This window comes from Deinococcus psychrotolerans (assembly GCF_003860465.1).
GTDB classification, from domain to species: domain Bacteria; phylum Deinococcota; class Deinococci; order Deinococcales; family Deinococcaceae; genus Deinococcus; species Deinococcus psychrotolerans.
In genome coordinates this window covers 1,995,996-2,051,539 of record NZ_CP034183.1, presented here as the reverse complement: position 1 = coordinate 2,051,539, position 55,544 = coordinate 1,995,996, and the positions used below count along the sequence as shown (strand labels likewise).

Genomic DNA, 55,544 nt, shown 5'->3' with positions numbered 1-55,544 from the left:
TGTCGCCCGACTTCCCGGAATCCGGCCCGGTGGTGAGCGGCCAGGCTTCCCAGGTTGCGGGCGAAGACGCGGCTGGTCAGCTTGTGAAACCCGGCGGCGCGGGCCGCGTCTTGCAATGCCAGCAATAGAGCTACACCGTAGCCCTGACCCTGAACCGAGGTCGCCACATACACGCTGTGATCCAGAACGCCCGCGTAGCAGGGGCGCGAGCTGTACTCGCCGCCACGCGCAAAACCCAGCACCGCGCCGCCAAGTTCCAGCACCAAACAGGGCCAGGCCAGCCAACTCTGCAACTCGTCCGGTGTTCTCAGACGGGTCTCGAAAGTGGCGTTGCGGCCCAGGATGCCCTCGTTGTAGATGGGGGCGAGGGCCGGAAGGTCGGCGGCAGTGGCAGGACGAATCAAGAAGCAGCCACCCCAGAGAGCCGCCCCGCCGCTTCCTGCAAGACCTCCGGTGGCTGCACCAAAGCGAAGCGCAGATAGCCCTCCCCTTCTGAGCCGAAGGCCCGTCCGGGAGCCAGCGCCACGCCGGTTTCCTCGGCGGCTCTGAGGGCGTACGCCACGCTGTCCATCAGGCCAACAGGCCGCGCCCAGACGTACATGCTGGCCTGCGGCCACTCGGCTTGCCAACCCAAAGCGTGCAGGGCAGGTACAAGAGCGTCTCGCCGCGCCTCAAAGACGTCCAGGCCGCTCGGCGGCGTGCCGAGGGCCGCCACCGCCGCCGCCTGAATGCCCAAGTACGGGTGAAAATCCACCGCGCCCTTGACTCTTGCTAGTGCCGCCAATGCTCCCGCGTCACCCGCCGCGAAGCCGACGCGGAAGCCGCCCATGTGGTGCGTTTTGGAAAGGCTGTGCAGCTCCACCACGCCCGCCGCGCCGCCGGAGAGGGCGCTGGGGGCTCGGTAATCACCGTAGGTCAACTCGGCGTAGGGATGATCGTGGATCAGCAGCGTGCCGCGATCAGCACACCAAGCCCGCACTTCCTCAAAAAAGCTGGTGGGTACAGTGGCCGAAGTGGGGTTGTTGGGATAGTTGAGCAGCAAGGCGCGGGGCCTCAGCGTCTCCGGCACTGCCGCCAAGTCCGGCAAAAAGCGGCGCTCAGCCGTGAGCGGCAAAGGATAGGTTTTCAGGCCCGCCACCGCCGCCGCGCCGTAGTAAGGCGGATAGCAGGGATCGGGCAGCAGCAGGGTATCGCCGGGGTCGGTGACGGCCAGCAGCAGGTGGGCCAGCCCTTCTTGAGCGCCGATCAGCGGCAAGATTTCGGTGTCGGGGTCAAGGCTCAGGCCGTAGCGCCGCTGCAAGTAGGCTGCCGCCGCCGTTCTCAGCGGCGCAGTGTCGGAAAACAGGGGGTAGCGGTACGTCAGCGGGTCTCGGGTGGCCCGCCGCAAAGCTTCAAGTGCCGCTTCCGGCGGAGCCAAATCCGACGAGCCGATGCTGAGATCAATCAGGCTTTTGCCCGCCGCGAGCGCCCGCATTTTGGCGGCGTCCATCAAAGCAAAGACGCTGGCAGGCACGTTGGCGGCCCGCTGAGAAGTCCAAGTCAGGGTTTGAGGGGAAACGGTCATGGCCTGAGGCTAACACCCCGGCACTGGCTTTTTTAGAGCAAAGCCCTCAAATCGGCCCAGCCATACGCCACTTCGTGCAACTCTCCTCCGGTCACCGCCTCAGTTTTTTCGCCGATGACCACACCGCCCAGATGCTCGTAAAAAGTTCGAGCCGGGTTGATGTCCAACACCCACAACATCAGCGAAGTGTGACCCCGCGCCGCTAGATCAGCTGCCAAGATCTGCATCAGCGCCCGTCCAATACCGCCGCCCTGCCCCGATTTGAGGAGATACAGGGTGAACAGTTCGGCGTCATACCTTGCGAAAGTGCTTGACCCGCCGGAAATAAAACCAACCACTTCACCTGCTTGATCGGCCACGAAAACACTTTCCTTGTCTTCGTTTAGGTTTTGCTGCCACAGCACTTGGCGGCGAGTCTGCCGCGCCGGACTGGTCATGCTGTCTAAAAAAGTGTCAGGCATCAAGCCTCGGTAGGTTTCAGCCCAACTCGCCACATGCACGCGGGCTAAATCGGGGGCATCGTCCGGTACGGCGCGGCGCACCTCAGTCACCTTGAGTCTCCAGCCACTGCTGATAGCTCAGGCGCGGAATTTCAAACGCGTCGCGGGTAGTGGCGTACCCGCCGCGCCCACCCATTCGACCGATCAAGTCCAGCGAGGCGGTGTCCACGTACAAGTTCTCGGCGTCTTTGAGGTGGCGCTCATAAATGCTCAGCGCCAGAACTTCGCCCAAGATGATGCGAGTGCGACCCAAAGTCAGGGTTTGCACCTCGCGGCATTCCAAGCTGACCGGACTGAGCGCCACACGCGGCACTTGCACGCGGCCCGAGGGTGCGAGGTCGATGCCTAGGTGAGCAGGTTCAGCTTGATCCGCCGGAAAATCGGTGGCACTCAGGTTCATGGCGTCGGCCAACTCGCGGCTGACCATATTGACCACAAACTCGCCGCCCGCGCCAATGTTGCGGGCAGTGTCTTTGGGGCCGCCCTCTGGCCTGTCTCCCGGTGAAAAGGCCACCACTGCCGGATCAGATCCCATCAAACCAAAAAAGCTGTATGGGGCGAGGTTGACGCCGCCGCCGGGGTTGAGGGTGCTGACCCAAGCGATTGGGCGCGGCACCACCACGCCGGTCACGAGTTTGTAGCGCTCAGCGGCGCTCAGCAGCGAGAAATCAAAATCAAGGCGTGAATGGGTCATTCGGATAGCCTAACCCCAGAATTTCAAACAAACGAAAACGATTCCTGAATGCTTCGTCAGATTAAGCCGCTTAGAATGGGATGAGAAAGCGTCCCCAATAAACACTGATTAAGCATTTAAGGAGAGCAAACATGGACTGGAAAAATCTGCCGGGCAGCGGCAATGTTGAAGATCGGCGCGGTGCGGGCGGAGGCGGCGGTGGCGGTATTCCCGGCGGCGGAGTGGCTGTGGGCGGCATTGGAGCGGTGATTATCGCCCTCATCGCCATGTTTTTCGGCATCGATCCCAGCAGCATTTTGGGCGGCGGCGATTCGGGCCAAACCACCCAGCCGCAAACCCAGCAAAGCCAGCCCCGGCAAACACAGCCGCAGCGCCAGCAAACGCAGAACGGCCAGCCAACTTCCCAGACGAATACCGGAATCCCCAGCGACGAAACGGGGCAGTTCGTCACCAAAATTTTGGGCAGCACCAACGACGTTTGGTCGAAAGTGTTTCAAGCGGCAGGCAAAACCTATACGCCGCCCACATTGGTTCTCTACAGCGGCCAAACGCGGGGCGGCTGCGGCACGGCCAACAGCGCGGTCGGGCCGTTTTACTGCCCACTGGACAGCAAAGTGTACCTAGACACCGCTTTCTTCAGTGAAATGAAACGAAAACTCGGCGGCGGCGGCGACTTTGCCTACGCTTACGTGATCACCCACGAAATCGGCCACCATGTGCAGAACGAACTCGGCATCGCCGACCAAGCCGAACGCGCTCAGCGCAGCGCTCAGTCTGAAGCCGCGTCCAATCAGGTCAGCGTGCGGCTCGAACTCCAAGCCGACTGCTTTGCGGGCGTGTGGGGCAACAAAACGGCGCAGTACACCAAGATCACCCAAACCGATATTCAGCAGGCCCTGAGCACCGCCAGCGCCATCGGCGACGACAATTTGCAAAAGCAGGGGCGCGGCTACGCGGTGCCGGATTCGTTTACACACGGCACGGCTCAGCAGCGCATCAAATGGTTCAGCACCGGCCTCAAAAATGGCGATCCCAATCAGTGCGACACCTTCAAAGGCGCTTACAGCTCGCTCTAAACTCCAAATCACTAAAGCGGCAGCCGGGGAAACTCAGCCGCCGCTTTTTGGTGTTCTAAACTGGCTCGGTGCCGCCTTCCTCCACTGCTTCCCTCTCCGGTCTGCTGGTCGGCGGCCTGCCCGTCAGCCTGAGACGCAGCCAACGCCGCACAGTGGGCCTCAAAGTCACCGCGCAGGGCTTGACTGTTTACGCGCCGCAGCTCACCGAGGAAGCCCGCCTCCGCCAATTTGTAGAAGACAAACGGGCCTGGGCCGAGCGGCATTTGCAAACCTTTCAGCAGCGAAAACCTGTTGCCGCGCCGCTGACCGACGGCTCTGTTTTGCCGTTTATGGGCCATAGTTTGACGCTGAGGGCTGTACCAAACCTCAAACGGGCGCGGCGGCTCCATGACGAACTCCACGCACCCGCCGCAAACTTAAGGGACGCGGTGGAAGCGTGGTACAAGCAACAGGCGCTGGACATATTTACGCCGGTGGTTCAGCAGTACGCCGCTCGACTCCGTAAGGGGCGGCCTCTCAGCGCCGTCAAAATGACCAACGCATCGGGGCGCTGGGGCAGTTGCACGGCAGCAGGGGTGGTAAGGCTGCACTGGCGCTTGCTTCTGGCTCCATCAGAGGTGCTGCACTATGTGGCCGCCCACGAAGCGGCCCACCTCGCCGAGCTCAACCACTCGCCCGCTTACTGGGCCGAGGTGCAGCGCCTCTTTCCCGAATACCGACAAGCTCAGGGGTGGCTCAAAGAAGGCGGCGCAGCATTGATGCAGCTGTGGAGCTAGGCGCTAAGTACAACAAGATTACCGTTTCGGGATTCCGCGTCTTGAGCAGAGCGGCACCTATCGGGCCTGCCCGCATAGAACGCTCCATCCACTCCCATCTAACCGTACTTTTCCCATCTCTCGCGTCTTGGGCAAAGCGGCTTCTTGACCAGGGCAGCGCCGATGACGACGCTTGGTCGCACCTACCGGGCCTGCCCGCTCCGCTCGGCTTATCCAAAGATAAACATTGGCGTACTTAAGCAGACTGGTCGCCCAAATGCACCACTTTCCCCGGTTCGGTGGCGTGCTGCTGAGCTTGGCGCAGCCGCTTCCACAGCACCAGCGCCGTACCCGCCGCCCAGAAGATCCCCAGCGCCCAACCGCCCAGCACGTCAGTGGGGTAATGCACGCCCACGTAGACCCTCGCCGTTCCCATCAGCAGCGTGTAGAGCGTGCCGAGCACGATCAGCGGCCAGCGCCAGCCGGTGCGCCACAGCAGGGCCACCAGCGTCACAGTCAGGGCGGCGGCCATCGTCGCGTGACCGCTCGGAAAACTCTTGTCGCCTTCTTGCCACAGCCACTCCACGATCTGTGGACGCACCCGGCCGACCAAGGCTTTGAGAATGATGTTGAGCAGCATCACACCGCCCAGCGAGATCAGAAAATAACGGCCCATCACGGCTGATTTTCGCCAAAACACCACTAACAAAACCGCGCTGACCGGCGTCATCCAAGTGGCGCTGCCAAAGGCGCTAAAGGTTAGAGCCACCTGCTGAAACCACGCTGGCGCGTTGGCCCGAACCCACAGCGTGACCGGCGCGTCGAAACCGAACACCTCTTTTTCGTGGATGTCTTGCGTCAGGTAGCCGAGCAAAAACAGCGGTAAAACGATCAGCAGGGCCAATGCCAAAAGGGGCCGCCAATGTTGGCGCATCCAGAGCAACATGTCCGCAGTTTAGAGCGCCCAGCCCCGCCCTGACGGACGACCTCACCTTGAGCAAGTGTTGGTGTTCTGGCCGCGACCCGCAGTTACGCCGCTCACTTGCCAGTTTCCATGATTCCAACAAATGCGCTAACAAACAACAGCTTGGCTTTGTTTGTGCTGCAGATCTTCTCCTAAAAAGTCTGCAAAACCTTGCTTTCTGACTCGGGTTGTAAGGAAGTGGTACGAGGTTTCGGTGTTTGATACCCGTATGACACAGGTTGTCTCTTCCTCCTTTTCCTTCAAATGGCTGCCCGCCTTATTGACGCTCAGTGCGCTTTTGGGGGCTTGCGGCAGCGCCAACGTTCCCGGCACACTCTCAGGCAACTCGGCTTCCGGCAGCGGCGCGGGCGCACCCAGTGTCAATTTGGCGAATTTGCCTTTACAGCGCTTCGCCCTGCCGGTCAGCAATTATCAGGCCAGCAGCTTGCGGGTGGCGGGCGGCCAAGTCTACGTTTTGCCCACCGTCAATGCTCCCGATCCACAGCGCCACACCGTCATCAGCCTCGATATCGCCAGCGGCGCGGCCAAAGCCGAGGCGTTGCCACTCGCCGACGAGGAAGGCTTTACGTCGCAGGCGGTCGCCCCCGACGGCACCCGCTACTTGATGATTCAAAACGTGGCGGGCAACTGGGTGGGAGCTGCCAAAGTTGGCGAAGCGCTCAAAAAAATGCCGCTCGGCACTCCCGGCGACAACCTCAACTTTCTGACCCGCACCCCCGACGGGCGGCTGTGGAGCTTGCAATACCGCCAAGACGCCCTCTTTGAACTGAGCGTCCAGTCCGGCGTCCAGCAAAGCCACCCCGTCGAAGACAACGCCGAAGACCTGACCGCCGACGCGGGCGGGGTGCTGTACTACTCACGTTTTTTGACGAATCCAGCCGTGATCCGTTTCGATCCGGCCAGCGGTCAGACCCGCAGCTATCCGGTGGGAGTTAAGGGCAAAACCCGCCCGCGCCTGCTGACGGCCACTGCCCAAAGCGTTTGGTTCGTAGATTCCTGGACGCGCAAACTCAGCCGCATCGACACAGGTTCGGGCAGCATCAGCGAACTGAATGTGCCGGCGGGAGCCATTCTCGCCGCGCTCTCGGCCAGCGCCGACGGCACACTGTGGGCCTCCGACGTGGCCCGCCACGCGCTCTACCGCTGGCAACCCGGCCAACTCAGCGCTCAAAGCCTCAGCGTGCCGGGCGACGGCCCCCGCGCCTTAGAAGTGGAAAGCGGCGGGACAGTTTGGTTTGAAAGTGCTGGAGCACTCTACCGCCTCAGTCCCTGAGCTGTTCCCTCTTTTGGCGGCCTGAACGTTTGAATCAAGCAGCCATTTCTGCTGCCAAAATCGGGTGCTATGATGCCCCCCACAGGTGAGTGGGCCGCCCCGTGCCGCAAGGCTCACAGGGGTGGCGGCGCTCATTTGAAGGTGCTTGTAAGGCGTTTATGAAGAGGGCTGGTTTGTTTCGCTCAGCCGGGAGGTAAGGCTATTTCGCAAGAAATCTGGACGGATGTGCTGGCTTATGTCCGTAAAAATATTTCGGAAGTGGAATACCACACTTGGTTTGCTCCAGTTCGCCTCATCGGTGTGGAGCAGGGAGCGCTGGTGCTGGGCGTCCGCAACAGCTTTGCCCAGGAATGGTTCAGAAAGCACTACCTCGAACTGCTCGAAGACGCGCTGAGGTCACTGGGCGCGGAGCAGCCGCAGGTCAGCTTTCAAGTGCTGCCCGCCGCACAAGACGCCCTGATGCTGCCTGACCCACCGCCCGCGCCCCCGCCAGTGCCCAGCAATCCGCGCAGCAGCCAGCGCTCAGTCCCGAGCCTGCCAGTGCCCCCGCCCAATCTCAACCCCAAATACATCTTTGAAAACTTTGTGGTGGGCCCGAACAACAACCTTGCCCACGCGGCGGCTTTGGCGGTGGCCGAGTCGCCCGGCAAAGCCTACAACCCACTCTTTATCTACGGCGACGTGGGCCTCGGCAAAACTCACCTGATGCACGCGGTGGGCCACTACATGACCGAGCGCTACCCCGGCAAACGGGTCGAATACGTATCCACCGAATCGTTTACCAACGACTTGATCAATGCGATTCGCGACGACAAAATGACCCAGTTTCGCAACCGGTACCGCAGCGTGGACTTGCTGCTGGTCGACGATATTCAATTTCTGGCCGGCAAAGAGCGTACTCAGGAAGAGTTTTTTCACACCTTTAATGCCCTTTACGAAAGTCACAAGCAGATTATCCTGAGTTCCGACCGTCCACCACGCGAAATTCAGACGCTGGAAGGCCGCCTCCGCAGCCGCTTCGAATGGGGCCTGATCACCGATATTCAGTCGCCAGAATATGAAACGCGGGTGGCGATTCTCAAGATGAACGCCGAACACAACCGCATCAATATTCCCCAAGACGTGCTGGAATTGATCGCCCGTCAAGTCACCGCCAACATCCGCGAACTCGAGGGCGCGATGATGCGGGTGGTGGCCTTTGCCAGCCTCAACAATGTGCCGTTTAGCCGCGCTGTAGCGGCCAAGGCGCTCTCTCACGTCTTCACGCCGGTGGAAATCAAGGTCGAAATGAAAGATGTGCTGCGAACCGTGGCGGCCCGCTACAACTTGGCCGCCGAACTGGTGCGCGGCGCGGGCCGAATGCGCGAAGTGGTGGTGCCCCGGCAGATCGCCATGTACCTGATCCGGGACCTGACTTCTCACTCCTTACCGGAGATCGGAGCCTTCTTTGGACGTGATCACTCGACGGTCATGCACGCCATTTCGAAGGTCACCGACAACCTCGGAAAAGACGCTGAACTCACTTTGGTCATCGATCACCTCAAAAGACAGCTCAGCGGTCTAGACGACTCGGAAAATGACATGCAGGACGACCATTTTTAGTTTATGAGAGGTTGTCTAGTCTAGTGGTGACTCTTTTCACGATCTGTGGATAAACCTGTGGATAACCTGTGGATAAGTGCCTTTTTTCTGTGGATAACTTTGTGGATAACTTTGGGTCAGTTAGGGCCTGTGGATAAGTGCCATAGTTATCCACAGGTTATCCACAGGTTTTTGAGTTATCCACAGGCAGCCTGTGGATAACTTTTGCCCTCCCAGCGCGGCTCTAGGATAGTTATCCACAGTATCCACAGGCCCTATTACTACTACTACTAGTTTTATAAGTTAAACAGATCGGTTAAAGAGTAGGGGTTTTTGAGTTTTACCTTTTTCACCGAATCTCACTCCGCTCCAAAAATCAAAAAATCTGGAGAGAAATCAGGGGTTGAAAACCACTCCCCGCCACCCCCCCGGCCCTGAGGCGCTAGGATGAACCCCAGATGCAAGCACACGTCACCAAAAAAACCCTCAGCGAGGGACTGGGAATCCTCGAACGGATCATTCCGAGCCGCAGCAGCAACCCCCTGCTGACCGCGCTCAAAGTGGAAGCCAACGAACGCGGACTTCTGCTGAGCGGCACCAACCTCGAACTTGACCTGAGTTGCGTGGTCCCCGCCGAGATTCAAAATCCGGCGTCGTTCGTGGTTCCGGCGCACCTGTTCGCGCAGATCGTTCGTAACTTGGGCGGCGAACTCGTCGAGCTCGAACTCAGCGGCTCGGAGCTTTCGGTGCGGGCCAGCGGCTCGGAATTCAAGTTGCAAACTGGCGACCTCGCCGCCTATCCCGAACTGGAATTTCCCTCGCACGCCGACGCCACCCTCAACGCTTCAGAACTCGCCCGCTCGCTCTCCAGCGTGCGCTACGCGGCCAGCAACGAAGCGTTTCAGGCGGTCTTCCGGGGGATCAAGGTCGAGCAAAACGGGCAAACGGCGCGGGTGGTGGCCTCCGACGGGTTCCGACTGGCGCTGCGCGAGTTCAGCGCTGTCGGTGAGGCCCGAAATTTGATCATTCCGGCCCGTAGCGCCGATGAACTCGTCCGGGTTCTACGCGACGGCGAGGTGCGCTTGACCTACGGCGACGGCATCTTGGGCATCCAGACTGACCGGGTTCGCATGAACGCCAAGCTGCTCGACGGCGACTTTCCCGATTACGAGCGGGTGATTCCCCGCGACATCAAGCTGACCGTGACGCTGAGCGCCGCCGCCCTCAAGGAAGCCGTTTCGCGGGTGGCCGTGCTGGCCGACAAAAATGCCAATAACCGGGTTGAATTTCAGGTCAGCGAGGGCAAGTTGCGCCTGGCCGCCGAGGGCGATTACGGACGCGGCCAAGACACCCTCGAGGTGCAGCAGGAAGGCACTGAACCGGCCATGAGCCTGGGCTTCAATGCAAAGTATGTCCTTGACGCGCTCGGCCCAATTGAAGGCGACGCCGAGATGCGCTTTTCCGGCCCCACCAGCCCAGCCATCTTCAAAGCCAGCGGTGACGGCGGCTACCTCGCGGTTGTCGTGCCGCTACGAGTCTGAGGGGCAATTGAGCCGGATTTCTAGACCGGGTTAAGCGTCATTCGGCTTGCAGCGAGGTATAGTGTCGGAAGTACGCATTTTGTCTGAGCCGTTTGCTCCGCCGAGATGTTGCCGCCCTGACCAACGCAGCCGATCATTTTTGCCGGAGGACGCATGAACATCGAAAATATCAAAGCCCGTGAAGTGTTGGACTCGCGTGGGAACCCCACGGTAGAAGCTGAAGTGTACCTTGACAGCGGCTATATGGGCCGCGCCATCGTACCCTCGGGGGCCAGCACTGGCAGCCACGAAGCGATTGAGCTGCGCGACGGCGGTAAGCGCTACATGGGCAAGGGTGTGCTCAAGGCTGTTGAAAATGTCAATGAAAAAATCGCGCCTGCTTTGGCCGGCATGGACGCCAGCCAGCAGGGCGTGATCGACGCCGCCATGCTGGAACTCGACGGCACCAGCAACAAGAGTGGATTGGGCGGTAACGCCATTTTGGCCGTCAGTTTGGCTACGGCCCGAGCCGCCGCCGCTGAACTCGATCTTCCGCTTTACCGTTACCTCGGCGGAGCCAACGCCCGCACCCTGCCGCTGCCGATGATGAACGTCATCAACGGCGGAGCGCACGCCGATAACTCGGTGGATTTTCAGGAATTTATGGTGATGCCGGTGGGCGCACCCAACTTCCGTGAAGCGCTGCGCTACGGCGCGGAAATCTTCCACACCCTCAAAAAAGTGCTCTCGGGACGCGGGTACAACACCAACGTCGGTGACGAGGGCGGCTTCGCGCCTGATCTCAAGAGCAACGAAGAAGCCCTGCAAGTGCTGCTGGAAGCCATCGAAAAAGCCGGATATGAGCCGGGCAAAGACGTGGCGATTGCGCTTGATCCCGCTGTGGCCGAGTTGTATAAAGACGGTAAATACCACCTCGAATCTGAGGGGCGGGTGCTGAGTAGCGAGGAGATGGTGGAGTTCTGGGCCGATTGGGCCAGCCGCTACCCGATTGTCAGCATCGAAGACGGCCTCGGTGAAGACGACTGGGACGGCTGGAAGCTGCTGACCGACCGACTCGGCAGCCAGATCCAACTCGTCGGTGACGATCTATTCGTGACCAACCCCGAGCGCCTTCAGCGCGGTATCGATACCGGCGTGGGCAATGCCATCTTGGTGAAGGTCAACCAGATCGGCACCCTCACCGAGTCGCTGGAAGCCATCGAGCTGGCCAAGCGCAGCCGCTACGGCACCATCATCAGTCACCGCTCCGGCGAGTCGGAAGACGCCTTCATTGCTGACCTCGCCGTGGCCACCAACGCCGGCCAAATCAAAACCGGCTCGGCCAGCCGCTCAGACCGCATCGCCAAGTACAACCAACTGCTGAGAATCGAAGATGAACTCGGCAGCGCGGCGCAGTTCTTGGGCCGTAAGGCTTTACGCTAATAACTCTTTTTAACCGCCAGTGTTCAGCACAGCAGAGGCTGAACACTGGCGGTTTGTGCTTGATCTCCACGCTACGCCTTCGCCGCTCAACTTACTTAGTTGGAAGTGGTTCCAAAGCAACACTTCCAACTCCCTTAATGGAGAACCATGAAACATTTTGACCGCGCCACCAAGATCGTTGCCACCATTGGCCCCGCCAGCCGCAGCCCTGAAGTTCTGGAAAAAATGATTGACGCGGGGATGAACGTGGTTCGCATGAATTTCAGCCACGGCAGCAAGGAAGACCACCGCGAAACCTACAACATGGTGCGCGAGTTGGCCCACCGCAAAGGCGTGGCCATCGGCATCTTGCAGGATTTGCAAGGCCCCAAGATCCGGGTGGCCCGCTTCAAGGAAGGCGCGGTGACGCTGCACGCGGGCAATCCGTTCACCATCACCATGGACGATATCGAAGGCGATGAAACCCGCGTGGGCACCACCTACAAGGGTCTGCTCGGCGACGTGAGACCCGGCATGGCGCTGCTGCTCGACGACGGCAACATGGCCCTGCGGGTAGAGGGCGTGCGCGGCAATGACGTGCATACCACCGTGGTCATCGGCGGCATTCTCAAGAACAACAAGGGCATCAACGTGCCGGAAGCCGATCTGGCCGTGCCTGCTCTGTCGGACAAAGACGTGGAGGACATGGAATTCGGCGCGGAACTCGGCGTGGACTGGGTGGCGCTGAGCTTCGTTCGCAGCCGTGACGATCTGCTGCTGGCACGGCATTACCTGGCCCGTTTCGGCTCCAAGGCCAAGTTGATGGCCAAAATTGAGAAGCCTCAAGCGGTTGACCGGTTTGACGACATCCTCAAGGAAGTGGACGGGATCATGGTGGCCCGCGGCGATCTGGGTGTGGAAATGCGCCCCGAGCAGGTGCCCACCATCCAGAAGCGCCTGATCCGTTTGTGCCGTGAAGCGGGCAAGCCGGTGATCACCGCCACCCAGATGCTCGAGAGCATGATCAGCCTGCCGCGCCCTACCCGCGCCGAGGCCAGCGACGTGGCCAACGCCATCTATGACGGCACCGACGCGGTGATGCTGTCGGCCGAGTCGGCGGCGGGCCTGTATCCGGTGGAATCGGTGATGATGATGGACAGAATCGCCCGCGAAGCCGAGAGCAGCGAAGCGTACAACTTGATGCGGGCCAACACCATGGACGTCAGCTTGCCGCAAGACGCCATCGCGCTGTCAGCTTGCAACATCGGTGAGCGCTTAGACGCGGCGGCGATTGTCAGCTTTACCAAAACTGGCGGCGCAGCGGTTCGGGTCGCCAAGAACCGCCCCAAGTTGGCCATCTTGGCCCTGACACCCAACGAGCAGACCCGCTGTCAGCTGGCGCTGTCGTGGGGTGTGGTGCCGATGCTCAGCGAAGATCCCCGCGACACCGACGACATGGTGAGAATCGCCAACGCCGAACTGCTCAAGAGCGGTCTGGCCGATCAGGGCGACCGTTACGTCATCACGGCGGGCGTGCCGTTCGGCGTGCAGGGCACCACCAACATGGTTCGCGTAGAAACGCTGCGCAAGTAAGCTGAGGCAAGTGGGCGCGGCTTTTGCGGCTGCTTTTAGTAGGGAAGCCGTGTCAGCGCAAGGTCAGCTTCACCACACAGGTTTTTTATCCACAGGCACGGTGTTTTATCCACACCCTCCTGTGGATAACTTTTGGTTTTGGGCGAAAATGGTGAGCAAAAGTTAGGGGAGAAGCTGAGCTTGTTTCTCCCCTTTCGCTGTACTGAACGCTGCTCCTCAGCTTTCCGGCAGCATTCGGGCGAATTTATCTTTGCCTTTTTGAATGACCACGCCGCCCTCAGGAATGCTTAAGGCTCCCTGAGGCTCCAGGAAGGGCTGGCCGTCCACCTTAAGGCCTTTTCCCGTGATGGTGCGCCGTGCGGCCCCCAAGGAGGCTTCTAGGCCTGCCAAGACCATCAAACGGGCAGCGGGATAAGTGCCTTCAGCATTGGCGTCCGTTTTGGAGACGTTGAAGCTGGCAATATTTTCGGGGATGCCGCCTTTGGCGACGGATTGGAAGCGCTCCAAGGCCGCGTCTAAATCGGCGTCGGGGTAAAAAAAGCGGGTGACCTCGCGGGCCAGCGTCTTGTGGGCTTCCACCGGGTGTCCGGCCAGCAGTTGGGCGATTTGAGTTTCCGGCAAATCGGTCAGCAAAGTGAAGTAATTGTTCAGTAGCGTGTCCGGTACTTTCATCAGCTTGGCGAACATCGCGTGCGGCTCGTCGGTCAGGCCGATGTAATTGTCCAAGCTCTTGGACATCTTCTCGGTGCCGTCTAAACCGACCAAGAGCGGCAAAGTGATGACCACCTGCGGTTCTTGGTCGTAGTCGCGTTGCAGGGCGCGGCCCACCAGATTGTTGAACAGTTGATCGGTGCCGCCGAGTTCCACGTCGGCGTGGAGGGCCACTGAGTCGTAGCCCTGCGTCAGCGGGTAAAGAAGCTCGTGCATGGCAATCGGCACGCCGTTGGAAAGCCGCTTGGTGAAGTCGTCGCGCTCCAGAATGCGGGCCACGGTGTATTTGCTGGCCAGCCGGATCACGTCGGCGTAGCCCATCGGCTCCAACCATTCGCCGTTGTAGCGCAGTTCTAGGACTTCACTCTCTTGCCGCAGCACCAATTTGCACTGCTCCAGGTAGCTCTCGGCGTTGGCCCGCGTTTCTTCCAAGGTCAGCGGCGGGCGGGTTTTGGATTTGCCGGACGGATCGCCGATCATGGCGGTAAAGTCGCCGATCAGCATGATGACGGTGTGGCCCAAGTCCTGAAATTGGCGCATTTTGCGCAGAATCACTGCGTGTCCGAGGTGCAGATCGGGCCTAGTCGGGTCGGCTCCCAGCTTGACGCGCAGGGGGGTATTTGTTTCGATGCTGCGCTCTAACTTCCGGCGCAAATCGTCTTCGGACACCAGATCAACGACGCCGCGCTTCAAGATGGCGATTTGTTCGTCGATAGGTAAGTTTTTGCGGATTTCATTCATAGTCGGCTCTCCATACGGCGGCGGCGCACTTCCGTATTCAGAAAGTGCGCCGCTGTTCAGGGTCTCGGGCTGTGTTTGACGTCAACCCCCCACCTTAGCGGCAGGGTGAATAAGCAAGTCGGGTCAAGCGCCTCATGCGTTCAGTTTAGCAGGCCCAGATCAATTTGTACCGGCGTCCCGCACTAGCATGGCGGGATGCAAACCCTGCAAGGTCTCCGCAGCACTTTCCCCCGCGCCGGACAAGTTCAGTGGCTGGGCATTCGGCCCGCCCGCCGTGAAAGGCTGCACAGCTTGGAAGAAATCGAAGTCATAGAAAATCTGGGCGTCGTGGGCGATCACGGCAAAAAAAGCGTGCCGCGCCTGCGTGCTTTGACCGGCGAAGTCGGTGAAATTTCCACGGTCAGCAGCCCCAAGCCGCTCGCGGGCGGGCCGGGCAAGCGCCAAGTCACCTTGATTCAAGCCGAGCATTTTCTGGTGATCGCCGCGCTGGCTGGGCTGCCGGAAGTCACGCCTGAGCTGCTGCGGCGCAACATCGTGGTGTCGGGCATTGCGCTGTTGGCGCTCAAAGACCAGCGCTTTCAGATCGGCGAGGTGATTTTGGAAGGCACCGGCGAGTGCCACCCCTGTTCGCGGATGGAAGAAAATCTGGGTGCGGGCGGCTACAACGCGGTGCGCGGTCACGGCGGGATCACGGCGCGGGTGGTGCGCGGCGGCGTGATCCGGCTGGGCGACGCCCTGACGCCCTGACGCCCTGCACCCCATAACCACTATCTTAGGAGCAATGGCAGCGCCCAATCCCAAAAAAACTGGTTTAACTTCAGGCAATGCTCTCTTCGGCTTTACCCGCCTGATCGTGGAATTTGGCGTACTCTCCAGTTTTCTTTTTTCGCTGGTGCTGTTCGTCAACGGTACAGTCAGGACGGTGGCGGTGATTTGGGAAGCGTTGCCGCATTTTGCCGACGAAAAAACAGGCAAGTCGTTGTTGATCGCGGCCATCGAACAAACCGACAATTTACTGATTGCCACCGCCCTGCTGATTATCAGTTTGGGCTTGCAGTCTTTGTTCGTGGGCCGAGTCGCCAATCTTCCGGCGTGGCTGCATATCCGCACCTTCGACGACCTCAAGCAAAAGTTGCTGGGCATCGTGGTGGTGGCCCTCGCTGTCAAGTTTTTCAGCGTGGCGATTAAGTGGGAGCAGGGCGAAGGCCAGCCAATTTTGTTGTTTGGACTGAGCGTAGCGGCGGTGATGCTGGCCATTGGCGTGTACAGCTCTATTTTGGCCCGCCTCGGCGCCCACCCACACCAAGTCGAAGGCGACGTCAAACCGGACGCTGAGTGAAGTGACCCAGTGACGTTAGACGCCCGTCTGAAGGCCGTTTTGCAGCTTATCCGTGCTGCTAGCCACGCCGACATCGGCACCGACCACGCCGCGCTGCCGCTGGCCCTCATCCGTTCGTGTCGCTGCCAGAACGTCATTGCCGTCGAACTCAACGCTGGCCCGCTGCAACTGGCCCTCGCGGCGGTGGGGCGAGCCGGGCTGGGCCAGCAGATCGAAGTGCGTCAGGGTGACGGGTTTGCGCCGGTTGCACCGCGAGAAATTCAAAGCGCCAGCTTAACCGGCATGGGCGCACGCACCATTTTGGGCATTCTTGGGCGGGCTGAGTGGCTCCCGCCAACCCTCATTTTGCAGCCCAACGCCGAGCCGGAAGCTTTGCGGGCATGGGCGCAGGCGAGCGGCTATCACCTGAAGCAAGAAGTTCTGGCTCCAGGCTTTTGGCGCTATCCGGTGCTCAGTTTCGAACAAGTAGACGGCGCTGATCCGGCGTATTTGAATTTGCCGGCAGCGGCGGCACTCAAATTCGGCCCGCATCTTCTGAGGAGCGCCGACCCGCACTTGCAGGCCGAACTCCGCGCCCAAGAACGGCGGCTCTCGGCGCTGGCGGTGCATGGGCGGCCAAGTGTAATGGAGGAACTGCGGGTGGTTCGTGACGCGCTGGCTTGCTTGCTGGACGCCTTGACGCCTGCTCCCTAACGCCGCCAGATGTACGGCGTCGTCGTCGTGACCGGCAACAGGCCGCCGCGCTCCAAGATCGGACGGGAATACTCGGTGCAGTCGCTGTGCAGATACCGCACGCCCCGCTTCAGCGCCGCTTGAGCGCGGGCCGCCGTTAGGGCCCGGTAGATGCCCTGACCCCGCCACTCCGGCAACGTGCCGCCGCCCCACAGCCCCGCAAATTCGGTGTTTGGAATCACCTCCAAGCGGCCCACGCAGACCATCTGCTGCTGCGTTTCCGCGACCCACACTTCGGTGCGCCCCGCACCTTTCTCGATGCGGCGCATCAAATCGTCCGCGTCGTAAGGAGCGCCAAACGCCAGCTCCTGTGCTCTGGCGGCCCGCACCACGTCCGAGTATGGGCTGGGTTGGTTGTCTATTCGCCGCAGGGTCACGCCGGTCGGAAGCTTGATGGGTTGGGCGAGAAACTGTGCTTCCCCCAGCATGACGGTCTCGGGGTCTTCGGCCTGAAAGCCCTGTGCGGTGAGCCGCTGCGGCAAATCAGCGGGCGAGTCGTGGCCGCGCGTTTTCCACTCGAAGGTTTTCATCTGCGGATCGGCAGCGTAGTAGGCAATGGTCTCAACAATCAGACGATCTAGGGCGTCGCTGGCGTATCCATCCAGCGAACGATAAGAAACAAAACCCCAGTCGCCAAATTTGCCGAGCCACAGCGGGCCAAGCCGGTCAACCCTATCGGCAGTCAGCATCTCAGCGCTCTCACGCAACTGAGCGTCGTACGCTTTGAGCAGCGTTTCTTTGGAAGAACCAGACATGCCTCAGTCTAAGTCAGTGCTGTTCAGTCAGTGCTGCTCTTTTTCGGCCCTCAGCGCGTCTGCAAACCAGCGCGTCACGTGATCGGGGCGGGTGATGGCGCTGCCTACCACCACTGCCCAAGCGCCGAGCTGCTGGGCCAGCGCCGCCAAATCGGGGGTGTTGAGCCGACCTTCGGCAATAAACGGCAGGCCCGCTTCCCGCAGCTGCGCCATGAGTTCAAAGTCGGGCGCGGGCAATTGGGGGCTGTGGGGGGTGTAGCCGCTCATGGTGGTGCCCACGATGTCGGCTCCTGCCTTATAGGCGCTCAGCGCTTCGGCGAGGGTGCTGATGTCGGCCATGGCCAGCACGCCGGCGTCGTGGGCGGCCCGCACCAACTCGGCCACGCTGAAGGGACGCGGCAAGTCGGTGCCGTCAAAAGCCACCAAATCCGCGCCCGCAGCGGCCACCCCGCGCACTTCGTCCGGCGTGGCGGTGATGTAGATTTCGGTATTGAGGTGGCTTTGTTTGGTCAGCCCGATGATCGGCACGCCCGTCACGGCCCGCACCGCCGCGATGTCGGAGGCCGAGCGCAGCCGCAGTCCGCCTGCGCCGCCCAGCAGCGCCGCCCGGCTGAGGGCCACGATATGCGGGGTGCCGCGCAGGGGGCTGCCGTCGTCGGCCTGCACGCTGACGATCAGTTGGCCTTTCAGGGTCTTGAGAGGATCAGGAAGCATGAACGAAGTATGGCCTGCTCTTGAGCGTTTTGGCGCTGCGCTTTGGGCCAAGCCGTGAGATGCTGCTTTCACCATGACCACCCTGAAAATTTCACCCGACTGGACACCCCGCGTTCTCGTCACGGGCGCGGCGCAGGGCATCGGCAGGGCGGTTGCCGAACTGTTTGCCGAGCGCGGCGCGGCCGTGCTGCTGTTTGACCTCAACCTGCCCGCCCCGCTGAGCAGTCAAGCTGACCAGCACTTGTACGTGCAGGGCGACGTGACCAGCGCCGTAGACATCCAGCGGGCTGTGAAGCAACTCGGCGCTCAGTGGGGCGGGCTGGACGTACTGGTCAACAATGCCGCTTATCAGGGCGCGGTCGGCTCGCTGATGGACGTCTCCGAGGGCGGCTGGCAGCGGGCGCTGGACGTGAATTTGACGGCTCCGCTGCGGTTCTCACGGGCCTGTGTGCCGTTGATGCCGGGAGGAAGCGCCATTGTTCACGTTGCCAGCGTGCAGGGTCTGTTTGCCGAGCAGGGCAACGTGGCCTACACCGCCAGCAAAGCCGGACTCGTCAACCTGACCCGCTCGATGGCCCTAGACCTCGCGCCGCAGGGCATCCGGGTCAATGCGGTCGCTCCCGGCGCGATTGCCACTGAAGAACTGCTCAACTCGGTGGCAAGCAGCCACGACCCCGCCCAAACCCGCCGCGATTACGAAGACCTCCACGCCCTACGCCGCCTCGGAACGCCGAGGGAAGTGGCCGAGTTGATCTACTTTCTGGCCTCGCCTGCCGCCAGCTTTATGACGGGGGCAACCGTTCCGATTGACGGCGGCATGACCGCCAGCTTCATGATGGCGGGGCGGCCCGTTTAGCCCATCAGCACCACGTCCACTTCGTCGCCCACTTCCGCCGAGCTGCCCTCCGGCATCACGACCAGTGCTCCCGCCTCGCTCAGCGATCTCAGCACGCCGCTTCCCTGCTTGGCGTAGTCAAAGACCTCAGCGCCGCGCACCTCGGCCCGCCAAAAAGCAGTTTTGTCGGCCAGACCCCGGAAAGGCGTGCCGGCCCTCAGGCGCAGGGTACTCAGCGGCTGTCCGGTCAGTGCTGGGCGCACGATCACGTGAAAGACCACCAAGCTGCTCACCGGATTGCCGGGCAAGCCGAATACTGGAAGGCCCCTCCAACCGCCGAGCATGGCCGGGCCGCCAGGCCGCATCCGAACCTTCCAAAAGCTGACTTGGCCGCCCTCGATCAGCAGGTCGCGCACGAAGTCGTACTTGCCCATGCTGACGCCGCCGCTGGTCAGTAGCACGTCCGCCCCGCCGATGCTGGTCAGCGCAAGTTCCAGCGCTTCCGGGCTGTCAGGCGCGGCGGGCAGCAAAGCGGCCTGACAGCCAGCTTCTTGCAACATCCCCAGCAGGCCGTAAGCGTTGGAATTGTAGACCTGCCCGGCTGTCAGCGGCTGCCCCGGCTCCACCACCTCGTCGCCGGTGCTCATCACCGCCACTTTGAGCGGCCTCAGCGTCGGGACTTCGGCGTGGCCCAGAGCGGCCGCCAGCGCCACGCGGGAAGGCGTCAGCCGCACGCCCGCCCGCAAAACCGTCTCCCCTGCCCGGAAGTCGCCGCCTTCGTGCCGAACGTCGCTGCTCAGGGCGGGGCGCAGCAGCACGATGTCGTCTCCAGCGTCTTGCAATTGCTCCACCGGACAAATCGCGTCTGCGCCGTCTGGCAGCGGCGCTCCGGTGTAAATCCGCACCGCCTCGCCCGCGCCGACTTCACCCGCAAAGGCTTGTCCGGCGCGGCTTTCGCCCACCAACCGCAGGCGAACCGGCGTGTCCCGCGAAGCCAAGAGCGTGTCGGCACCTCGGCAAGCAATGCCGTCCAGAGCGCTCTCGGTGGCCGAGGGGTGGCTGACTTTGGCGATCAGGTCGGCGGCCAGCGTGCGCCCGTAAGCGAGGGCCAGCGGCACGTGTTCTGTTTCCCGCTCAGGCAAAAGGGCGCTCAGCAGCGTGCGGGCCTCCTCCACGCTGACAAACATCGGAAAAGTGGGCGCAGGGGTTGAGTTCGTAGGAGTCGAGTTTTGGGTTGAACCAGAATCGGAAGGCATGGATCAAGCATAGGAGATGGGCTTAGCGTTTATTGGTAAAGGTGCTGACCCACTACGCTTCCTGCACAAATCACTTCCCACATCCCGCTTCTCAAATACTCAGGATTTTGGCGCATTTGTAGAGCGCCCGGCTGACGTCCTTGCGCTTTTCCCAGGTTTCTTCAAACGGCACATACGTCAGCCCACCGCCGGTGCGCCCGATCATGATGTTGGACTTGCCCGCCATCAGGGCTTCCACTGCGCCCTGACCCAGCCGTGAAGCCAGCACCCGGTCAGAGGACACCGGCGAGCCGCCGCGCTGGATGTGGCCCAGCACGGTCAGGCGGGTGTCGATGCCGGTGTGCTCGGTAATGGCGTTGGCGATGCCCTGTCCGCCGCCGGGGTAGCCCTCGGCCACGATAATCACGCTGCTGGCTTTGCCTTTGGCTTGACTTTCCCGGATAACGTCCATCAAGTCGTCCACCGATTTTTCGTCTTCCGGCAAAAAGACTTCTTCCGCGCCGCCCGCCACCGCCACGTCGAGGGCGATGTGTCCGGCGTGGCGGCCCATCACTTCGATCACGAAGATGCGCTCGTGGCTGGCCGCCGTGTCGCGCAGTTTGTCGACGGCGTCCAGGGCCGTTTCGACTGCCGTGAAGTAACCGATGGTGTGATCGGTGCCGTAGAGGTCGTTGTCGATGGTGCCGGGGAGGCCGACCACCCGGATGCCGTGTTCTTTTTGCAAAAAGTGTGCGCCGTGAAAGCTGCCGTCGCCGCCGATGACCACCAAAGCGTCCACGTGCCACTCGCGCAGGTGACGCGCTCCCTCAGCCCGCCCCTCGGCGCTACGCCAGGTGTGGCTGCGGGCGGTCAGCAGCATGGTGCCGCCGCGCTGGATGATGTTGGCCACGTCACGGGGGCCGAGGAGGCGCAAGTCACCTTGGTGCAGTCCCTGAAAGCCGCGCCGCACCCCCACCACTTCGATGCCGTGATACGTGGCGGTGCGGACGACGGCGCGGATCGCCGCGTTCATACCCGGCGCGTCGCCGCCGCTGGTCAGCACCGCGATGCGCTTGATTGGAGTGGGTTCGGTCATAAGTCCTCCGCTGGGGCGAGTAAGTCGGGTTGGTTTTGGAAGCGCTTCCTTAAGGGAAAGCAGGTGAGCAAAAACGGCTTGGCCAAGCGGTCAATCAACCGAGTCGCGGTGCAGTGACACTGAGCGACAGCTGATAAGCGTCATTCTTACGCAAACCGCTGGCTTGGAGCAAGGCCCGGATTTCGCGGGCGTCTTTTCCAGCCTCCGCCCACTCCTGAGCGAGCTGCCCATAATCTGTCTGGGTTTCGCCGGGCAAGAGCTCGTCTGCCGCTTTGCCTGCCACCACCACCACGATTTCGCCGCGCACACCGCCCTCAAAGTGCTGGGCGAGTTCGCTGAGCGGGCCGCGCCGCGTTTCTTCAAACTTTTTGCTGAGTTCGCGGGTCACGCTGCCTAAGCGCTGCTCGCCGCAACTTACCGCCAATTCCAGCAAAGTGGCGTGCAGGCGGTGGGGGCTTTCGTAGATCAAGCTGGTTTCGCTGCGCTGGGCCACCGCCGCGAGGCGTTCTTTGCGCTCACGCCCTGAGCGCGGCAAAAAGCCCTCGAAGGTAAAGCGGGCGCTACTCAGGCCCGAGAGCACCAGTGCCGGAACAAATGCGGTGGCCCCCGGCAGGGCTTCTACCTGTCCGCCCAATTTAAGTGCCGCCGCCACCAGTTCGCTGCCCGGATCGCTGATGCCCGGACTTCCCGCATCCGAGATATACGCGAGGCGTGGATATTTGCTCAGCACGCTTTCGGCCCGCGACATGGTGTGGGCATCTAAGCGCACCAGTGGGCGCGAAATCCCCAAACGGCTCAGCAGCGCTCCGCTGCGGCGGGTGTCTTCGCAGGCCACCGCGTCCGCGCCGCGCAAGACTTCCACCGCCCGGTAAGTGATGTCGCCGAGATTGCCCACCGGCGTCGGCACCAGCCAGATATGCACGCCTGCGGTTTCTTGGTCGCCCGAGTCGTCTTCCCAGTCTGCCGAGTCCAACTCTGCTGAATCTGGGTCTGCCGCATTCGGTTCTGTCGGAAAAGCCGAGTCGGCAGCGTCTGACGCGCCGCGCTTAGACCAGTTCTGGGACATCACATTCCGCTGGGGTAACGCGCTCGCTGGCCAGGCCCGGTAAAGGGCGCAACTTGATTCGGATTTTCTTGGGTCGGTTGAGGGCGCTGCTGATTTTGGCCCGCAGCAACTCGCCCTCGCCCACCGTCACGGTCACGACGGTGCCTTCCGGCAATTTGACGCCGATCAGCACCACCACTCCATTTTCAACCACGCCTTTGTAGGCCCTCATGCTCGACAGTTTATGACGCCGGAGCGCTTCATGTCGTCTTTTGCCCACAACTTAAGCGGAACTTCACTCTTTTGTGACACATCTAACCTTCTTTTCTTTGCCGCCGCTCGGCTTTGGCCAGCGCTTCTCTGAGCGTCACGATCTCGCTTTCTTTCGCGCCGCCGAGCTGAGCGTAGCGGTCGATGACGTCCGCTGCCTCGCGCCTGCGGCCCATTCTCAGCAGCAATGTGGCGAGGTGTTCGCCGCCCACAAAGTAGGCCCGCGCTTGGTTCGGGTGCAGCGCGGCCTGGGCGCGGGCTTCGTCCAGTTTGGTGCTGGAAACGCGGAAGCGGGTGACTTGAAAACGGATCAGAGAAGTGGCGACCACGAACGTCAGCACCACGGCCAAGGTAGAAGCGCTGAGCGAGCGCGATACGCCGTAGCCGCTGGCCAGCCTCACCAACAGCGGAAAAAAGAACGCCAGTATCACGACAGTGGCCAGCGACGCTGCGTAATTCATAAGATCGGCTTCACGGATTTGGCCCTAATTGCTCGGCGGTCATGTCCAGCATTGTAACAAGCCAGAGGCGGCCCGCTTTGGTGGGAGGTGAGGAGCGCTTACTCCCTGCAAATGTATTCCCCTGCAAAACAGCGCCGCTCCAATACTCTCCAGACTTCCAAGGTATATTGGGAACCGGACAAAAGTCAGCGGCGAGCAAAAAGGCTGTGTAGGAGAGTATCAACGTGATCAGGCAGCGCATCTTTTGGCTGTGCATGGGCGACCAAATATGCATTGGCGAGTCGGAGCAGCCCCAAGAGCAAGATTTTCTTGCCTGGCGGTCTGTTTTTGTGGGGGATGTAACCACCCAGATGGGCCAGGAGTTGAAGCTGGGGCGAGTCCAGGGACTCGCCGAGATCGAACACAAATGAGGCCGCAATCCAGGCCAGCGCGACCAGGGTTCTGAAGGCATCGAAGTCGAGCACTTGAACCTGCTCCCAGCCGAGCGCGGATTTGGTCCACGAGAAGACCTCTTCAATGCTCCAGCGTTGCAGATACAGGCGCACGACGGCACCAGGAGCCGTTGTGGACAAGACGGTATTGGTGAGCAGCAGCCAGCCCTGCTCCTGGCCGTTCTTAAGCGGCACGCTGAACTCCAGCTTGACCACGTTGAGCTTCAGTCGTCCACCATCAATGAACACTTCACGGCTGCGAACCTGCGCGGGCGTCTTGCGCCACTTGACCTTCCCGTCGGTCACGACGGGACGCTTCAACTCGAACTGGTCTTGCACGCTGGCGTGACCGGCAGCATCGACCAGAGGGAGTTCAATACTGGTTGGGGTCAGCCGGGTGGTGCGCTGGTCGTGCTTGACCCGAATCACAAATTGAACCTTGAGCTGCACCAGCAGCCGGATCAGCTTGAGGTCGTCAAAGCCCCGATCCAGCACGAAGATCATGCGCCCGACCCCTGCGGCCCGCAGCGCTTGCACGATGCGCTTGATGGCGTCGATGATCACCGTATTTGCGCTGGTAAAGCCTGGCGCTTGAGGGCTGTAGAGCGTGTGGTAAAGCAAAGCAAGGTGTCCATCGGGCGTCAGACCAATGGCGTTCAGGGTCGGATAGCCCGAGACCGGATGACCGTCGAGCGAGCGAACCGTCGAGAGATGTTCGAGTGCCTGGCTGTGGGGCTTTCGGAGGTCCGAGCCGTCCATGACGACGACCACCTCATCCTGACCTGCCAGACGCTGAGCGCCCAAGGTCGTCAGCCGATCTTCCAGCGTCTCGGGTCGCAGATCGGCGCGTTGATGTTCGTGATGGATCAGACGCCGCAAGCGGCGTTCGGCATGGGGAGCTGCGCCCGTACCGGGGGCAGCTCGCGCCATCTGGCTCAATCGCGTAGACCCACTCGCCAGAATGCCACCCAATGCGGCCTGAAAACTGCGGTAGAGCCGTGCATCCCGAAACAGGTCACAGTACGGCTGCGTCTGCGTCTCGATGAAACTGCTCTCCAGTACACCAAGCGTCGTCATACCCCTGGTATACAGACTTTTGTCCGGATCTCAAGGTATACCCTTGACAAAGTCTGAATAACGCGCTATATTTCCCCTATCAATCAAAAGAAGCCAGCCGCCCGCGAAGGCGGATTTTTCATTTTATTCTGAACCGATATTCTTTCTTCGCCCTCGCCAGTCCGGCAGCCACTTGGGAAGTCGAAGACAGTTTAGCGTGTGTTCAGGCCTTACCAGAACTGGATTCCGATGCATAAACTTGACAGCGTCCAAATACCGCGCTATCCTTATTTTATCACCGCCTGAGAAGGGCGGATTTTTTTGGTCTTCGGGAGCCAATCCGCCTATGCTGAGGGCGTGAAAATCTACAGGTCTTTCCCTCAGCGCTAAGCCATGTTTAGACCTGACCCCGCTGCTCAAGTCGCTCGCCAATTTGCCGATGCACTGCCTGACGTAGATTCCCGCAGACTCGGCACGGCGCTGCGCCGGAGCGTCAGGCCTGCAGGCGTGGTTGCCGTCTCGCAGGGCGCTCAGCGTTTGGTGTTGGGTCTGCGCGGCGCTCCGGAGAGCAGTTTTGAAATCGCCAGTGTCACCAAACCGTTCACGGCAGCTTTGGCTTTTGAGCTGGCCCAGCAGGGTCTGCTTGACCTCGACGCCCCGCTCCCGCGCCAGTTGCGGGCTTTTCGCGGCTACCCGCCGCACGTCACCGCCCGCGCCCTGCTGACCCACACGGCGGGGCTGCCGACCCATCCGCTGCGGGCTACGCTGGGCATGCTGAGTGACTTTCACAATCCGTATGGCCGCCTGAGCGCCGCAACCGTGCTGGCCTCGGGGCGGCGCTGGAGTGGGCTGGCCCGCCAGCAAGCTGGGCGGCTGTCGTATTCCAATTTTGGTTATGGTCTGCTGGCGCTGGCCCTCGCTGAAGCGGCGGGTGAACCTTACCCAGTCGCTTTACAGCGCTGGATCCTTACGCCGCTGGGCCTTGCTGAAACTGGTTTTGCGCCCCTCACCCCGCTGGCGACTCCACACGGCCTGCTGGGCAGCGCCAAGGTCAGCGGCTTTGGCGGCCTGATCGGCGCAGGGGGACTGTACAGCACCGCCGCCGATTTGCTGAGCTTTGCCGAAGCCCACCTCAGCGGGCGGCTTCGCGGCTGGGAAAAGCTGAGCGCCGTCCGCGTACCCGCGCCGCTCCTGGGTGTGACGGGCGGCTGGTTCGTGACCAAGTGGCGGCGCGAGGCGGTGTGGTGGCACGACGGCGTGGCCAGAGGAACACGGGCCGCGCTGGGCTTTTCGCCCGACACCGGCAGGGCGGCGGCGGTACTGATCGGCAGCGGCGTGCCGTTTGGCGGCAACCACAGCGGGCCAGCTTCGGTGCTGAGCGAACTGCTCTGAGCTGGGGAGAGCCTGAGAAGAACTTCTGGCTCAACGCCTCGCCCGCTGCCCTACTGGCTCGGCGGCGCTTCCGGCTGCGGCACAATCTGCACCTCGCCTTGATTGCCCTGAAAATCCACACTGGGGTCGCTGCCGGTGGAGTTGTTGGGGTTGGCGGCGTTGGGGTCGCTGGGCACCAGGTCTTCCGGCTGCGGGTAAGCGCTGGGGTCTTGCGGATTTTGCGGTTGGATTTCGTTGGATGCCGAGCTGGGATTGACTGGGCTGGGATTGACCGGAACGGGTTGGGCCGCAGCAGGTGCCGGTGCGGGCTGATCGGCTGGACTCGGCTCCGGCTTGGCCGCTTCTGGTGCGGGTTTGGCGACGGGCGCAGTGCGAAAAGCCATATTGACTCGCCGAACAACAGCGTATTCGATTCCCGGCGGCTCCTTAAACGCGCTCACCGGGCTGCCTTCCAGCGAGCCGGACACCGCCTGCTGCCAGATCGGCGCAGGGATGGTGCCGCTGTAGGCCCAGGTAGGCAATGAACCGCCGGCCTGCTTGCCCACCCAGACGGCTCCGGTGAGGGACGGGGTGGTGCCGACAAACCACAGATCCTTGATGTCGTTGGTGGTGCCGGTTTTGCCGGCCACGTCGCGGCCCTCGATGCGGGCGTTGTAGCCCAGACCGCCCTGAAAGCGGTCGAGATCGTTGACCACGCCGCGAATCATATCCAGGCCCAGCCAAGCCGTCTGGGCGTCCCAAACGCGGGTGGGGACGGGGGCGGGGCGGCTGTAGATGACTTTGCCGCGTGCGTCCTCTACCCGGCGCACTAAGCTGGGCGCGTAGTAATTTCCGCCGTTGGCAAACGGAGCGTAAGCGGCGGCCATCTGCAGCGGGCTGGCTTCCAAGGTGCCGATGCTGAGCGACAGGCCCGCGTCGGTGGGCGGAGTCATGCCGAGCTGGCGCAGCTTGTCCATGAACTTGTCCATGCCGATCTCCTGCCCTAGCCGCACGGTGGGGAGGTTGAGCGAGTGGTCAAGCGCGTACCTGAGCGTCACCTGCCGGCCGGTCCAGCGCCCGTCGTAGTTCTGGGGTCGGTAATCGCCCATCAGCGGCGAGTCCAGCACGGTATCCGACTGCTTCCAGCCTTCCGAGAGTGCCAACGTGTACAGCAGCGGCTTGATGCTGCTCCCGACTTGCCGACGTGCTTGAAGGGCATTGTTCCAGTCGAGCGGGCGGCCTCCAGTCAACTTTTGGCCCACCAGCGCCCGAACTTCGCCGTTGCTGGGGTCAAGCAGGGCAATGCCGAGGGTCGCGCCGTCGGGCAACTGGGCCTTCAAGCTGGCGCGTTCGGCGGCGCGTTGATCTTGCAAGTCCACGGTGGCGTAGACCTTGCCGCCGCCGTAGAGCGCTTTGCGGCCAATCTGGGCGGTGAGTTCTTGCTCCAGGGCCTGCATAAAGTGAAAGGCCGGTTGGGTCTGGGTGGCCGGATTGTTGTCAGACAAGCTCTGGGGCCGCTCCAGGGTGGCCGACTGCACCTGACCATTCGCACCCCAGACGATGCGCCAGCCTGACGGATAAATCGGCGTTTTCCAAGCGGCGTCGGCGTCGGCCCGCGTGACGCGTTTATCTTCGACCATTCGGTCGAGTAGGTCTTTTTCCAGCGGGCGAAAGCCGCTGAAGTCTTTGTAACGGGTGTTGGGCGCAGGGATCAAGGTGGCGAGGTAAACGCTCTGGGCCAAGTTGAGCTGCGACGCCGGAACGCGGAAATACGCCTGCGCCGCCGCGCCCACGCCGATGATGTCGCTCGCGCCGCCGTCGCCCCAGTAGATGACGTTCAGGTAAGCGTTCAGAATCTGGTCTTTGCTGAACTGGTTTTCGAGCTGGTAGGCCAGCACCGCTTCCTTGAATTTGCGCTCGGCGGTGCGGGCGCTCTTGAGGTTACTCAGCAAGGTGTTTTTAACGACCTGCTGGGTAATACTGGAGCCGCCTTCGAGGTCGTTTTGCAGCAGGCCCTTGAGCAGCCCACGCCCGATGCCGATGATGTCTACCCCGCCGTGATCGTAAAAGCGCCGGTCTTCGCTGGTGACGACCGCCCACTTGGCCGGGAAACTGATCTGCGTCAGCGGCAAAAGGTCGCGGTTGACGCTCTGGCCGCTGGAGAGCGAGGGCGTCAGGGTGGCAACCAGTTTGTTCTGGCGGTCGTAGACGCGGGTGGTGCCGCTGAACTCCAGCACGTCGAGGTCGGTGACGCTGGGCAGGTCGCGGCCCCACAGGTACCACATGCCGCCCGCCGCCAACAGCGCCAACACCACCAAAACGCCCAGAGTTCTCAGCAAAAAACGCATATGAAGCCAGCATAGCGCCCCCTGCTAAGCGGCGGCTAAGCTGCGCCGAACTTCTTCTGGCCTCCCCCGCCTCCACCCAGCAGCCCCGCGTTAAGATAAAACGCGTGACCAACTTAGACGAAACAGGAGCGCTCCGGCGCACGCCGCTGCACGCTGCTCACCTGAGGGCCGGAGCCAGAATGGTGCCGTTTGGCGGCTGGGATATGCCTGTGCAGTACGCCGGGGTCAAAGCTGAACACGCGGCGGTGCGCGAAAGTGCGGGCATGTTCGACGTGTCGCACATGGGCGAATTCCGTGTGACGGGGCCGGACGCCGAAGCTTTCTTGCAGTATGTGACCACCAACGATCTCAGCAAGCTGCGCCCCGGACGCGCTCAGTACAACTGGTTGCCGGGCGAGACGGGCGGTCTGGTGGACGACATCTACATCTACCGCGTCTCAGCCGACGAATTTTTTATGGTGGTCAACGCCTCCAACATCGCCAAAGACTGGGCGCATTTGACCCGGCAGGCCGCCAAGTACAGCGCAGTGCTCACCGACGAATCGGATCAGTGGGGCCTGATCGCCGTGCAGGGGCCCAAAGCGGCTGACCTCCTGCAGCTGCACGCCGACACCGACTTGATCGCCCGCAAGAAAAACAGTTTCTTTTCTGCTCACCTCTTCGGCCTCCCGGTCTGGCTGGCCCGCACCGGCTACACCGGCGAGGACGGCTTCGAGGTGTTCGTGGCCGCCGAGCAAGCTGAGGAGATGTGGAACCAGCTGCTGTCGGCGGGCCTGATTCCCGCTGGCCTCGGCGCACGCGACACCCTGCGGCTGGAAGCGGGTTTTCCGCTTTACGGCCACGAGTTTTCCGATTCTATTCACCCGCTCAGCAGCACCTACACCTGGGTGGTCAAAGACAAGCAGCATCTGGGCCGCGAGCACATCGACCTCGCGCCCAGCCAAAAGCTGATCGGCCTCACCCTGGACAAAGTGCCGGTGCGCGAAGGCTATCCGGTGCAGCTTGACGGGCAAGTGGTGGGCCACATCACCAGCGGCAGCCTCAGCCCCACGCTGGGCTACCCGGTGGCGATGGCCCTGGTCAATGTCCAGAGCGCCGACGCCGAGGCCTACGGCGTGGAAGTGCGCGGTAAGCTGCATGAAGCGCGGCGGGTGGCCTTGCCGTTCTACAAAAAAGCGGACGTGTAGCGCTGCGGGTTGCAAGCCTCTTTTCCCACACATTTCGGTTCAAAATCAAGGAGAATAACGCCATGAATATCCCTTCAGACCTGAAGTACGCTGCCAGTCACGAGTGGCTCAAAGATGACGGCACGGTGGGCATTTCCGATTTCGCGCAAGATCAGCTCGGTGACGTGGTGTACGTGGAATTGCCCGAAGTGGGCCGCGAGGTCAAGGCCGGCGAAACAGTGGCCGTGGTCGAGAGCGTCAAGACCGCCTCGGATATCTACTCACCGGCCAGCGGAACGATCGTGGCCGTCAATGAAGCGCTCGGCAGCGCACCGGAGCAGGTCAACGGCGAGCCTTATGGCGACGGCTGGCTGTTCAAGTTGGACGTGACCGAAGAAGGCGGCGACCTGATGGACGCGGCGGCCTACGAAGCGGCCAACGGCTAAGCACTGAGCTTTGCGGCAACCAAAAGCGTGGCCCCCGGTGGTATCCGGCGGCCACGCTTGTTGTGCCACTCAGCTTCAGAACCAATCTTTGCGGCCCACTAGGTAGGTTTGGTTAAACTCTTCGTCGCTGCGGGTCAGGTACACCACGCCCTCGATGATGCTGACGATGCACAGCGCCGTAAAGACCAGCGTCATCAGCGGCACCAACACCAATGCCCCTATGCCGAAGGTGACGATGCTCAGCACGCCGGTTAGAAACCAGCCGCCGATGTTGACCAATAGCATCATCAAACCGGGCGTGGTGCGGCCCAGATAAAACTTGTGTGCGCCCAGCGTGCCGAGGAAGATCGCCAGCAGGCCGGCCACCAATTTGCGCGAGCTGATGTCGCCCGCTTGGGTGATTCTGAGCGGCTCGGGATTGATGGTTGCCTCGCCGCTGGGCTGACGCGGGTTGAAATAAGCTTGCGACTGAGTTTCAGGAGTGCGCGGCGCGGCTGGGCGGGTCGCTTCGTCGATCCAACTCGGCACGTCTTGCTGGTGCGGCGGCACCTGTGGAGCATGTGGCGGGTCAATCCGCAGATCGTTGGCCGGAGCGGTCTTGTTGAGGTTGACGCCTTCATTCTCGGGATTGGTCATGGTGGGTCTCCTTATGCAAGAAGGGTAACTTGCCGCCCCCACGCGCCGCGTCCATCCAAAGTTACAGGCCAAAAAACGCTGCCCCTTTTCACGTTCCTCTCTCACCCCGCCGCGTCACAATACACAGCATGTCAGCGCATACTTTTCAAGGCAGCAGTACCGTTTCCGCTCCCCGTGACCGCGTGTGGGAGATGCTGCAAGACCCTCAAGTGATGGTCAAGGTGGTGCCGGGCCTCAGCGACGCCGTAGCCGAGCAGGGCGGCCAGATGCGGGCCACTTTGAGTGTCAATATGGGGCCGGTTAAAGGCAAGTTCAAAACCATCGTGCGGGTGCTGAATGCCAGACCGCCCGAATATATGGAGCTGGAAGTGGAAGGCAAAACCATCACCGGCACGGCGATTTTGCACACCAAAATGACCCTGACCGACTTGGGCGAAACCACCCGCATCGACTGGGTCGCCACGCCCAAGCTCTCGGGCTTGCTGGCTGGGGTGGGCGGCAAACTGATTGAGAGCAAGGCCAAAGACGCCGGAGCGGGCCAGCGCTACGCCGACCGGTTTTTTGGGCGGCTGAGTCAGGAAGCCTGAACGCGGCGGGAGTGGTGTGTAGTCAGTGGGAAGCGGCGGGGTTTAGCTTGTGCTCAAGCGCTCTAGCCACTCATTCATCAAGGCTTTCTCGCCCGCGCTCAGCACTGTCACGTCCGGCAGGGCGGCCCGCAACGTAATAACCGCTTGCGCCGACGCTGAACTCTCAACGTTTGACGCGTCGGTCAGAAGAGCCGCCAGCACCGCTTCACGGGCCACCACCGATAAGCCTGAGTCGCGGCCCGCTTCGGGCGTTTCTAGCAAGGTGAGAACGATCCCTAGACTCGCGGCCCGCATCAAGTCGGTGGCGCGGTCTTCGCTGATCCGTAGGCGTCCGGCCAGGGCGAGGGCGCTCATCTGCTTTTTGAGATGCTGAGCGCCTGCCGCTGCCGCTGGTGACGGCTTCCCCGCTCGGCGGTTGCCCGACATCAAGGCGAACACGGCGGGGTGGCTTAGCCCAAACTCCACATTCAAATCCCAGCCCCTCCGCAGGTTGTGCACAAGGTCAAGGCCATGTTCACGCACTTGTTTCTCGGCGAGGTACTGAGCAAAGCCGTACTCGGCCACCGCGTCGAGCAAACGGCTTTTGTCGCTGAAATGGCGGTAGAGCGTCGGCGGCTGAATACCAGCGGCGGCGGCCACTGCGCGGGTGGTCAGTGCGCTTTCTCCCTCGCGGGCCAGCAGCTCAAGCGCGGCGCTCAAGATACGCTCCCGCATGGCGTCCTGATTTGCGCTGGGTTCGCTGGCGTGCTGAATGGCGGGCGCTTGGGTCATTTGCCGACTATAAAGGCTGGCAGCTCAGGTAAACGGCGCTTGTACCGGGCTGTTATCTATGATATATAAAATTTGCTAACAGTGGAAATGAGCCAGATTCCGCTACCGACAAGGAGAACTCCATGATTGTTATAACCGGAGCCACCGGACAGCTCGGCCACGCCGTTACCGAGGCGCTGCTCCGACTTCTGCCCGCCAACCAAATGGGTGTGAGTGTGCGCGACCCTGCCAAAGCCAGCGCGTTTGCGGAGCGCGGCGTGCGGGTGCGCCGAGGTGACTTTGCCGATCCCGCCAGTCTCGATGACGCCTTTGAGGGAGCCAGTCAAGTCCTGATCGTTTCGTCGGGCCAGAGCGGTGAAACGGCCATGCAGCAGCACGGGGCGGCCATTGACGCAGCCAAGCGGGCGGGTGCGGGGCGGATTCTCTACACTAGCCACATGGCCGCCAGCCCAAACTCAGCTTTCCCGCCCATGAGAACCCACGCCGCCACCGAAGCTCTGCTTGCGGCGTCAGGCGTGCCCTACACGGCGCTCCGCAACGGCTTTTATGCCAGCAGCGCCGTGATCTTTATGGGCAAAGCGCCTCAGACCGGAATCCTGAGCGCTCCACAAGACGGCCCGGTGTCATGGACGACCCACGCCGATCTGGCCGAGGCCGCCGCTCTCATTTTGGCCAACGAAGGCCGATTTGACGGCCCCACCCCGCCGCTGACCGCCTCAACAGCTTTTGATCTGGCGGGGCTGGGCGCTCTGGCCTCCGATATTCTTGGCAAACCCATTGAGCGCGTCATCATCAGCGATGACCAGTTTCAGGCGACCATGAATGCTGGCAATGTGCCTGCTGATCGCCAAGCCATTTCGTTGGGGTTTTATCAGGCCAGCCGCGACGGCGAATTCGGGGCTGTTGATGGAGCGCTGGCTAAGGTGCTGGGGCGTTCCCCCGAAACGATGCGCGACTTTTTGGCGGGCAAGCTCTCGTTCTAATCCAACGCCGCTCAGGATTCTCTCTAGGCGTCGTTTTTGTGGGCGTCGCTTCTCTCAGGGCGCGGCCAGAAGTGTTAGTGTTAAACGGTACTCAACTTCAATATAGGAGCCGCTTTCCCAACGCGGGGCGCTCCATTCTCCCGGAGGTGCTTTTTGCAAGTTCAGGGATCACATACCATCAACGCGCCGCAGGAAAAAGTTTGGGCTTTGCTGCAAGACCCCGACGTGCTGGCCCGCTGCGTGCCGGGCGTTACCGAGATGGTCGCCAGCGGCCCAGACCAGTACAACGCCGTCCTCAACGTGGCCGTTGGGCCAGTCAAAGGCAAATTTCAAGCCAAAGTCACCATCACCGACCGTCAGCCGCCGCAGCAGATGACGCTGAGCATCGACGCCAAAAGCCCCACCGGCATCGTCACCGCCACCGGCACCCTCAAGCTCAGCGAGGTGGAGGGCGGCAAAACCCAGATCGACTGGGAAGGCGAACCCAAGCTGCGCGGCATGCTCGCCACCCTCGCCGGACGGCTGATCGGCGGCATTACCCAGCAGCAAGCCGACGTGTTCTTTGCCAATCTGGACAAAGAAGCCAGTCAGCCGCAAACCGCTTGATTCTTTTACTTGCTGACCCACTCAAGGAGGCCGCATGAGTCGTGTACCGATTACCATCAATATCAACGGCATGCCCACATCTGCTCAAGTCGAGCCGCGCACGCTACTCGTTCAGTTTTTGCGCGACGAACTCGAACTCACCGGCACCCACGTCGGCTGCGACACCAGTCAGTGCGGCGCGTGTACCGTGTCGCTCAACGGCGAAGCGGTCAAGAGCTGCACCCTGTTTGCCGTACAGGCCGACGGGATGGACGTCAAAACCATCGAAGGCATCGGCAGCGTGGACGAGCTTCATCCGATTCAGGCGGCCTTTTGGGAGCAGCATGGCCTCCAGTGCGGCTTTTGCACGCCGGGCATGATCATGGCTTCCGCCGAAATCATCCGCCGCAATCCCGACCCCAGCGAAGACGAAATCAGAGAGCAGCTCGGCGGGAATTTTTGCCGCTGCACCGGCTACCACAACATCGTCAAGGCCATTACCAAGGCGGCGGCTGTGATGCGCCAGAAAGGTGCGGAACAGGGGCAAGCAGCGGACGATTGAGGAAGAAAAACTATTCGCTTCGCTCACTCCCCCTCAGTCCGCGTCTCGGGCAGGCGTCCTCAAGGGCGTCCGTTCTGCTCAAGACGCGGCCAGCTCCCCTTAAAAGCTTTTGCCTCCCTTTAAGGGGAGGTGCCCCAAAGGGGCGCAGGGGTTGTCCTTCTCTGTTCCCCATAGCCTCTCCAAAGGAGCATTCATGACCCAGCTTCCCGACTCCAACTACCACGCTCCCGAAGGGCCGCAAAAATACATCGGCAAGTCCGTTAAGCGTGTGGAAGACCCGCGCTTTATCACCGGGCAGGGGCACTACACCGACGACATCAACGTGCACGGCCAGCTTCACGCGGCGATGCTCAGAAGCCCGTACTCACACGCCAAAATTGGCACCATAGACGCTTCCGCTGCGCTGGCCTTGGAAGGCGTCCGCGCCGTGCTGACTGGCCAAGATTTCGCCGACGCCAAAGTCGGCAGTATCCCCACCGGCTGGCTCCTCCCCGATCTCAAGATTCCGCCGCACCCGGCCATCGCGCACGGCGAAGTGCATTACGTGGGCGACATTGTGGCCGTCGTGATTGCCGACACGAGGGCGCTGGCCGAAGACGCGGTGGCCCTGATTGAGGTGGATTTGGAACCGCTCGGCGGCGTTTCGCTGGGCAGTGACGCCCTCAAAGAAGGTGCGCCGCTCGTACACCCCGAAGCGCCCGGCAACGTGGCCTTCAACTGGGAAATTGGCGACGCCGCCGCGGCTGACGAGCTGTTCAAGCAGGCCGACCATGTGGTGAGCCTCAAGCTCCGCAACCACCGCCTCGTGCCCAACGCCATTGAGCCGCGTGCCAGCTTGGCGCAGTACCAGCGGGCCAGCGAGGAATTTACGCTGCACACCACCTCGCAAAACCCCCACATTCACCGCTTGATGCTGGCGGCCTTCGTGTTGGGCATTCCCGAACACAAATTGCGCGTCATCTCGCCGGACGTGGGCGGGGGATTTGGCTCCAAGATCATGCAGTACCCCGAAGAAGTGATCGTGCTGTTTGCCGCCAAAAAACTGAATCGCCCGATCAAGTGGGCTGCCCGGCGCTCCGAGAGCTTTGTCACCGACATGCAGGGCCGCGACCACGAAAGTGAGGCGCAACTCGCACTCACCAAAGACGGCAAGATGCTGGCCCTCAAAGTCGACACCATTGCCAACCTCGGCGCGTACCTGACCACCTTCGCGCCCGCCGTGCCGACGTATTTGTACGGCACGCTGCTCAACGGCACTTACAAGTTCGGGGCGGTTCACGGCAAAGTCACTGGTGTCTTCACCAACACCGTACCCGTGGACGCTTACCGGGGAGCTGGACGCCCCGAAGCCACCTACCTCGTGGAGCGGATCGTCAGCAAAGCCGCTTCCGAACTCGGCATGGACGCCGCCGAACTGCGCCGCAAGAACTTCATTCAGCCTGAGGATTTCCCGTATCAGACCCCCGTGGCGCTGGTCTACGATTCCGGCAACTATGAGGCCGCACTAGACAAAGCGCTGACGATGGTCGGCTATCAGGACTTACTCAAAGAGCAGGCCGAGGGCCTCAAGAATGGGCGCTATATCGGCATCGGCTTTTCCACCTATGTGGAAGCCTGCGGCCTCGCGCCCAGCGCTTTGGTCGGTCAGCTCGGCGCTCAGGCTGGACAGTGGGAAAGTGCGGTGGTGCGGGTCATGCCCACCGGCAAAATCGAAGTGCTGACCGGCAGCCACTCGCACGGACAGGGCCACGAAACCACCTTTGCCCAGATCGCCGCTGAAGAATTCGGCATCCCGATGGAAGACGTGGTCATCGTTCACGGCGACACCGGCAAGATGCCGTTCGGCTGGGGCACCTACGGCTCCAGAAGTGCAGCGGTGGGCGGTAGCGCCCTCAAAATGGCGCTGGGCCGCATCAAAGACAAAGCCACCAAAATCGCCGCGCACCTGCTGGAAGCCTCACCCGAAGATATTGAAGTTGCTGATGGGCAATTCAAGGTCAAGGGTGTGCCGGAAGGCGGCAAGTCGTTCTTCGATGTGGCGCTGATGGCCCACCTTGCCCACAACCTCCCCGAAGGCATGGAACCGGGTCTGGAAGCCCAGTACATGTACGACCCCAAGAACTTCGTCTATCCGTTCGGCACCCACATCGCGGTGGTGGAACTCGACGCCGACACCGGCCACGTCAAGATGACCAAGTATGTTTGCGTGGACGACTGCGGCCCGCTGATCAATCCGCTGGTGGTCGAAGGTCAGGTTCACGGCGGCATCGCTCAGGGCTTTGGTCAGGCCATTTTGGAAGAAGCCGTTTACGACGAGGAAGGCAACATGCTGACCGGCTCATTTATGGAATACAGCATGCCCCGCGCCGAAGACTTGCCGATGTTTGAGATCGACCACACCGTGACCCCCAGCCCCCACAACCCACTCGGCGTCAAGGGGATCGGGGAGTCGGGCACGATTGCCAGCACCGCAGCGGTGGCCAACGCCGTCAACGACGCGCTGCGTGCCTTCGGACATCACCACGTGGACATGCCGTTCACGCCGGAAAAAGTCTGGCGGGCCATGAAGGGCGGCGTGCAAACGGTGGGGCAAGCGGCGGACGACTGAGAAGAAATTAATTTGCTGCGCTCCCTCCCGCTTGATGGGGAGTGAGCGCCAGCGATTGCCCCCCTTCCCGCCCAACACCCCCTCCAAAGGAGCCACATGTACACGACCCCCTTTGATTACCACCGCGCCTCCAGCGTCCAAGACGCCCTGCAAATGCTCGCCAGCAACCCCGACGCCAAGTTGCTGGCCGGCGGCCACTCGCTGATTCCCACCATGAAACTGCGTTTGGCTTCGCCTTCGGCCTTGATCGACATTTCGGCATTAGACGAGCTGCGCGGCATTCGCACCGACGGCGACACACTGATTCTGGGCGCGGGCGTGACCCATTCCGAACTGCTTTATGACAAAACGGTGGCCGAGTACGCGCCGCTGATGCCCGACATGGCCCGCTGGGTCGGCGATCCGATGGTTCGCAACCGGGGCACGGTGGGCGGTGTGGTGGCGCACGCTGATCCGGCTGCCGATTACCCGGCGGGCCTGCTGACGTTGGGCGCGAGTTTCAAGCTAACCTCGGCAGGCGGTGAGCGTGTGGTCGGTGTGGACGATTACTTCCTGGGGATGTTTGAAACGGCCCTGGCGGAAGGCGAGATCGTCACCGAGATTCATATTCCGCGCCAAGCTGGCAAGGGCGCTTACGAAAAGTTCCGGCATCCGGCCAGCCACTACGCCATTGTCGGCGTGGCGGCGGTCAGCGGGCCGGACGGTGTCAAGATCGCCATGACCGGCGCGGGGCCAAAAGCGGTGCGGCTCAGCAAGCTGGAAGCGGCCATCGGGACGGATCTCAGCGACGACCATATTCAGCAGGCCAGCCAAAATGCTGTAGATGCGGGCGACCTGCTCAGTGACCGTTTTGCCAGCGCCGAGTACCGGGCGCATCTGGCGGGCGTGCTGGCCAAGCGTGCCCTGATGCGGCTGAAATAGAGCATTTGTCATAAAAGTCTTGCAACTTTTATGACCGAGTGGAGCGAGTGAAATACGTGCTAGAGCAGATGGGAGTGGAATTGGTGGGGTGCTTTTCCACAACAATGGAACGGACAAATGCTCTAAGACGCGCTTGAGGTAAAAAGTTGCCGGACACTTGACGGCTGGGCCTGCTCTGCGCCACTGAGCAGGCCCGCTCCTTTGTCACGCATCCCGCCGCCCCTCCCCTCCCCTCATGCTTTACTTTCACGAATGCAACCGCTTGCCCGTTTCGTGACCCAGCGGCCTTGGTGGGTGCTGGCCATCTGGGCGCTCTTGGCGCTGATCTGCGCCGTGCCCGCCAGCCTCGCTCCCGCCCGCCTCACCGCCGACCCCGGAGCGCTGTCGAGCTCCGAAAGCGGTCAGGTCATTGATCTGCTCTCGCAGCGCTTTGGCGAGCGTGATTCCAACACCGTGCTGTTGGTCACGCAGACCGAGCGGCCGCTCAGCTCACCCGCCGTGGCCCAGCAGTACAACGCGTTCGTGGCGGGTCTTCAAAAAGTGCCGGGCGTGACCCGGGTGCTGCCGTACAACGCCCAGAGTGCGGAGCAGGTGAGTGGTGAAGGCGGCAAATTGGCCCTGACACTGGCCCAAATCCCGCTGTTCAAGGAAGCCACGCCCGCGCTGGAACGCATCCGGACATATGTCCAGAGCCAGAAGAAAGCAGGCTTTGACACCCGCGTGACCGGCGGGCAAGCCATCGCCGCCGATTTCACCAAATTTGCCGAGGGCGATACCAAGCGCAGCGAGATGACTGCCTTGCCGCTGATCGCCGTGGTGCTGCTGTTCGTCTTTGGGGCGCTGGTGGCCGCCGCTTTGCCGCTGGTCGTCGGCGGGCTGAGCATCACCACGGCGCTGGCGGGCCTGTACTTGCTGACGTTCCTGATTCCCACCAGCACCTTTGCCCAGAGCATCATCACTCTGGTGTCGCTGGGCGCGGGCATTGACTACGCCCTGCTGATGGTCAACCGCTTCCGCGAAGAACTCAAGAGCGGTGCAGGGGGCTCGGCGGGGGCCAATTCAGAGGCGGCCAGTCCAGAGGCAGCCAGCTCAGAGGCGGCTTACCGCACCGTGATGACGGCGGGGCGCAGCGTGCTGCTGAGCGGCGCGGCGGTGACGCTGGCGATGGCGGCCCTGCTGCTGCCGCCGATCGCTTTCGTGCGGAGTCTGGGGATCGGCGGGGTGCTGGCGGTGCTGTTCACAGTGCTGGCCAGCCTGACGGTGCTGCCCGCGCTGCTGACCTTGCTGGGCGAGCGGGTCAACTGGCCGCATTTGGCGTTTAAGGGCTTCAGGGCCCTGGATTTCGGACAATCCGCCCGCGAAAGTGCGCTCTGGACGGCGCTGGCCCGGCGGGTTACGGCGCGGCCCGTGTTGGCGGTGGCACTCTCGACGCTGGTCTTGGTGGTGCTGGCCCTGCCCGCCCGGCAGATGCAAACTGGCTACGCGGGCGCGTGGGGGCTGGTGGAAGGGGTGGAGTCGCGTGACGCGCTGGCCGCCGTGCGTGACCTCGGCGCGGGCGGGCTCCTCTCTCAGTTCGAGGTGATTCTTGAGTTGCGCGGTGGACAAAAGTACGGCCCCCAGAGTCGAGACGCTTTCCGCCGGACGGTGCGGCAAGTCGAGGCGCTGCCGGATGTCAAGGGCGTCATCAGCCCGTTTGTCAGCGCGGCGGTGCTCAGCAGTGCCAGTGGGAGTGGAGGTTCGCTGGGCGATCTGGCCGCCCTGACGCGGCGCAGTTTCAGCACAGACCGCACGCTGCTGCGCTTCACGGTGGTTCCGAACGGCTATTTGCGGGCCGATCAAATCGACGCTTTTGAAGCGCGGCTGCGCGGGGTGCTCAGTGCCACGCCGTTTGATTATCAACTCGGCGGCGCACCCGTGGGCGAGCGTGAATTCAGCAAAGCCATTACCAGCTCCATTCCCTTGGCCATCGGTGCGGTGTTTTTCGGCACTTTCTTGCTGTTGATGGTGGCTTTCCGCAGTTTATTCATTCCGCTCAAGAGTATCGTGATGAACAGCCTGACGGTGCTGGCCGCTTACGGCGTGGTGACCTGGGTGGTGCAACAAGGCCACTTCGCTTCGCTGCTGGGCTTGCCACAAGACGTCGGCGTGCTGGATTCGAGCTTGCCGCTGCTGCTGTTTGCGGTCTTGTTTGGCCTCAGCATGGATTACGAGATTTTCCTGCTTTCACGGGTGCAGGAAGAATATCTGCGCCTCGCGGGGCAGCCGCAGGCCAACAATGAATCCATCGTGCTGGCGATTGGACGTACGGCGCGGATTATTACCAGCGCCGCCGTGATTATGTTTATCGTCTTCGTGGCTTTTATCTTTGGGCGGGTGGTGGCCAACAAAAGCATCGGTTTGGGCCTCGCCGTTGCCGTGCTGCTGGACGCCACCATCGTCCGTTTGGTGTTGGTGCCCGGTTTGCTGCAACTCGCTGGAAAATGGAATTGGTGGCTGCCGGCTTGGCTCGAAAAACGGCTGCCCAAAGTTCACTGGGAGCACTAAAGAACCCGGGGGCAGAGTTCATCAGATCGGCAAAGCCTTTGACGGCGGCCAAGAATTTTGCCGACTTACATTTAGAAGAATTTAGGTACACCTCAATTTTGAAGGTTTGACGAGAGCCCGTAGGGACTTCGACTGAATTGTTTCTCGGAAATGGTGAAATTCAGGCGGACTCCTCAAGCTCCGCAGAACATCGAGTAGGAGAACAACGCGGGTATTGTGGAGGAGGAGTGGCGTCCTTATGGGCGTCCTTTTAAGACAATGTGGAGCAATATGTGGTGCTGTCTTGAGTGCAGTGGCACCTGTAAGGGTCTGCCTAATTTTATGGGTGTTGTGGAATAGAGCAGAGTCTGTATCAGGCTTTCTTCTAACGTCAAGCTCTTATCTGAGACTCAAAGGTCGACCCAAGCGCTTCGACCATAGAGATTATTCTCCCCTGTAGAACTGCAAAAAGCTTCATCCCGTTCTGGTGAGATTGAATGAAATGCCCACTTTATTTTCGCTGATTGGAAGGCTATACCACCTGATTTTTACAAAGGAGCTGCCGAAGTGTTGACTGGCTGAGGCGCTTTGCTCTTGACTTACTGACTTGTTCAACTCATACTCCCTGTCAGGAGGAACAACACATGGCTTACCGTAAATTGAGCGAACAAGTTCAACTGCTCACCAATCCCCAGCGCAGCGATACTTTTGTTAAAGATTTCAAATCAGCGGTGCGTGAAGGTCAGTTTGAAGCGGCTTACATGAACACCGAGCGCTTTCAGTTGCCCAAAGAGTTTAGCCGCCGCAACAGCGACGAAACCTACAGCCGCAGCATGCGCGAGATGATCTTTGAGGCGACCCCCGAATTTGAAGAGTGGTTTGACCGCACCAACCGCGAACTCGCCGCAACTCGGCGCGGCGGCAGCATCAAGCCCAGCATCGAGGCGTTTGAAGCCGGTTTGGTCGACTTTAAGTCGCTGGCCGCCGAAACCCGCCAAAAAATGCAGGCCAGCTACGATAAAGGCCACTCGCTCGGCAAGTCACGGGCACGCGGCAAGCGCAAAACCACCAAGTAAACCCTTCATACCTCTAAATTTGCGCCGCTTATTCAAACGTTTTGAGTTGGATTCTTCCACTAAAAACGTTTGAATAGATTTCGAAGCGCAAGTAGAAAAGCAGCGTCCAACCCTGACGAATGGGGTTGGACGCTGCTTTTCTCCCCTCAGTCAACAATCTGAGCGCCGTTTCCAGTATCTACGCGGGAATTTCAGGGCCTGCTTTTGAGTGCCGGAATAATCTGGGTTCCTTTGAGCAGCAAATCGGGGTAGCGGGCCACCCCCGCTTGGGTAAGTTGGCCTTGCCAGCGCTGTCCGGCCACCCGCACTTCCACCGCGCCCAGCGGCAAATCGGTAAAACCGTAATAGCCGTTGCCATCGGTGGTGGTCTTGCCAAGCAAGGTGCCGCCAGCGCTGCGGGCTTCCACGACTTTGCCGCCCATATCGCTGCTGCTGATGACTCGGCCCAGCACCCCGGAATGAACCGGCGGCGAGAGCTTCCAGGGCGTGGCGGTGAGTGGGCCGCCGTTTTGGGTCAGTGATTTCCGCAGCACTTCAAAACCCCTGGGCTGGCTTTGGCCGTTTTTGTAGACGTCCACCCCCGGTGTGCGGTAAGCGTAGCCGACCCAGCCGAGGCCTGCGCTCAGCGCCCGCTGCATTTGGTTACGCGAAACATCGGGGCTGTTGAGATACAGCGCCGTGCCCGCCGCGACCTCGGCTTTGCCGCGCACACTGAGGGCAAATTTGTTCCAATCATCAAACCACTGGGTGTGATTGGGCACCAAGTCCTGTTTGTAATTCATCAGTACATTCAGGTCAATCAGGCCTTCCTGAGTCCAAGCCGGCCAATTTTGCAGCACGTCGCTGTAGGTTCGGCTCTTTTCGAAGCCGCTTAAATCGGCAGGTGGAGCACCGTAAGTGATGGTGGCGGCGCTCGTCCAGACGTTGGGCTTGAGGCGGCGCGTCTCCAGCACGATGCGGCGCACCAACGCGGTGATCTGCTCGCGCTTCCAGTTGATCCAGGTGGGGTCGCTCGGCAGCGGCGTGCCCTTGTTGCCGGTTTCGCTGCGGTAGCGGGCCAGCGCCGCCGAACTGTAGCCCCACATGCCGCCGTCGGGGTAACGAATGCGGTCAAGCTGAATGCCGTCGATGTCGTAGTTTTTGACGACGCTCAGAATGCTCTGGGCCATGTAGTCGGCGGCCTGCGGAATGCCGGCGTCGAGCCAGATGTCCGAGCCTTCGAGGTAACTGCCGTCGGGCCTGCGGTTGACCCAGGAATTCAGGCCGGCTGCGGGGCCGTGCAACTTCAGCACATGCTGAGGGTTGAGATTCGGCGCGGCGGCATTGCCCGCGCCCGTCACGCTGACCCAAGCAAACACCCGAATGCCCTGCGCGTGAGCGAGCCTCAGCACTTCAGCCAGCGGATCAAAGCCGGGAGCCAGATCGGCGTCGGTGGCACGCGGCACACTTGAGCGGCTGCACAAGCAGTCGGCGCGGCGAATGGTCTGCACGAACAAGGTATTGATGCCGAGATCGTGAGCGTCTTTGACCATCTGGGCCACCTGCGCCGGGGTTTTGAGCCCCGGCCCGAAGGCGTCTACCCACAGGCCGCGCACCGAACTCACCGAGGTTGGATTGGGTGCGGGCAGCGTGGGCACTGGATTGATCGGTACTGGATTACTGGGTGTTGGGCTACTGGGAACAGGATTGATTGGGATGGGAGTGACAGGTGGAGTGGTGGGCAGCGGGTTGGCAGGCACAGGCGCGGGCGTGACGGGCACCACTGGCGGCAAGACAGGCCCGATAATCGGCGGTGCGGGCGGTAAGAGTGGCGGCAGGGTCGGGCCGATAAAGGGCGCGGTGGTCGGCGTGGGCTGCGGCGCGGCCTCCGGCGCAGTGAGCAGCGTCGGAGGCGTCGGCACAGGAAGAGGCAACACGAGAACTGGAAAAAGAGGCGTCGGGTTGCCGGTGGCCGGAAGCTCCACAGGCTCGGAGCCGGTTTGAGCGCTGCCTGAGCCGCCGAGGGCAAAAGCGGCAGTCAGCCCGATCAGCACGGGAGTGAGCAGGCGGCTTGATCGGGCGGGGGCTTGACTGTTCAGGAAGTATCGACTCACAGGGTATCGGCTCTACGCTAGCGCACCGGAGCGAGCGGGGCGTGAGGGCGGGAGCGTACCCAGTAGGATGAGGGATGCTACTCATGGCCCGTATCGTCTTTGCTTTCCTCGTGACCTGTTGGCTGATACAAACCCTATTGGAGTGCATCTTTTACGGGGTCTTGTCGACCGTCTTGACGCTGGCCAGCTTCGTGTTCACGGGCAAAGAGACCGTCACCTCGCCGGCAAGCATATTTCGCTCGGCAAGCTGGACTCTGGGATTTGGTGTCGTGCTTACCGTTCTTTGCTGGCCTCTACTGCTCAATCAGTTCAAGTCCGTGGGCATTGTCCACAAATTGATTCTGATTTTATTTGGCTCCGCTCTCAGTTTGGCGGTGGCGGGGTTTTTGAGTTATTCGCACCTTGATGCCGTCACTCCCGATCAATTGTTCATCGCATTTGTAGGTGCGCTTGTACTGGCTCTTTTGGTGTGTCTGTTGGCTTTGATCAGGGCTTGGCGTTCACGGGCTCAGTGACCTGCAAGCCCCGCAAAAGGCACAGTCCAGCGCTGGGGCGCGTGCTAGTTTTCCGTTATCTATGCCGAATGACACAAAACTGCCCCAGACCGTTGGTGAACTGCTCAGCTTGCCCGAATACGCGGGCCGCGCTCCTTTTGACGGCAAAAGCCGCCGCGTCCAAGACGAAGTGCGCGAGAATCTCAAGCGCAAGCTCAGGAGCGGCGAGACGCTGTTTCCCGGTGTGGTCGGCTACGACGACTCGGTGGTGCCACAACTGATCAATGCCTTGCTGGCTCGCCAGAATTTCATCTTGCTGGGGCTGCGCGGTCAGGCCAAGAGCCGGATTTTGCGGGCGATTACCTCGCTGCTCGACCCGCACATTCCGGCGATTGCCGAGAGCGAAATCAGCGACGATCCCCTCAACCCGATCAGCGCCCAGGGTGAGGAACTGCTGCGCGAACACGGCAATAACCTGCCGCTCAAGTGGATTGCCCGCGAAGACCGCTATGTCGAAAAGCTCGCCACCCCCGACGTGACGGTGGCCGATCTGATCGGCGACGTTGACCCGATCAAGGCCGCCCGCCTCGGCACCGCGCTGGGCGACGTGCGGAGCATGCACTTCGGACTCCTGCCGCGTGCCAACCGGGGCATTTTCGCCGTCAACGAACTGGCCGATCTGTCGCCCAAGGTGCAGGTGGCGCTGTTTAACATCCTGCAAGAAGGCGATGTGCAGATCAAAGGCTACCCGGTCAGACTGGAGCTGGACGTGATGCTGGTCTTCAGCGCCAACCCCGAGGACTACACCGCACGCGGCAAGATCGTCACGCCGCTCAAGGACCGCATCGGCAGCGAAGTCCGCACCCACTACCCCAAAACGGTGGACGAAGGCATGTCGATCACCGCGCAGGAAGCGGTGCGCGACAGCAGCGTCACCGTACCCGGCTACATGGCCGAGCTGATCGAGGAAATCGCCTTCCAGGCCCGCGAAGATGGCCGGGTGGACAAGCTCAGCGGCGTCTCGCAGCGTCTGCCGATCTCGCTGATGGAAGTCGCTGCTGCTAACGCCGAAGCCCGCTCGCTCCGAATGGGTGACGAGCCGGTGGTGCGCGTCAGCGACGTGTATGCCGGACTGCCCGCGATTACCGGCAAGCTGGAACTCGAATACGAGGGCGAGCTGCGCGGCGCGGACGTGATCGCCAAGGACATCATTCGCAAGGCGGCGGGCCAGGTCTACGGACGCCACTATTCCAGCGCCGACACCAAGGCCCTGGAAAAGTGGTTTGACGACGGCAATGTCTTCCGCTTTCCGCAGGCAGGCGATGTGGCCGCCGCGCTCAAAGCTGCCGGAGCGGTGCCCAACCTGAGTACGCTGGCTGCCGAGGTCGCCGAGCAAGCGGGCGACGCCCACCGCCTCAGCGCCGCCGAGTTCATCTTGGAAGGCCTGTATGGCCGCAAGAAACTCTCCCGAGCCGAGGAAAGCTACGCCGCCGCCGAGCCGGAAACGCAGCGCCGTGCCGGGGGCCGCTGGAACTAAAACTAAACAGTGCAATTGAAAAGTGGGCGGGTGGAGCAAGTGGCTTCCCCGCCCGCTTTGCGTGGGGGGCTGCTTGCGCCTGGCCGTGCGGGCACCTAAACTTGAGGAATCAATTTCACATCTAAATACTTTGCGGTAGCGGAGGGCCGACCCAAGAGCGTAGCCTGACCTTCAGCTATCCCGTTTCGCAAAGAAAGCTATCCTTGCTGATGTTGTATCTCAATTTTTTCGCAGCCTGTCAAAGAAAATGAGAACGGGTTGCATACTCAAGCTTCAGCAGACCGCACAGCCAGTGCCATAAAACGGGGAAGCGGCCCTCCTTTCCCCTCGTCTAAGCTAAGCGACAAGCGCCGCGCTCTCCTCTTTCCCCAGTTCTCCTCTTCCAAGGAGTTGCCATGACTGCCCCTCAGCCCACCTCCGCCTCGCCGCCCGTGCTAGAACTGCGCGGCATCACCAAACGCTTTCCCGGCGTGGTCGCCAACGACAACGTAAATCTGTATCTGAATGCGGGCGAGGTGCTGGCCCTGCTCGGCGAAAACGGCGCGGGCAAGAGCACCGTGATTTCCGTGATGTACGGCCTCTACCGCCCCGACGAGGGCCAGACGCTGGTCAACGGTCAGGCCGTAACCATCAGCAGCCCGGCGCAGGCGCTCAAGCTCGGCATCGGCCTGGTGCCGCAGCACCCGATGCTGGTGTCCAAGCATTCGGTGGCCGAAAATCTGGCGCTGGGCACCAGCACGGGCCTGTTTCCGGCGCGGACGATGGCCGGGCGCATCCGTGAATTGTCACAAAAGTACGGCCTGGCGGTTGACCCGAGTGCCAGGGTTTCGCAGCTCTCGCCCGGCGAAAAACAACGGGTGGAAATTTTGCGCTCGCTGCTGCGCGGCGTCAAAGTGCTGATCTTGGACGAACCCACCAGTGTGCTGACCCCGCAGGAAGTGGAGGGTTTATTTAAGGTGATGACCGAACTCAAGGCCGACGGTAAGAGCCTGGTGTTCATATCTCACAAGCTCGGCGAGGTGCTGGAAATCACCGACCGGGTGACGGTGCTCAGGAAGGGCAAAGTCACTGGCAACGCGCCCACCGCCGGAGCGACCCGCGAAACGCTCGCCGAGATGATGGTGGGCCGCTCGGTCAGCTTTGAGCGCAAAAGGGAGACTCCGCCGAACCTCTCCAGCGCTCACGTTCGGTTTGCTGCTCGCAATTTGCAGGCGCTCTCCAGCCGGGGATTGCCTGCTTTGCGGGGCGTGAATCTGGACTTGCGGGCCGGGGAAATTATCGGCGTGGCGGGTGTGGCAGGCAACGGGCAAAGCGAGTTGGTAGAAGTGCTGGCCGGACTACATCACCTTCAGGCCGGAGAGATCAAGCTCGACGGGCAACCGCTCAGCCAGAACGCTCGGGCGATTTTTGAATCCGGCGTGGCCCACATCCCCGAAGACCGCATCCACATGGGCACAGTGCCGAGCATGACGGTGGCCGAGAATCTGGCGCTGCGCGATTACGCCAAGCCCCCACTGGCACGCGGCGCGGTGCGTGACCTCGGGGCACTCGACGCCCACGCCAAAAATATGGTCAAAGCCTTTGATATCAGCACCCCCGGCGTGGACACTCCTTCGCGGCTGCTGTCGGGCGGCAACATCCAGAAAATCATTCTGGCCCGCGAACTCGGTGACAGTTCGCAAAAGGATGGGGCCAAGGTCATTCTGGCGGTTCATCCCACCTACGGCCTGGACATCGGCGCAACCGAGCAAGTTCACCGCACCCTGATGGACGCCACCGAGCGCGGGGCCTGCGTATTGCTGGTCAGCGAAGACCTCGACGAGTTGCTGGCGCTTTCGGACAGTATCGCGGTGATGTATCACGGCGAGCTGCTGGGGCCATATCCGGCGGCGGCGGCCACCCGCGAGGGCATCGGCCTGATCATGGCGGGCGGCGCAGACAGTCAGGGTTTGCCGCACGGCGCTGGCCCCGGCGACCTGACCGAGAATGCTGGGCCGGACGAAGTCAGCCACACCACAGGACTCAAAGCGTGATCCGTTTTACGCCAATTGCTGATCCCCCACGTGGGCGCGTCGCCTGGGTCACGTTGGGGGCGCTGGTGTTCGCCTTGGTCGTCGCCGGGCTGATTTTCTGGCTGGCCGGAACCAATCCGTTTGAAGCCTACGCCGCCATGCTTCAGGGCACCGTCAGCGATTGGAGTGGCTGGGCCGAAGTCTTGCGGAGAGGTACGCCGCTGCTGCTGATCGGCATCGGCCTGACGCTGGCCTTCCGGGCACAGTTTTTCAATATCGGGGCGGAAGGCCAGCTCCTTCTGGGCGCAGTCGCGGCGGGTGGGATCGCCCTGTTCACGCCGCTGCCGCCGCTGCTGATGCTGCCCGCCATGTTCGTGGGCGGCGCTCTGGCGGGCGGGCTGTGGGCACTCATCGCCGCGCTGCTCAAGACTCGCCTCAAAGTCAACGAAATCCTGACCACCCTGATGCTCAACTACGTGGCCACCTACCTGCTGATCTACCTGATCAACGGCCCCTGGAAAGGCAAAAACGTGCGCGGCTTCATTTACTCCGATGACTTCCCCGACTTCGCGCAGTTGCCCACTCTGCCCGGTACCCAGGTCGGCTGGCCTACTTTGCTGCTGGGCGTGCTGCTGGCGGTGGGACTCCAGTGGTTTCTCAGCCGCAGCACTGGCGGCTACGAGCTGCGGGTCACCGGCGAGAATCCCGAGGCGGCCCGCTACGCCGGAATCAGCGTCAACAGTGTGCTGTTCAAGATGGCCATGATCACCGGCGGCGCGGCGGGCCTGGCGGGTGTGGGCGAGGTGGCGGGCATTCACCACAAGCTGCTGGAACCCAGCCAGATTTCCTCGGGCTACGGCTTTACGGCTGTCATCGTGGCCTGGTTGGCACGCGGCAACCCGCTGCTGTGCCTCATTACCGCGCCGCTGATGGGCATCATCTTGGCAGGCGGCGACGTGCTGAAAATCAATATGAACCTGCCATTCCGCATCACCGATGTCTTTTCCGGCGTCATTTTGATGAGCCTGATTGCCAGCGAGATTTTTGTAAAAAACCGGATTAAGTTCGGGAAGTGAGTTTAGCGGAGATCTCCGCTCGTTATCCCCCACTCAAGGAGTCACATGGATGAAATTCTAAACGCTTTGCTCCGCGCCCTTGCGTTCGGCACGCCCCTGCTGCTCGCCTCGCTCGGGGCCGTCATCAACGAGCGGGCGGGCGTGGTCAACCTCGGCGTGGAAGGCATGATGGCGCTTGGCGCACTGGCAGGCTTCGCGGTGGCTTACGGCGACGGCTCGCCCGGCAGCGGCAGCATCGTGCTGGGCATCGTGGCGGCGATGGCGGCGGGCGGTCTGGCGGCCCTGCTGCACGCTTTCGTCACCATTACCCTGCGGGCCAATCAGTTCGTGTCGGGCCTGAGCCTGACCTTGCTGGGCCTGGGCGTGGCGGGTCTGCTCGGCAAAAAGTACGAGGGCTTTCCGCTCATCGGGCAGCCCAACCAGTGGCCCTTCACCATCGGGGCCATCGTGCTGGCGCTGCTGCTGGCCTTCTGGCTGACCAGCACCCGCGCTGGCCTGACCCTGCGCTCGGTGGGCGAGAACCCCGCTGTTGCCGACGTACTGGGTCTGAATGTCAACCTGATCCGCTACGGCGCAGTGGCCTTTGGGGGCGCAATGGCGGGTCTGGCGGGCGCGTACCTCTCGCTGGTCTACCGCCCCTCCTGGACAGACGGCATGACGGCGGGCCTAGGTTGGATCGCGGTGGCGCTGGTGATTTTCGTCGGTTGGAGTCCGCTGCGGTCCATTTTCGGCTCCATCTTCTTCGGGCTGCTGTACTACCTGCAATTTCGGCTTCAAGGCAAGACTTTCATTCCCACCGAATTTTTCTCGGCCATGCCCTACTTGCTGGTCATCATCGTGCTGGCCTTGGCGGGCCTGCGTGGACAGCAAGGAGCTGCGCCCGAAGCGCTGGGTAGACCGTACACGCGCGGCGAAAGGTAAAACGCGCCTCGGCAGTGCTGGCCCATCAGTTACTTTCCCCAAAATACTCTACATTAAGCTAAGATTTAGATCCCCGCTCACCTTTTTTCAAGGAGAATCCATGAACAAGATTCAAAAGCTGCTCACGCTGGCCCTCGCCCTCACCGTTGCCTCTGCTGCCACTCAGGCGGGCGCACAAGACGCCAAGCTCAAAGCCTGCTTCATTTATGTCGGCCCCACCGGCGACATCGGCTGGAGCTACGCCCACGATCAGGGCCGCAAAGCCGCCGAGAAGGCGCTGCCCTGGCTCGAAACCCAGTATGTGGAGAGCGTGCAAGAAGGCCAGGCGCTCCCAGTCATCGACCGGCTGGCCAAGAACGGCTGCAAGGTGATCTTCACCACGTCTTTCGGCTACATGGACGACACTCTGGCCGCCGCCAAGAAGTACCCCGACATTATTTTTGCCCACAATGCCGGTTTCAAGCGCAATGCCAACATGGCCACCTACATGGCCGACTTTTATCAGGTCTACTACCTCAACGGCCTGGCTGCCGGGGCGCTGACCAAGAGCGGCAAGGTGGGCTTTGTCGGCACCTTCCCGATTCCCGAACTCAAGCGCCACCTCTCGGCCTTTGCACTGGGTGTCAAAGCGGCCAATCCCAAAGCCAGTGTCAACGTCAAGTGGATCAATTCCTGGTTCGACCCGGCCAAAACCCGCGAGGCCAGCGAGGCGCTGCTCTCCGAGGGCGCGGACGTGATGACCAGCGCCGAGGACTCGGCCACCGGGGTGCAGACCGCCGGAGCCAAGAACATTCCGACGTTTAGCCACTACAACCCGATGCTCAAATTTAGCCCCGATAACGTCGTGAGCGGTCACGTCGTCCACTGGGACAAAATTTACATCGATTTCCTGACCAAAGTTCACAACGGCACCTACACCAACAAAAACCTCGCCAACGTGGACTACTGGTGGCTGCTGAGCAAGGGAGCCGTCGAGATGGGCGCGGACAACGGCCTGCCCTTCAACGCCAAGTTCGTGCCGCAGCTCAAGGCCGCCAAGATGATGGTCGGCGGCAAGTCGGTCAGCGTGTATGACCGGATCATGGCGCTCGACACCGAGATGGAAAAGGGCGGCAAATTTGATCCCTTTACCGGCCCGATCAAAGACCGGAACGGTGTGGTGCGCGTGGCTGCCGGTAAAACCATGAGCATTGCCGATCTCAACAGCATGTCGTGGGTCGCGCCCGGTGTGGTGGGCCAGGTCGCCGACGAGCCTAAAAAGTAAGGAGCACCAACCGCAAAAAAGCGCTGAAGGCACGGGCCCCAGCGCTTTTTTGTGGTTTTCAGTTCGGTCTGGGGTCAGCTTGCGTAATCTTCGTCCGTCACCTTGTCCAGCCAGACGGTTTGGCCCGCTTGCAGGGCGAAGTGCGACATCACCGAATCGGGAGCCGCGCCGTGCCAGTGCTCTTCACCGGCCTCGACGGTCACGATGTCCCCGGCCTGAAACGACACCACCGGCCCACCGCGCTTTTGCGCCCGCCCGCTGCCGCTGACGATCAACAGGGTCTGGCCGTGTGGGTGGGTGTGCCAAGCGGTGCGTGCGCCGGGCGTAAAGGTCACGCGCATGACTTCGGAGGTGAGGGGCTGCATCCAGACCGGGCCGGTGAAGCGGTCTTCCGGGGCGGGGCGGGCGGGCAATTCGGAGCTAGGCGTGTGCTTCATGCCTGTCAGCATACGGCAACAAAAAGCGGCTCTCACGTCTAAGGTGAAAACCGCTCTGTGTTGTGCTGCTCTGGGTGGTGCCGAAGAGGGGATTTGAACCCCCACGCCTCGCGGCGCTAGTCCCTGAAACTAGTGCGTCTACCAATTCCGCCACCTCGGCATTTCAGGCTCAGTTAGCTTACAAGTGCTCCACGGGCTTGTCAAGCGGCTTAAGCGAGTTGGCTGATGGTGCGGCCTAAAGGACACTTCACCGACTTCTCGTTTGGCTGACAAGTCGGTGAGCCATACTGACCTCCTATCCACTTCGCTCTCACTTGATCAGGAGGCCACTGCCTATGACCGATCCTCCCTCTGCACCCGCCACCGAACCGACCAATATGCCCGCCCCGCTGCCGGAAAGAATGCCCGGAAACGCGGGTGTACCGGTTTATGATCCGCCGGTCAACCCCGACACGCCGGGAATGCCGGAACCCAATCCCAGCCAAAACGACGATTTGCCGGGAATGCCCGGACTACCGGACGGCATGCCTGCCATGATCTGAGGCATGTCCAGTTCGGCTTTTTTGTGCGGTTCAGCGCCCTCCACTTGGTGAGGGCGCTTTTTTTGGCTGATCCCAGAGTGTTGATCTCAGAGTGCCCTTACCGCAACATTGTCAGCGGGCCTCAAGCACCCCGCCCAAAAGGCTGGCATAATGGAGCGAGTTATGCGCTCTATCACTGTTGGCACGAGGGGTTCGGCGTTGGCCCTCGCACAAACCCGCTGGGTTGTGGCCCGCCTCAAAGAAGAATGGCCGGAAACCGAATTTCGCATCCAAACCATCCTCACCAAGGGAGACCGCAATCGGGCCAGCCTGGAAAGCATGGCCGCCCAAGGGGACAAGGGGTTCTGGGTCAAAGAAATTGAAGACGCCCTCGCGCAAAGCCGCATCGACATCGCGGTTCACAGCCTCAAGGATTTGCCCACTGAGCAGCCTGAAGGCCTGGAGATTGCCAGCATTCCGCAGCGTGTGGACGCCCGCGACGCTCTGGTCGGCAAGGAGGGCATGAAAAAGCTGGCCGAGTTGCCGCAGGGTGCCCGGATCGGCACGAGCAGTGTGCGCCGCAAAGCGTTCCTGAAGGCGTTTCGGCCCGACCTTGAGGTGGTGGAGCTTCGCGGCAACGTGGACACCCGCCTCGCCGCGCTGGCTGGCCCCGAATATGACGCCATCATCTTGGCGGCGGCGGGCCTGATCCGCAGCGAACTGCGAAACCGCATTGACGAGCTGATCGACCCCACCATTTTGTTGCCTGCGCCGGGGCAAGGCGCACTGGCGCTCGAAACCCGCAGCGACGACGATTTGGGCATTGAGGTGGCCTACGCCATCCACGACCTCGCGACCGACGACCGCACCACCGCTGAGCGCGAATTTCTGGCCGGACTCGGCGCGGGCTGTATGGCTCCGGTGGGCGCGATGGCGACCCTCAAGAGCGGTGTGCTGACCCTGCAAGGCTGGGTGGCCGCGCTTGACGGCAGCAAGGTCATTCAGGGCAGCACCCAGGGTGACCCCGCCGAATGCGCCGATTTGGGCGCAGAACTGGCCCAGGACATGCTCAAGCAGGGAGCCAGCGCCCTGATCGACGCCGCCCGGGGATGAGCGCCCGAAAAGCTCCAGTGGGCGCGGCCAAGACCCAGAGCTACCGGGCCGCTTATCAACAGCTCACCAGCATTGCCGCCGAGCTGGAAGCCGGCGAAACCGACCTCGATAAAGTGCTGCCGCTGCTGACGCAGGCGCAGGCTGCCTACGAAATCTGTAGAGAGCGCATCGACGCCCTGAGGGCAGCGCTGGACGAGGCTGCGCCGCTGGAGACTGTGCCGCTGGCTGCTGAGTTGGGACAAGACGCCGCCGACTCGGCTGAGACTGAAGAAGATGACACCGATGATGACGACGATGTGTACTTCTGAGCAACTTGAGTGCCGCCCCCGGGCGTGATACAATTCTGCGCTGATGCCCTGCTTTTTTGGCGGGTGCTTTCTCCGAAGCCTTCTTCACCTCTTGCCGCTCGGCAAAGCGTGACTGAACAGGCCGGAGTCACAAGGGAGCCAACACGATGTTTGCAATTATCCAGACCGGCGGTAAGCAGTACCGCGTAGAGGAAGGCGACGTAATCCGCGTCGAGAAACTGAGCGGCGCAATGGGCGACAAGCTCGACCTCAAAGCTATGATGATCGGCGGCGAGCAAGTCCTGTTCGGCGAAGACGCTGCCAAGTTCACCGTTATGGCCGAAGTCGTCGATCACGGCAAGCTCAAGAAAATCTACATCCGCAAGTACAAGAGTGGCGTGCAGTACCGCCGCCGCACCGGCCACCGCCAGCAGTTCACGGCCATCAAGATCACCGGCATTCAGGGCTGAGGCCCGACAGCTACAAATGACCGGCGCGAACATCGGATGAAGTGAGGGTCTTCCTCACCCATGCACCAGAACCCCATTAACTGACTTAGAGAGGACACCAACATGGCTCACAAGAAAGGCGTAGGCTCGTCCAAGAACGGACGCGACAGCAATCCCAAGTACCTCGGCGTTAAGAAATTCGGCAGCGAAAAAGTGCTGGCCGGCAACATCTTGGTTCGCCAGCGCGGCACCAAGTTCAAAGCGGGCGTCGGCGTCGGCATGGGCCGCGACCACACCCTCTTTGCGCTCGTGAGCGGCGAAGTGGTGTTTGCCAACAAGGGCAACAAGGGCCGCTTTATCAGCGTGCTGGCCCCCGCCGTTCAACTCGCCGCCGACTGAGATCAAGTTACATTCAGGCGGCTTGAAGAGGTTGAGAACGCCGGGCCACGCGCTCGGCTTTTTTTGGCCTCAGGCGCTCCGCCTTAGGTATTTTCTAGCGCTTCACCGCACCACAGCTTCACGGAGTATTTATGGCCTTCAGAGACATATTAGAAATTGAAGTCATCGGCGGCAACGGCGGCGACGGTTCGATGAGTTTTCACCGCGCCAAATACATGGAAAAAGGCGGCCCCGACGGCGGACACGGCGGCAAAGGCGGCAGCATCATCTTGCGGGCGGTAGAAGGCGTCGAGAGTTTGGAGCGCCTGCTGGGCCGCCGCAAATTCAAGGCCGGTACCGGCAACGGCGGCGAGGGACGCCTGCGCAACGGCTCAGACGCCGAAGACATCATCATCGATGTGCCGGTCGGCACCACTGCTTTCGACGCCGAAACCGGCAAAGCGGTGGCTGATTTGATCACGCCCGGCCAGCTCAAAACAGTCGCCAGAGGCGGCGCGGGCGGGCGCGGCAACAGCGTCTTCGCTTCCAGTACCCGGCAAGCTCCGCGCTTTTCCGAGATCGGGGTGCGCGGCCAGAAGCGCAAACTCCGCTTGGAGCTGCGCCTGATTGCCGATGTGGGCCTGGTGGGCTATCCCAACGCGGGCAAGTCCAGTTTGCTGGCGGCCTTATCGAACGCCAACCCAATGATCGCTGCTTATCCGTTTACCACCCTCTCCCCAATTCTGGGCGTCGTCAGCGCCAAAAACGACGAGGAGCGCCTGACGCTGGCCGACATCCCCGGCATCATCGAGGGAGCCAGCGAGGGCAAGGGACTGGGCCTGGAGTTCCTGCGCCACATCAGCCGCACCCGCATGTTGGTGTATGTCCTGGACGTGGCGGTCGATCCGGCCCGCGAGTTGCAGGCACTGCAAGCCGAACTCCGCAGCTACGATCCGAGCCTGCTCGACAGCATGGCGCTGATTGCGCTGAACAAAATCGATACGGTAGAAGAAGACGTGGCGATGATAGCCGAAGACGAGCTGGCCAAGTTTGGCTTGCCGGTCTTGCAGGTCAGCGCCGCCGAGAAAATGGGCCTGAGCGAGCTGCGCCTCGCCCTCTTCGAGCTGCTGCCTTCCCGCGAGCTGTGGGCGCAGACCCACGCGCTGGAAGTCGAGAGCGACTTGATCGTGGTGCCCGCACTGGAACTCGAACTGCGCGAGGAAGCCGACAAAGACGGCCAAGTCGAGCGCATTTGGATGGTCAAGGGCGGCGGATTCGAAGAAAAGATCGAGCGCTTTGCCCGCCACCTCGAAGACGCCGCCGAATACCTGTCGGGGGTGTTCAAGCGTCAGGGCCTTTACAACGCGCTCAAGCGGGTCGGAGCACGTGAAGGTGACAGTGTCGACATCGGGGGGCTGCGTTTCGAGTATTTTGAAGACAATGACGATTCTCGCCGCTGATGTTCTTTATTCGTCTGCCGTGAAGCCCGCTTTTTTAGGGTCGTCTGAAGGGCTCCTGAGTCAAACGGCGCTATACTTGAGCGATGCAGTCGTGGCCTTTCCACCTTCCATCATGCTTCACTCGGCCGTGACTCGGACACCCCCCGCCCCGCGCCCGTTGGCGGATTTGGCCGAGTGGGAAAGCAGAGCACGCTTGATGGTCAAAGCCCGCCGCTACGATCATGTGGTGCGGGTGGCTGACTTGGCTTACCAAATTGCGCGGGCCAACCGCCTAGATGCGGACAGGGCTTATTTGGCCGGCATTTTACACGACATCGCCCGTGACTTGCCTGACAGCGAGCTCCTACGCCTCGCGCCGCCGGAAGTGCCGATTGACGCCGCGCATCCGCTGGCGCTGCATGGGCGAGCGGCCCGCACGCTGTTGGAGCGTTGGGGCTACCGTGACGAGGTGGTGCTGCGGGCTGTCGAAGACCACACCACTGGCCCCCGCAGCGCTTGCTCGGTTTCGGCCTGTGTGTATGTCGCCGACGTTTCG

The 55,544-nt window shown here is 61.6% G+C and carries 54 protein-coding genes and 1 tRNA gene (2 of these 55 cut by a window edge); 35 read left to right on the top strand and 20 right to left on the bottom strand.

The window, feature by feature from the left end:
* The 4 genes in view from EHF33_RS10130 to EHF33_RS10115 are tightly spaced (at most 32 nt apart) and all read right to left on the bottom strand, a layout consistent with a single transcriptional unit that may run on beyond the window.
* Positions 1-404, bottom strand: partial view of a GNAT family N-acetyltransferase gene (locus tag EHF33_RS10130; protein WP_124870852.1) — the 5' portion only. Its footprint begins 64 nt before the window's first position; the window shows 404 of its 468 coding nt (coding positions 1-404); the start codon lies at positions 402-404; the stop codon falls past the left edge of the window.
* Entirely contained in the window at positions 401-1,564 is a 1,164-nt protein-coding gene (locus EHF33_RS10125) for an aminotransferase class I/II-fold pyridoxal phosphate-dependent enzyme (RefSeq protein ID WP_124870848.1), read from the bottom strand. The genes EHF33_RS10130 and EHF33_RS10125 overlap by 4 nt, the downstream gene beginning before the upstream one ends.
* A gap of 32 nt (positions 1,565-1,596) precedes the next feature.
* The gene (locus EHF33_RS10120; protein ID WP_241191131.1) at positions 1,597-2,115 is read right to left on the bottom strand and encodes a GNAT family N-acetyltransferase; all 519 of its coding nucleotides are present in this window, start codon (positions 2,113-2,115) and stop codon (positions 1,597-1,599) included.
* Positions 2,108-2,758 (bottom strand): flavin reductase family protein, encoded by a 651-nt coding sequence (locus EHF33_RS10115; protein ID WP_124870845.1) that lies wholly within the window; start codon positions 2,756-2,758, stop codon positions 2,108-2,110. The genes EHF33_RS10120 and EHF33_RS10115 overlap by 8 nt, the downstream gene beginning before the upstream one ends.
* Before the next feature lie 131 nt (positions 2,759-2,889).
* Between EHF33_RS10115 and ypfJ the strand changes: the two genes are divergently transcribed.
* Positions 2,890-3,834 (top strand): KPN_02809 family neutral zinc metallopeptidase, encoded by a 945-nt coding sequence (ypfJ, locus tag EHF33_RS10110; protein WP_124870842.1) that lies wholly within the window; start codon positions 2,890-2,892, stop codon positions 3,832-3,834.
* Positions 3,835-3,902: 68 nt separating this feature from the next.
* Entirely contained in the window at positions 3,903-4,610 is a 708-nt protein-coding gene (locus EHF33_RS10105) for a M48 family metallopeptidase (RefSeq protein ID WP_124870839.1), read from the top strand.
* Positions 4,611-4,845: 235 nt separating this feature from the next.
* Here EHF33_RS10105 and EHF33_RS10100 read toward each other — a convergent pair whose 3' ends face one another.
* Positions 4,846-5,535: a phosphatase PAP2 family protein gene (locus tag EHF33_RS10100; protein ID WP_124870836.1), complete on the bottom strand. Its 690-nt coding sequence runs from the start codon at positions 5,533-5,535 to the stop codon at positions 4,846-4,848.
* 247 nt (positions 5,536-5,782) lie between these two features.
* On the opposite strand from EHF33_RS10100, the gene EHF33_RS10095 reads away from it, so the two are divergent.
* From EHF33_RS10095 to pyk, 5 genes are all read left to right on the top strand, one after another.
* Positions 5,783-6,847, top strand: coding sequence for a Vgb family protein (locus tag EHF33_RS10095; protein ID WP_124870833.1), 1,065 nt, complete (start codon positions 5,783-5,785; stop codon positions 6,845-6,847).
* A 201-nt stretch (positions 6,848-7,048) separates the two neighbouring features.
* A complete protein-coding gene (gene dnaA, locus EHF33_RS10090; protein WP_124870830.1) occupies positions 7,049-8,449 on the top strand; it encodes a chromosomal replication initiator protein DnaA in 1,401 nt (466 codons plus the stop codon).
* A 437-nt stretch (positions 8,450-8,886) separates the two neighbouring features.
* Positions 8,887-9,969: a DNA polymerase III subunit beta gene (gene dnaN / locus EHF33_RS10085; RefSeq protein ID WP_124870827.1), complete on the top strand. Its 1,083-nt coding sequence runs from the start codon at positions 8,887-8,889 to the stop codon at positions 9,967-9,969.
* A 153-nt stretch (positions 9,970-10,122) separates the two neighbouring features.
* Positions 10,123-11,391, top strand: coding sequence for a phosphopyruvate hydratase (gene eno / locus EHF33_RS10080; RefSeq protein WP_124870824.1), 1,269 nt, complete (start codon positions 10,123-10,125; stop codon positions 11,389-11,391).
* 147 nt (positions 11,392-11,538) lie between these two features.
* Complete coding sequence (gene pyk, locus EHF33_RS10075; protein ID WP_124870821.1) at positions 11,539-12,963, top strand: pyruvate kinase; 1,425 nt, start codon at positions 11,539-11,541, stop codon at positions 12,961-12,963.
* 216 nt (positions 12,964-13,179) lie between these two features.
* Here the strand turns inward: pyk and tyrS are convergent, their stop codons facing one another.
* Positions 13,180-14,415, bottom strand: coding sequence for a tyrosine--tRNA ligase (tyrS, locus tag EHF33_RS10070; RefSeq protein ID WP_124870818.1), 1,236 nt, complete (start codon positions 14,413-14,415; stop codon positions 13,180-13,182).
* A 195-nt stretch (positions 14,416-14,610) separates the two neighbouring features.
* On the opposite strand from tyrS, the gene EHF33_RS10065 reads away from it, so the two are divergent.
* The 3 genes from EHF33_RS10065 to EHF33_RS10055 are packed head-to-tail and all read left to right on the top strand — an operon-like array spanning position 14,611 to position 16,447.
* Positions 14,611-15,162, top strand: coding sequence for an MOSC domain-containing protein (locus EHF33_RS10065; RefSeq protein ID WP_124870815.1), 552 nt, complete (start codon positions 14,611-14,613; stop codon positions 15,160-15,162).
* Positions 15,163-15,196: 34 nt separating this feature from the next.
* A complete protein-coding gene (locus EHF33_RS10060) occupies positions 15,197-15,754 on the top strand; it encodes a YqhA family protein (RefSeq protein ID WP_124870812.1) in 558 nt (185 codons plus the stop codon).
* Between the two features lie 9 nt (positions 15,755-15,763).
* A complete protein-coding gene (locus EHF33_RS10055; RefSeq protein WP_124870809.1) occupies positions 15,764-16,447 on the top strand; it encodes a tRNA (adenine(22)-N(1))-methyltransferase in 684 nt (227 codons plus the stop codon).
* On the opposite strand, the gene EHF33_RS10050 is transcribed toward EHF33_RS10055, so the two are convergent.
* Together EHF33_RS10050 and EHF33_RS10045 are read right to left on the bottom strand one after the other, a co-directional pair.
* A complete protein-coding gene (locus EHF33_RS10050) occupies positions 16,444-17,241 on the bottom strand; it encodes a GNAT family N-acetyltransferase (RefSeq protein ID WP_124870806.1) in 798 nt (265 codons plus the stop codon). The two genes, EHF33_RS10055 and EHF33_RS10050, sit on opposite strands and share 4 nt — an antisense overlap.
* A gap of 27 nt (positions 17,242-17,268) precedes the next feature.
* The gene (locus EHF33_RS10045; protein ID WP_124870803.1) at positions 17,269-17,955 is read right to left on the bottom strand and encodes an N-acetylmannosamine-6-phosphate 2-epimerase; all 687 of its coding nucleotides are present in this window, start codon (positions 17,953-17,955) and stop codon (positions 17,269-17,271) included.
* Between the two features lie 73 nt (positions 17,956-18,028).
* Here EHF33_RS10045 and EHF33_RS10040 point away from each other — a divergent pair, with 73 nt between their 5' ends.
* A complete protein-coding gene (locus EHF33_RS10040; protein ID WP_124870801.1) occupies positions 18,029-18,811 on the top strand; it encodes an SDR family NAD(P)-dependent oxidoreductase in 783 nt (260 codons plus the stop codon).
* Here EHF33_RS10040 and EHF33_RS10035 read toward each other — a convergent pair.
* From EHF33_RS10035 to EHF33_RS10010, 6 genes are all read right to left on the bottom strand, one after another.
* A complete protein-coding gene (locus EHF33_RS10035; RefSeq protein ID WP_124873069.1) occupies positions 18,808-19,977 on the bottom strand; it encodes a molybdopterin molybdotransferase MoeA in 1,170 nt (389 codons plus the stop codon). The two genes, EHF33_RS10040 and EHF33_RS10035, sit on opposite strands and share 4 nt — an antisense overlap.
* A 160-nt stretch (positions 19,978-20,137) precedes the next feature.
* Positions 20,138-21,121 (bottom strand): 6-phosphofructokinase, encoded by a 984-nt coding sequence (pfkA, locus tag EHF33_RS10030; RefSeq protein ID WP_124870799.1) that lies wholly within the window; start codon positions 21,119-21,121, stop codon positions 20,138-20,140.
* Positions 21,122-21,215: 94 nt separating this feature from the next.
* On the bottom strand, positions 21,216-22,187 hold the full coding sequence (gene rsmI, locus EHF33_RS10025) for a 16S rRNA (cytidine(1402)-2'-O)-methyltransferase (RefSeq protein WP_124870796.1): 972 nt from the start codon (positions 22,185-22,187) through the stop codon (positions 21,216-21,218).
* A complete protein-coding gene (locus tag EHF33_RS10020) occupies positions 22,168-22,398 on the bottom strand; it encodes a hypothetical protein (protein ID WP_124870793.1) in 231 nt (76 codons plus the stop codon). The genes rsmI and EHF33_RS10020 overlap by 20 nt, the downstream gene beginning before the upstream one ends.
* Before the next feature lie 82 nt (positions 22,399-22,480).
* A complete protein-coding gene (locus EHF33_RS10015; RefSeq protein ID WP_124870790.1) occupies positions 22,481-22,897 on the bottom strand; it encodes a hypothetical protein in 417 nt (138 codons plus the stop codon).
* Between the two features lie 185 nt (positions 22,898-23,082).
* Positions 23,083-24,405 (bottom strand): transposase, encoded by a 1,323-nt coding sequence (locus EHF33_RS10010; RefSeq protein ID WP_124870787.1) that lies wholly within the window; start codon positions 24,403-24,405, stop codon positions 23,083-23,085.
* Positions 24,406-24,777: 372 nt separating this feature from the next.
* Here EHF33_RS10010 and EHF33_RS10005 point away from each other — a divergent pair, with 372 nt between their 5' ends.
* A complete protein-coding gene (locus EHF33_RS10005; protein WP_124870783.1) occupies positions 24,778-25,776 on the top strand; it encodes a serine hydrolase domain-containing protein in 999 nt (332 codons plus the stop codon).
* 50 nt (positions 25,777-25,826) lie between these two features.
* On the opposite strand, the gene EHF33_RS10000 is transcribed toward EHF33_RS10005, so the two are convergent.
* Positions 25,827-28,103 carry a transglycosylase domain-containing protein gene (locus EHF33_RS10000; protein ID WP_124870780.1) on the bottom strand — a complete coding sequence of 759 codons (2,277 nt, stop codon included), beginning with the start codon at positions 28,101-28,103 and terminating at the stop codon, positions 25,827-25,829.
* 104 nt (positions 28,104-28,207) lie between these two features.
* Between EHF33_RS10000 and gcvT the strand changes: the two genes are divergently transcribed.
* Both gcvT and gcvH read left to right on the top strand, forming a co-directional pair.
* A complete protein-coding gene (gcvT, locus tag EHF33_RS09995; RefSeq protein ID WP_124870777.1) occupies positions 28,208-29,290 on the top strand; it encodes a glycine cleavage system aminomethyltransferase GcvT in 1,083 nt (360 codons plus the stop codon).
* A 62-nt stretch (positions 29,291-29,352) separates the two neighbouring features.
* Positions 29,353-29,715: a glycine cleavage system protein GcvH gene (gene gcvH / locus EHF33_RS09990; protein ID WP_124870774.1), complete on the top strand. Its 363-nt coding sequence runs from the start codon at positions 29,353-29,355 to the stop codon at positions 29,713-29,715.
* A 75-nt stretch (positions 29,716-29,790) separates the two neighbouring features.
* Here gcvH and EHF33_RS09985 read toward each other — a convergent pair whose 3' ends face one another.
* On the bottom strand, positions 29,791-30,351 hold the full coding sequence (locus tag EHF33_RS09985; RefSeq protein WP_124870770.1) for a TM2 domain-containing protein: 561 nt from the start codon (positions 30,349-30,351) through the stop codon (positions 29,791-29,793).
* Between the two features lie 128 nt (positions 30,352-30,479).
* Between EHF33_RS09985 and EHF33_RS09980 the strand changes: the two genes are divergently transcribed.
* Positions 30,480-30,938: an SRPBCC family protein gene (locus EHF33_RS09980; RefSeq protein WP_124870767.1), complete on the top strand. Its 459-nt coding sequence runs from the start codon at positions 30,480-30,482 to the stop codon at positions 30,936-30,938.
* 42 nt (positions 30,939-30,980) lie between these two features.
* On the opposite strand, the gene EHF33_RS09975 is transcribed toward EHF33_RS09980, so the two are convergent.
* Positions 30,981-31,709: a TetR/AcrR family transcriptional regulator gene (locus tag EHF33_RS09975; protein ID WP_124870764.1), complete on the bottom strand. Its 729-nt coding sequence runs from the start codon at positions 31,707-31,709 to the stop codon at positions 30,981-30,983.
* 122 nt (positions 31,710-31,831) lie between these two features.
* On the opposite strand from EHF33_RS09975, the gene EHF33_RS09970 reads away from it, so the two are divergent.
* From EHF33_RS09970 to EHF33_RS09940, 7 genes are all read left to right on the top strand, one after another.
* Complete coding sequence (locus tag EHF33_RS09970) at positions 31,832-32,692, top strand: NAD(P)H-binding protein (protein ID WP_124870761.1); 861 nt, start codon at positions 31,832-31,834, stop codon at positions 32,690-32,692.
* 153 nt (positions 32,693-32,845) lie between these two features.
* The gene (locus tag EHF33_RS09965) at positions 32,846-33,298 is read left to right on the top strand and encodes an SRPBCC family protein (protein ID WP_164473452.1); all 453 of its coding nucleotides are present in this window, start codon (positions 32,846-32,848) and stop codon (positions 33,296-33,298) included.
* A gap of 34 nt (positions 33,299-33,332) precedes the next feature.
* Entirely contained in the window at positions 33,333-33,839 is a 507-nt protein-coding gene (locus tag EHF33_RS09960; RefSeq protein ID WP_124870754.1) for a (2Fe-2S)-binding protein, read from the top strand.
* 193 nt (positions 33,840-34,032) lie between these two features.
* Positions 34,033-36,447, top strand: a complete 2,415-nt coding sequence (locus EHF33_RS09955) for a xanthine dehydrogenase family protein molybdopterin-binding subunit (protein WP_124870751.1) — start codon at positions 34,033-34,035, stop codon at positions 36,445-36,447.
* Between the two features lie 96 nt (positions 36,448-36,543).
* On the top strand, positions 36,544-37,368 hold the full coding sequence (locus tag EHF33_RS09950; RefSeq protein ID WP_124870748.1) for an FAD binding domain-containing protein: 825 nt from the start codon (positions 36,544-36,546) through the stop codon (positions 37,366-37,368).
* A gap of 252 nt (positions 37,369-37,620) precedes the next feature.
* On the top strand, positions 37,621-39,912 hold the full coding sequence (locus EHF33_RS09945; RefSeq protein ID WP_124870744.1) for an MMPL family transporter: 2,292 nt from the start codon (positions 37,621-37,623) through the stop codon (positions 39,910-39,912).
* A 623-nt stretch (positions 39,913-40,535) separates the two neighbouring features.
* The gene (locus tag EHF33_RS09940) at positions 40,536-40,967 is read left to right on the top strand and encodes a hypothetical protein (protein WP_124870741.1); all 432 of its coding nucleotides are present in this window, start codon (positions 40,536-40,538) and stop codon (positions 40,965-40,967) included.
* Positions 40,968-41,158: 191 nt separating this feature from the next.
* Here the strand turns inward: EHF33_RS09940 and EHF33_RS09935 are convergent, their stop codons facing one another.
* Positions 41,159-43,060, bottom strand: a complete 1,902-nt coding sequence (locus tag EHF33_RS09935; protein WP_241191130.1) for a family 10 glycosylhydrolase — start codon at positions 43,058-43,060, stop codon at positions 41,159-41,161.
* Positions 43,061-43,143: 83 nt separating this feature from the next.
* Here EHF33_RS09935 and EHF33_RS09930 point away from each other — a divergent pair, with 83 nt between their 5' ends.
* The 6 genes from EHF33_RS09930 (at position 43,144) to EHF33_RS09905 (ending at position 50,364) form a co-directional block, all read left to right on the top strand.
* Positions 43,144-43,575, top strand: a complete 432-nt coding sequence (locus tag EHF33_RS09930) for a hypothetical protein (protein WP_124870738.1) — start codon at positions 43,144-43,146, stop codon at positions 43,573-43,575.
* 61 nt (positions 43,576-43,636) lie between these two features.
* Positions 43,637-45,091 (top strand): sigma 54-interacting transcriptional regulator, encoded by a 1,455-nt coding sequence (locus EHF33_RS09925; RefSeq protein ID WP_124870735.1) that lies wholly within the window; start codon positions 43,637-43,639, stop codon positions 45,089-45,091.
* A gap of 395 nt (positions 45,092-45,486) precedes the next feature.
* Positions 45,487-47,124 (top strand): ABC transporter ATP-binding protein, encoded by a 1,638-nt coding sequence (locus tag EHF33_RS09920; protein WP_124870733.1) that lies wholly within the window; start codon positions 45,487-45,489, stop codon positions 47,122-47,124.
* On the top strand, positions 47,121-48,179 hold the full coding sequence (locus tag EHF33_RS09915) for an ABC transporter permease (protein WP_241191129.1): 1,059 nt from the start codon (positions 47,121-47,123) through the stop codon (positions 48,177-48,179). Before EHF33_RS09920 ends, EHF33_RS09915 begins: the two co-directional genes overlap by 4 nt.
* Before the next feature lie 45 nt (positions 48,180-48,224).
* On the top strand, positions 48,225-49,100 hold the full coding sequence (locus tag EHF33_RS09910; protein WP_124870730.1) for an ABC transporter permease: 876 nt from the start codon (positions 48,225-48,227) through the stop codon (positions 49,098-49,100).
* Positions 49,101-49,200: 100 nt separating this feature from the next.
* Complete coding sequence (locus EHF33_RS09905; protein ID WP_124870727.1) at positions 49,201-50,364, top strand: BMP family ABC transporter substrate-binding protein; 1,164 nt, start codon at positions 49,201-49,203, stop codon at positions 50,362-50,364.
* A 74-nt stretch (positions 50,365-50,438) separates the two neighbouring features.
* On the opposite strand, the gene EHF33_RS09900 is transcribed toward EHF33_RS09905, so the two are convergent.
* The gene (locus EHF33_RS09900) at positions 50,439-50,801 is read right to left on the bottom strand and encodes a (R)-mandelonitrile lyase (RefSeq protein ID WP_124870724.1); all 363 of its coding nucleotides are present in this window, start codon (positions 50,799-50,801) and stop codon (positions 50,439-50,441) included.
* Between the two features lie 75 nt (positions 50,802-50,876).
* Positions 50,877-50,961: transfer RNA gene (locus EHF33_RS09895), tRNA-Leu, on the bottom strand.
* Between the two features lie 175 nt (positions 50,962-51,136).
* On the opposite strand from EHF33_RS09895, the gene EHF33_RS09890 reads away from it, so the two are divergent.
* The 7 genes from EHF33_RS09890 to yqeK all read left to right on the top strand — a co-directional run.
* On the top strand, positions 51,137-51,343 hold the full coding sequence (locus EHF33_RS09890; RefSeq protein WP_124870721.1) for a hypothetical protein: 207 nt from the start codon (positions 51,137-51,139) through the stop codon (positions 51,341-51,343).
* Between the two features lie 162 nt (positions 51,344-51,505).
* On the top strand, positions 51,506-52,435 hold the full coding sequence (hemC, locus tag EHF33_RS09885) for a hydroxymethylbilane synthase (protein ID WP_124870718.1): 930 nt from the start codon (positions 51,506-51,508) through the stop codon (positions 52,433-52,435).
* On the top strand, positions 52,432-52,743 hold the full coding sequence (xseB, locus tag EHF33_RS09880) for an exodeoxyribonuclease VII small subunit (RefSeq protein WP_124870715.1): 312 nt from the start codon (positions 52,432-52,434) through the stop codon (positions 52,741-52,743). The genes hemC and xseB overlap by 4 nt, the downstream gene beginning before the upstream one ends.
* A gap of 146 nt (positions 52,744-52,889) precedes the next feature.
* Positions 52,890-53,192, top strand: coding sequence for a 50S ribosomal protein L21 (gene rplU / locus EHF33_RS09875; protein ID WP_124870712.1), 303 nt, complete (start codon positions 52,890-52,892; stop codon positions 53,190-53,192).
* A gap of 102 nt (positions 53,193-53,294) precedes the next feature.
* On the top strand, positions 53,295-53,570 hold the full coding sequence (gene rpmA / locus EHF33_RS09870) for a 50S ribosomal protein L27 (RefSeq protein ID WP_124870708.1): 276 nt from the start codon (positions 53,295-53,297) through the stop codon (positions 53,568-53,570).
* Positions 53,571-53,701: 131 nt separating this feature from the next.
* Complete coding sequence (gene obgE / locus EHF33_RS09865; protein ID WP_124870705.1) at positions 53,702-55,009, top strand: GTPase ObgE; 1,308 nt, start codon at positions 53,702-53,704, stop codon at positions 55,007-55,009.
* Between the two features lie 127 nt (positions 55,010-55,136).
* Positions 55,137-55,544 carry the 5' portion of a bis(5'-nucleosyl)-tetraphosphatase (symmetrical) YqeK gene (gene yqeK, locus EHF33_RS09860; protein ID WP_420889939.1) on the top strand. Its footprint extends 186 nt past the window's final position, so 408 of the gene's 594 nt are visible here — the first part of the coding sequence; its start codon is at positions 55,137-55,139; its stop codon lies beyond the right edge, outside the window.

Bases quoted from the DNA above. Each gene is read 5' to 3' on its own strand.
- EHF33_RS09890 (WP_124870721.1), top strand. From the start codon at position 51,137: ATGACCGATCCTCCCTCTGCACCCGCCACCGAACCGACCAATATGCCC.
- rplU (WP_124870712.1), top strand. From the start codon at position 52,890: ATGTTTGCAATTATCCAGACCGGCGGTAAGCAGTACCGCGTAGAGGAA.
- EHF33_RS10020 (WP_124870793.1), bottom strand. From the start codon at position 22,398: ATGAGGGCCTACAAAGGCGTGGTTGAAAATGGAGTGGTGGTGCTGATC.
- EHF33_RS10060 (WP_124870812.1), top strand. From the start codon at position 15,197: ATGGCAGCGCCCAATCCCAAAAAAACTGGTTTAACTTCAGGCAATGCT.
- hemC (WP_124870718.1), top strand. From the start codon at position 51,506: ATGCGCTCTATCACTGTTGGCACGAGGGGTTCGGCGTTGGCCCTCGCA.
- eno (WP_124870824.1), top strand. From the start codon at position 10,123: ATGAACATCGAAAATATCAAAGCCCGTGAAGTGTTGGACTCGCGTGGG.
- EHF33_RS10050 (WP_124870806.1), bottom strand. From the start codon at position 17,241: ATGTCTGGTTCTTCCAAAGAAACGCTGCTCAAAGCGTACGACGCTCAG.
- EHF33_RS09945 (WP_124870744.1), top strand. From the start codon at position 37,621: ATGCAACCGCTTGCCCGTTTCGTGACCCAGCGGCCTTGGTGGGTGCTG.
- EHF33_RS09930 (WP_124870738.1), top strand. From the start codon at position 43,144: ATGGCCCGTATCGTCTTTGCTTTCCTCGTGACCTGTTGGCTGATACAA.
- ypfJ (WP_124870842.1), top strand. From the start codon at position 2,890: ATGGACTGGAAAAATCTGCCGGGCAGCGGCAATGTTGAAGATCGGCGC.
- rpmA (WP_124870708.1), top strand. From the start codon at position 53,295: ATGGCTCACAAGAAAGGCGTAGGCTCGTCCAAGAACGGACGCGACAGC.
- EHF33_RS10095 (WP_124870833.1), top strand. From the start codon at position 5,783: ATGACACAGGTTGTCTCTTCCTCCTTTTCCTTCAAATGGCTGCCCGCC.
- EHF33_RS10005 (WP_124870783.1), top strand. From the start codon at position 24,778: ATGTTTAGACCTGACCCCGCTGCTCAAGTCGCTCGCCAATTTGCCGAT.
- EHF33_RS09925 (WP_124870735.1), top strand. From the start codon at position 43,637: ATGCCGAATGACACAAAACTGCCCCAGACCGTTGGTGAACTGCTCAGC.
- EHF33_RS10010 (WP_124870787.1), bottom strand. From the start codon at position 24,405: ATGACGACGCTTGGTGTACTGGAGAGCAGTTTCATCGAGACGCAGACG.
- rsmI (WP_124870796.1), bottom strand. From the start codon at position 22,187: ATGTCCCAGAACTGGTCTAAGCGCGGCGCGTCAGACGCTGCCGACTCG.
- gcvH (WP_124870774.1), top strand. From the start codon at position 29,353: ATGAATATCCCTTCAGACCTGAAGTACGCTGCCAGTCACGAGTGGCTC.
- EHF33_RS09920 (WP_124870733.1), top strand. From the start codon at position 45,487: ATGACTGCCCCTCAGCCCACCTCCGCCTCGCCGCCCGTGCTAGAACTG.
- obgE (WP_124870705.1), top strand. From the start codon at position 53,702: ATGGCCTTCAGAGACATATTAGAAATTGAAGTCATCGGCGGCAACGGC.
- EHF33_RS09985 (WP_124870770.1), bottom strand. From the start codon at position 30,351: ATGACCAATCCCGAGAATGAAGGCGTCAACCTCAACAAGACCGCTCCG.
- tyrS (WP_124870818.1), bottom strand. From the start codon at position 14,415: ATGAATGAAATCCGCAAAAACTTACCTATCGACGAACAAATCGCCATC.
- EHF33_RS09900 (WP_124870724.1), bottom strand. From the start codon at position 50,801: ATGAAGCACACGCCTAGCTCCGAATTGCCCGCCCGCCCCGCCCCGGAA.
- xseB (WP_124870715.1), top strand. From the start codon at position 52,432: ATGAGCGCCCGAAAAGCTCCAGTGGGCGCGGCCAAGACCCAGAGCTAC.
- EHF33_RS10065 (WP_124870815.1), top strand. From the start codon at position 14,611: ATGCAAACCCTGCAAGGTCTCCGCAGCACTTTCCCCCGCGCCGGACAA.
- EHF33_RS09940 (WP_124870741.1), top strand. From the start codon at position 40,536: ATGGCTTACCGTAAATTGAGCGAACAAGTTCAACTGCTCACCAATCCC.
- EHF33_RS09910 (WP_124870730.1), top strand. From the start codon at position 48,225: ATGGATGAAATTCTAAACGCTTTGCTCCGCGCCCTTGCGTTCGGCACG.
- EHF33_RS10115 (WP_124870845.1), bottom strand. From the start codon at position 2,758: ATGACCCATTCACGCCTTGATTTTGATTTCTCGCTGCTGAGCGCCGCT.
- EHF33_RS10100 (WP_124870836.1), bottom strand. From the start codon at position 5,535: ATGTTGCTCTGGATGCGCCAACATTGGCGGCCCCTTTTGGCATTGGCC.
- EHF33_RS09955 (WP_124870751.1), top strand. From the start codon at position 34,033: ATGACCCAGCTTCCCGACTCCAACTACCACGCTCCCGAAGGGCCGCAA.
- EHF33_RS09960 (WP_124870754.1), top strand. From the start codon at position 33,333: ATGAGTCGTGTACCGATTACCATCAATATCAACGGCATGCCCACATCT.
- EHF33_RS10045 (WP_124870803.1), bottom strand. From the start codon at position 17,955: ATGCTTCCTGATCCTCTCAAGACCCTGAAAGGCCAACTGATCGTCAGC.
- EHF33_RS09970 (WP_124870761.1), top strand. From the start codon at position 31,832: ATGATTGTTATAACCGGAGCCACCGGACAGCTCGGCCACGCCGTTACC.
- EHF33_RS10040 (WP_124870801.1), top strand. From the start codon at position 18,029: ATGACCACCCTGAAAATTTCACCCGACTGGACACCCCGCGTTCTCGTC.
- EHF33_RS10125 (WP_124870848.1), bottom strand. From the start codon at position 1,564: ATGACCGTTTCCCCTCAAACCCTGACTTGGACTTCTCAGCGGGCCGCC.
- EHF33_RS10035 (WP_124873069.1), bottom strand. From the start codon at position 19,977: ATGTTTGTCAGCGTGGAGGAGGCCCGCACGCTGCTGAGCGCCCTTTTG.
- EHF33_RS10000 (WP_124870780.1), bottom strand. From the start codon at position 28,103: ATGCGTTTTTTGCTGAGAACTCTGGGCGTTTTGGTGGTGTTGGCGCTG.
- EHF33_RS09975 (WP_124870764.1), bottom strand. From the start codon at position 31,709: ATGACCCAAGCGCCCGCCATTCAGCACGCCAGCGAACCCAGCGCAAAT.
- dnaN (WP_124870827.1), top strand. From the start codon at position 8,887: ATGCAAGCACACGTCACCAAAAAAACCCTCAGCGAGGGACTGGGAATC.
- pyk (WP_124870821.1), top strand. From the start codon at position 11,539: ATGAAACATTTTGACCGCGCCACCAAGATCGTTGCCACCATTGGCCCC.
- EHF33_RS10015 (WP_124870790.1), bottom strand. From the start codon at position 22,897: ATGAATTACGCAGCGTCGCTGGCCACTGTCGTGATACTGGCGTTCTTT.
- EHF33_RS09950 (WP_124870748.1), top strand. From the start codon at position 36,544: ATGTACACGACCCCCTTTGATTACCACCGCGCCTCCAGCGTCCAAGAC.
- pfkA (WP_124870799.1), bottom strand. From the start codon at position 21,121: ATGACCGAACCCACTCCAATCAAGCGCATCGCGGTGCTGACCAGCGGC.
- EHF33_RS09980 (WP_124870767.1), top strand. From the start codon at position 30,480: ATGTCAGCGCATACTTTTCAAGGCAGCAGTACCGTTTCCGCTCCCCGT.
- EHF33_RS09905 (WP_124870727.1), top strand. From the start codon at position 49,201: ATGAACAAGATTCAAAAGCTGCTCACGCTGGCCCTCGCCCTCACCGTT.